52 protein-coding genes and 1 tRNA gene (2 of these 53 only partly in view) are annotated in these 56,171 nt (G+C 66.4%); 31 read left to right on the top strand and 22 right to left on the bottom strand.

The genetic code is table 11. From position 1 onward, the window contains the following. From J4O76_RS16845 to J4O76_RS16835, 3 genes are all read left to right on the top strand, one after another. Window positions 1–718 carry the end of an NAD(P)(+) transhydrogenase (Re/Si-specific) subunit beta gene (locus J4O76_RS16845; RefSeq protein ID WP_426283014.1) on the top strand. Its footprint begins 782 nt before the window's first position, so 718 of the gene's 1,500 nt are visible here — the last part of the coding sequence; the start codon falls outside the window, past its left edge; the stop codon is at window positions 716–718. Between the two features lie 101 nt (window positions 719–819). After that, window positions 820–1,761, top strand: coding sequence for a hypothetical protein (locus J4O76_RS16840; RefSeq protein WP_426283013.1), 942 nt, complete (start codon window positions 820–822; stop codon window positions 1,759–1,761). 51 nt (window positions 1,762–1,812) lie between these two features. After that, window positions 1,813–1,885, top strand: a tRNA-Val gene (locus J4O76_RS16835). Window positions 1,886–1,902: 17 nt separating this feature from the next. Here the strand turns inward: J4O76_RS16835 and J4O76_RS16830 are convergent. Beyond that, window positions 1,903–2,463: a helix-turn-helix domain-containing protein gene (locus tag J4O76_RS16830; RefSeq protein WP_426283012.1), complete on the bottom strand. Its 561-nt coding sequence runs from the start codon at window positions 2,461–2,463 to the stop codon at window positions 1,903–1,905. 85 nt (window positions 2,464–2,548) lie between these two features. On the opposite strand from J4O76_RS16830, the gene J4O76_RS16825 reads away from it, so the two are divergent. The 3 genes from J4O76_RS16825 to J4O76_RS16815 all read left to right on the top strand — a co-directional run bounded on the left by J4O76_RS16825 (window position 2,549) and on the right by J4O76_RS16815 (window position 4,629). Continuing rightward, complete coding sequence (locus tag J4O76_RS16825) at window positions 2,549–3,013, top strand: DUF6456 domain-containing protein (protein WP_426283011.1); 465 nt, start codon at window positions 2,549–2,551, stop codon at window positions 3,011–3,013. A gap of 39 nt (window positions 3,014–3,052) precedes the next feature. After that, window positions 3,053–3,991, top strand: coding sequence for a diaminopimelate epimerase (gene dapF / locus J4O76_RS16820; protein WP_426283010.1), 939 nt, complete (start codon window positions 3,053–3,055; stop codon window positions 3,989–3,991). An 83-nt stretch (window positions 3,992–4,074) separates the two neighbouring features. Further along, entirely contained in the window at window positions 4,075–4,629 is a 555-nt protein-coding gene (locus tag J4O76_RS16815; RefSeq protein ID WP_426283489.1) for a fasciclin domain-containing protein, read from the top strand. 223 nt (window positions 4,630–4,852) lie between these two features. Here J4O76_RS16815 and J4O76_RS16810 read toward each other — a convergent pair whose 3' ends face one another. Beyond that, window positions 4,853–6,118, bottom strand: a complete 1,266-nt coding sequence (locus J4O76_RS16810) for a NupC/NupG family nucleoside CNT transporter (RefSeq protein WP_426283009.1) — start codon at window positions 6,116–6,118, stop codon at window positions 4,853–4,855. Between the two features lie 145 nt (window positions 6,119–6,263). On the opposite strand from J4O76_RS16810, the gene J4O76_RS16805 reads away from it, so the two are divergent. From J4O76_RS16805 to J4O76_RS16780, 6 genes are all read left to right on the top strand, one after another. Continuing rightward, on the top strand, window positions 6,264–6,911 hold the full coding sequence (locus J4O76_RS16805) for a queuosine precursor transporter (RefSeq protein ID WP_426283008.1): 648 nt from the start codon (window positions 6,264–6,266) through the stop codon (window positions 6,909–6,911). Between the two features lie 122 nt (window positions 6,912–7,033). Continuing rightward, entirely contained in the window at window positions 7,034–7,951 is a 918-nt protein-coding gene (argB, locus tag J4O76_RS16800; protein ID WP_056053472.1) for an acetylglutamate kinase, read from the top strand. A gap of 208 nt (window positions 7,952–8,159) precedes the next feature. Continuing rightward, window positions 8,160–8,462, top strand: a complete 303-nt coding sequence (locus J4O76_RS16795; protein ID WP_056066456.1) for a YggT family protein — start codon at window positions 8,160–8,162, stop codon at window positions 8,460–8,462. Further along, window positions 8,459–8,770, top strand: a complete 312-nt coding sequence (locus tag J4O76_RS16790; protein ID WP_426283007.1) for a DUF167 domain-containing protein — start codon at window positions 8,459–8,461, stop codon at window positions 8,768–8,770. The genes J4O76_RS16795 and J4O76_RS16790 overlap by 4 nt, the downstream gene beginning before the upstream one ends. Next, on the top strand, window positions 8,767–9,642 hold the full coding sequence (gene folD / locus J4O76_RS16785) for a bifunctional methylenetetrahydrofolate dehydrogenase/methenyltetrahydrofolate cyclohydrolase FolD (RefSeq protein WP_426283006.1): 876 nt from the start codon (window positions 8,767–8,769) through the stop codon (window positions 9,640–9,642). Before J4O76_RS16790 ends, folD begins: the two co-directional genes overlap by 4 nt. Beyond that, on the top strand, window positions 9,639–10,259 hold the full coding sequence (locus J4O76_RS16780; protein WP_253071537.1) for a MarC family protein: 621 nt from the start codon (window positions 9,639–9,641) through the stop codon (window positions 10,257–10,259). The genes folD and J4O76_RS16780 overlap by 4 nt, the downstream gene beginning before the upstream one ends. 40 nt (window positions 10,260–10,299) lie before the next feature. Here the strand turns inward: J4O76_RS16780 and J4O76_RS16775 are convergent, their stop codons facing one another. Beyond that, on the bottom strand, window positions 10,300–12,087 hold the full coding sequence (locus tag J4O76_RS16775; RefSeq protein ID WP_426283005.1) for an AcrB/AcrD/AcrF family protein: 1,788 nt from the start codon (window positions 12,085–12,087) through the stop codon (window positions 10,300–10,302). Window positions 12,088–12,177: 90 nt separating this feature from the next. Here J4O76_RS16775 and J4O76_RS16770 point away from each other — a divergent pair, with 90 nt between their 5' ends. Together J4O76_RS16770 and J4O76_RS16765 are read left to right on the top strand one after the other, a co-directional pair. Next, on the top strand, window positions 12,178–12,603 hold the full coding sequence (locus J4O76_RS16770) for a GtrA family protein (RefSeq protein ID WP_426283004.1): 426 nt from the start codon (window positions 12,178–12,180) through the stop codon (window positions 12,601–12,603). 30 nt (window positions 12,604–12,633) lie between these two features. Further along, window positions 12,634–13,362: a class I SAM-dependent methyltransferase gene (locus J4O76_RS16765; RefSeq protein WP_056066439.1), complete on the top strand. Its 729-nt coding sequence runs from the start codon at window positions 12,634–12,636 to the stop codon at window positions 13,360–13,362. Between the two features lie 258 nt (window positions 13,363–13,620). On the opposite strand, the gene J4O76_RS16760 is transcribed toward J4O76_RS16765, so the two are convergent. The 3 genes from J4O76_RS16760 to J4O76_RS16750 all read right to left on the bottom strand — a co-directional run bounded on the left by J4O76_RS16760 (window position 13,621) and on the right by J4O76_RS16750 (window position 17,193). Continuing rightward, on the bottom strand, window positions 13,621–14,643 hold the full coding sequence (locus J4O76_RS16760; protein ID WP_426283003.1) for a glycosyltransferase family 2 protein: 1,023 nt from the start codon (window positions 14,641–14,643) through the stop codon (window positions 13,621–13,623). Window positions 14,644–14,710: 67 nt separating this feature from the next. After that, window positions 14,711–16,816, bottom strand: a complete 2,106-nt coding sequence (locus J4O76_RS16755) for a RelA/SpoT family protein (protein WP_426283002.1) — start codon at window positions 16,814–16,816, stop codon at window positions 14,711–14,713. Window positions 16,817–16,863: 47 nt separating this feature from the next. Further along, window positions 16,864–17,193, bottom strand: coding sequence for a CC_3452 family protein (locus J4O76_RS16750; protein ID WP_426283001.1), 330 nt, complete (start codon window positions 17,191–17,193; stop codon window positions 16,864–16,866). 184 nt (window positions 17,194–17,377) lie between these two features. On the opposite strand from J4O76_RS16750, the gene J4O76_RS16745 reads away from it, so the two are divergent. Further along, complete coding sequence (locus J4O76_RS16745; protein WP_426283487.1) at window positions 17,378–17,800, top strand: winged helix-turn-helix transcriptional regulator; 423 nt, start codon at window positions 17,378–17,380, stop codon at window positions 17,798–17,800. A gap of 85 nt (window positions 17,801–17,885) precedes the next feature. Here the strand turns inward: J4O76_RS16745 and J4O76_RS16740 are convergent, their stop codons facing one another. From J4O76_RS16740 to J4O76_RS16730, 3 genes are read right to left on the bottom strand one after another with little or no spacing between them, the layout of a single operon-like run. Beyond that, on the bottom strand, window positions 17,886–18,311 hold the full coding sequence (locus tag J4O76_RS16740) for an acyl-CoA thioesterase (RefSeq protein ID WP_426283000.1): 426 nt from the start codon (window positions 18,309–18,311) through the stop codon (window positions 17,886–17,888). A 1-nt stretch (window position 18,312) separates the two neighbouring features. After that, entirely contained in the window at window positions 18,313–19,089 is a 777-nt protein-coding gene (locus J4O76_RS16735) for a TSUP family transporter (RefSeq protein WP_192976799.1), read from the bottom strand. Between the two features lie 9 nt (window positions 19,090–19,098). Beyond that, window positions 19,099–20,307, bottom strand: a complete 1,209-nt coding sequence (locus tag J4O76_RS16730; protein WP_060525995.1) for an LL-diaminopimelate aminotransferase — start codon at window positions 20,305–20,307, stop codon at window positions 19,099–19,101. Between the two features lie 334 nt (window positions 20,308–20,641). On the opposite strand from J4O76_RS16730, the gene J4O76_RS16725 reads away from it, so the two are divergent. The 3 genes from J4O76_RS16725 (at window position 20,642) to clpS (ending at window position 23,688) form a co-directional block, all read left to right on the top strand. Then, window positions 20,642–22,360, top strand: coding sequence for a PHA/PHB synthase family protein (locus J4O76_RS16725; protein ID WP_426282999.1), 1,719 nt, complete (start codon window positions 20,642–20,644; stop codon window positions 22,358–22,360). A gap of 103 nt (window positions 22,361–22,463) precedes the next feature. Continuing rightward, window positions 22,464–23,144 (top strand): TIGR01841 family phasin, encoded by a 681-nt coding sequence (gene phaP / locus J4O76_RS16720; protein ID WP_426282998.1) that lies wholly within the window; start codon window positions 22,464–22,466, stop codon window positions 23,142–23,144. Between the two features lie 193 nt (window positions 23,145–23,337). Continuing rightward, window positions 23,338–23,688 (top strand): ATP-dependent Clp protease adapter ClpS, encoded by a 351-nt coding sequence (gene clpS / locus J4O76_RS16715; protein ID WP_056066412.1) that lies wholly within the window; start codon window positions 23,338–23,340, stop codon window positions 23,686–23,688. A 164-nt stretch (window positions 23,689–23,852) separates the two neighbouring features. Here the strand turns inward: clpS and J4O76_RS16710 are convergent, their stop codons facing one another. Continuing rightward, window positions 23,853–24,536, bottom strand: a complete 684-nt coding sequence (locus J4O76_RS16710; protein ID WP_056488277.1) for a Crp/Fnr family transcriptional regulator — start codon at window positions 24,534–24,536, stop codon at window positions 23,853–23,855. Window positions 24,537–24,787: 251 nt separating this feature from the next. Here J4O76_RS16710 and murA point away from each other — a divergent pair, with 251 nt between their 5' ends. Further along, entirely contained in the window at window positions 24,788–26,071 is a 1,284-nt protein-coding gene (gene murA / locus J4O76_RS16705) for a UDP-N-acetylglucosamine 1-carboxyvinyltransferase (RefSeq protein WP_426282997.1), read from the top strand. Between the two features lie 326 nt (window positions 26,072–26,397). On the opposite strand, the gene phbB is transcribed toward murA, so the two are convergent. The 4 genes from phbB to J4O76_RS16685 form a co-directional block, all read right to left on the bottom strand. Beyond that, complete coding sequence (gene phbB / locus J4O76_RS16700; protein WP_056053415.1) at window positions 26,398–27,120, bottom strand: acetoacetyl-CoA reductase; 723 nt, start codon at window positions 27,118–27,120, stop codon at window positions 26,398–26,400. Between the two features lie 29 nt (window positions 27,121–27,149). Beyond that, entirely contained in the window at window positions 27,150–28,157 is a 1,008-nt protein-coding gene (gene hemH / locus J4O76_RS16695) for a ferrochelatase (protein ID WP_426282996.1), read from the bottom strand. Continuing rightward, the gene (locus tag J4O76_RS16690) at window positions 28,154–30,340 is read right to left on the bottom strand and encodes a molybdopterin cofactor-binding domain-containing protein (protein ID WP_426282995.1); all 2,187 of its coding nucleotides are present in this window, start codon (window positions 30,338–30,340) and stop codon (window positions 28,154–28,156) included. Before J4O76_RS16690 ends, hemH begins: the two co-directional genes overlap by 4 nt. Before the next feature lie 158 nt (window positions 30,341–30,498). Next, window positions 30,499–32,187, bottom strand: coding sequence for an AMP-binding protein (locus J4O76_RS16685; RefSeq protein ID WP_426282994.1), 1,689 nt, complete (start codon window positions 32,185–32,187; stop codon window positions 30,499–30,501). A 37-nt stretch (window positions 32,188–32,224) separates the two neighbouring features. Here J4O76_RS16685 and lgt point away from each other — a divergent pair, with 37 nt between their 5' ends. The 6 genes from lgt (at window position 32,225) to J4O76_RS16655 (ending at window position 37,851) form a co-directional block, all read left to right on the top strand. Next, window positions 32,225–33,157 (top strand): prolipoprotein diacylglyceryl transferase, encoded by a 933-nt coding sequence (gene lgt / locus J4O76_RS16680; protein ID WP_426282993.1) that lies wholly within the window; start codon window positions 32,225–32,227, stop codon window positions 33,155–33,157. Window positions 33,158–33,208: 51 nt separating this feature from the next. Continuing rightward, entirely contained in the window at window positions 33,209–34,297 is a 1,089-nt protein-coding gene (locus J4O76_RS16675; RefSeq protein WP_426283484.1) for a class I SAM-dependent methyltransferase, read from the top strand. Beyond that, window positions 34,294–34,806 carry a GNAT family N-acetyltransferase gene (locus J4O76_RS16670; RefSeq protein ID WP_426282991.1) on the top strand — a complete coding sequence of 171 codons (513 nt, stop codon included), beginning with the start codon at window positions 34,294–34,296 and terminating at the stop codon, window positions 34,804–34,806. The genes J4O76_RS16675 and J4O76_RS16670 overlap by 4 nt, the downstream gene beginning before the upstream one ends. A gap of 169 nt (window positions 34,807–34,975) precedes the next feature. After that, window positions 34,976–35,749, top strand: coding sequence for a peptidoglycan editing factor PgeF (pgeF, locus tag J4O76_RS16665; RefSeq protein WP_426282989.1), 774 nt, complete (start codon window positions 34,976–34,978; stop codon window positions 35,747–35,749). Window positions 35,750–35,826: 77 nt separating this feature from the next. Next, window positions 35,827–37,173 carry a cystathionine gamma-synthase family protein gene (locus tag J4O76_RS16660; RefSeq protein ID WP_107954100.1) on the top strand — a complete coding sequence of 449 codons (1,347 nt, stop codon included), beginning with the start codon at window positions 35,827–35,829 and terminating at the stop codon, window positions 37,171–37,173. 159 nt (window positions 37,174–37,332) lie between these two features. Then, window positions 37,333–37,851 carry a phosphoribosyltransferase gene (locus tag J4O76_RS16655; protein ID WP_426282988.1) on the top strand — a complete coding sequence of 173 codons (519 nt, stop codon included), beginning with the start codon at window positions 37,333–37,335 and terminating at the stop codon, window positions 37,849–37,851. Window positions 37,852–38,193: 342 nt separating this feature from the next. Here the strand turns inward: J4O76_RS16655 and J4O76_RS16650 are convergent, their stop codons facing one another. Then, window positions 38,194–38,589, bottom strand: coding sequence for a glycine zipper 2TM domain-containing protein (locus J4O76_RS16650; protein ID WP_056066597.1), 396 nt, complete (start codon window positions 38,587–38,589; stop codon window positions 38,194–38,196). 155 nt (window positions 38,590–38,744) lie between these two features. Between J4O76_RS16650 and J4O76_RS16645 the strand changes: the two genes are divergently transcribed. After that, window positions 38,745–39,770 (top strand): esterase-like activity of phytase family protein, encoded by a 1,026-nt coding sequence (locus tag J4O76_RS16645; RefSeq protein WP_426282987.1) that lies wholly within the window; start codon window positions 38,745–38,747, stop codon window positions 39,768–39,770. A gap of 70 nt (window positions 39,771–39,840) precedes the next feature. Here J4O76_RS16645 and rpmB read toward each other — a convergent pair whose 3' ends face one another. After that, entirely contained in the window at window positions 39,841–40,140 is a 300-nt protein-coding gene (gene rpmB, locus J4O76_RS16640) for a 50S ribosomal protein L28 (protein ID WP_056053386.1), read from the bottom strand. A gap of 182 nt (window positions 40,141–40,322) precedes the next feature. Here rpmB and J4O76_RS16635 point away from each other — a divergent pair, with 182 nt between their 5' ends. Beyond that, the gene (locus tag J4O76_RS16635) at window positions 40,323–40,541 is read left to right on the top strand and encodes a hypothetical protein (protein ID WP_056487387.1); all 219 of its coding nucleotides are present in this window, start codon (window positions 40,323–40,325) and stop codon (window positions 40,539–40,541) included. A 39-nt stretch (window positions 40,542–40,580) separates the two neighbouring features. Next, window positions 40,581–41,030 (top strand): nucleoside deaminase, encoded by a 450-nt coding sequence (locus J4O76_RS16630; protein ID WP_426282986.1) that lies wholly within the window; start codon window positions 40,581–40,583, stop codon window positions 41,028–41,030. Between the two features lie 152 nt (window positions 41,031–41,182). Here the strand turns inward: J4O76_RS16630 and pepN are convergent, their stop codons facing one another. Continuing rightward, on the bottom strand, window positions 41,183–43,771 hold the full coding sequence (gene pepN / locus J4O76_RS16625) for an aminopeptidase N (protein WP_426282985.1): 2,589 nt from the start codon (window positions 43,769–43,771) through the stop codon (window positions 41,183–41,185). Between the two features lie 106 nt (window positions 43,772–43,877). Here pepN and J4O76_RS16620 point away from each other — a divergent pair, with 106 nt between their 5' ends. Continuing rightward, on the top strand, window positions 43,878–45,572 hold the full coding sequence (locus J4O76_RS16620; RefSeq protein WP_426282984.1) for a M28 family metallopeptidase: 1,695 nt from the start codon (window positions 43,878–43,880) through the stop codon (window positions 45,570–45,572). Further along, window positions 45,569–46,405, top strand: a complete 837-nt coding sequence (locus J4O76_RS16615; protein WP_426282983.1) for an NAD(P)-dependent oxidoreductase — start codon at window positions 45,569–45,571, stop codon at window positions 46,403–46,405. The genes J4O76_RS16620 and J4O76_RS16615 overlap by 4 nt, the downstream gene beginning before the upstream one ends. Here the strand turns inward: J4O76_RS16615 and J4O76_RS16610 are convergent. The 3 genes from J4O76_RS16610 to J4O76_RS16600 all read right to left on the bottom strand — a co-directional run bounded on the left by J4O76_RS16610 (window position 46,318) and on the right by J4O76_RS16600 (window position 50,542). Continuing rightward, the gene (locus J4O76_RS16610; RefSeq protein ID WP_426282982.1) at window positions 46,318–47,241 is read right to left on the bottom strand and encodes a DMT family transporter; all 924 of its coding nucleotides are present in this window, start codon (window positions 47,239–47,241) and stop codon (window positions 46,318–46,320) included. The genes J4O76_RS16615 and J4O76_RS16610 overlap by 88 nt on opposite strands. Continuing rightward, window positions 47,238–48,239, bottom strand: coding sequence for a threonine aldolase family protein (locus tag J4O76_RS16605; protein ID WP_426282980.1), 1,002 nt, complete (start codon window positions 48,237–48,239; stop codon window positions 47,238–47,240). The genes J4O76_RS16610 and J4O76_RS16605 overlap by 4 nt, the downstream gene beginning before the upstream one ends. A gap of 149 nt (window positions 48,240–48,388) precedes the next feature. After that, a complete protein-coding gene (locus tag J4O76_RS16600) occupies window positions 48,389–50,542 on the bottom strand; it encodes a transglycosylase domain-containing protein (protein WP_426282979.1) in 2,154 nt (717 codons plus the stop codon). 204 nt (window positions 50,543–50,746) lie between these two features. Between J4O76_RS16600 and J4O76_RS16595 the strand changes: the two genes are divergently transcribed. Then, the gene (locus J4O76_RS16595; protein ID WP_107964203.1) at window positions 50,747–51,370 is read left to right on the top strand and encodes an NADPH-dependent FMN reductase; all 624 of its coding nucleotides are present in this window, start codon (window positions 50,747–50,749) and stop codon (window positions 51,368–51,370) included. Between the two features lie 143 nt (window positions 51,371–51,513). On the opposite strand, the gene J4O76_RS16590 is transcribed toward J4O76_RS16595, so the two are convergent. Both J4O76_RS16590 and J4O76_RS16585 read right to left on the bottom strand, forming a co-directional pair. Continuing rightward, on the bottom strand, window positions 51,514–53,040 hold the full coding sequence (locus J4O76_RS16590; RefSeq protein WP_426282977.1) for an efflux transporter outer membrane subunit: 1,527 nt from the start codon (window positions 53,038–53,040) through the stop codon (window positions 51,514–51,516). Window positions 53,041–53,045: 5 nt separating this feature from the next. Beyond that, window positions 53,046–56,171: the 3' portion of an efflux RND transporter permease subunit gene (locus J4O76_RS16585; RefSeq protein WP_426282975.1), read on the bottom strand. It continues 84 nt past the right edge of the window; 3,126 of the gene's 3,210 nt are visible here — the last part of the coding sequence; its start codon lies off the right edge, out of view — the gene reads right to left on this strand; it ends in the stop codon at window positions 53,046–53,048.

The following is a 56,171-nucleotide window of genomic DNA, read 5'->3' as shown; positions in this document are numbered from 1 at the left end:
GGCCGCCGCGATGGGCTTCACGCTCCACAACAGCGCGATGATCATCACCGGCGCGCTGGTCGGCAGCTCGGGCGCGATCCTCAGCTACATCATGTGCCGCGCGATGAACCGTAGCTTCATCAGCGTGATCGCAGGCGGCTTCGGGACGAGCGATGCAGGCGCGGGAAGTGGCGGCTCAGCCGTCGATCGACCGTGGAAACGCGGCTCGGCGGAGGATGCCGCGTTCCTGATGAGCCAGGCCGAGCAGGTCATCATCGTCCCCGGTTATGGCATGGCGGTCGCGCAGGCTCAGCACGTCCTGCGCGAGATGGGCGACAAGCTGAAGGCCGAGGGCGTCCGCGTGAAATACGCGATCCACCCCGTCGCGGGGCGCATGCCGGGGCACATGAACGTCCTGCTGGCCGAGGCGAACGTGCCGTATGACGACGTGTTCGAGCTGGAGGACATCAACAGCGAGTTCGCGCAGACCGACGTCGCGTTCGTGATCGGTGCCAACGACGTGACCAATCCCGCCGCGAAGACCGACAAGACGTCGCCGATTTACGGCATGCCCGTGCTTGATGTCGAGAAAGCGAAGACCGTGCTGTTCATCAAGCGGTCGATGGGCGGCGTCGGCTATGCAGGCGTCGATAACGAACTGTTCTATCGCGACAATACGATGATGCTGCTGGCCGACGCGAAGAAGATGGTCGAGGATATCGTCAAGGCACTCGACTGAGCTCTTCGCGTGGGGTTCCCAACTGCAACGGAACTCGATCCAGTTCGGGTGTAACTCCTCACCTGACACAGGTTAGTCTCCGTATCATAGCGGAGACCTTGATGACCCTATCTGACGGCCCGCCTGACGCGGCGAATTACGACACGGGGATCGACGCGATCCTTATCGCCGGGCCCGGCGCACCGGACCGGCTGGCCGTTGCCCTTGCCGCGCTGAACGGTCGGATCGTTGCCCGACTCGATTGGCCGGCAGGCTTCGGCGATCATGCGACGCCGCAGGTCATCGTCGTCGAGGCCGGCGGAGTCGATCCAGCGATAATAGCCGAACACCTGCCAGGAATCGTCCATCAGGCGGCTTCAATGCAGGCGGGACTGGTCGTTGCCATGGGCGTCGACGAGATCGACGTTGTCGCCGCGGCGACGCTCGGCGGCAGCACGCGGTTGCTGGTCGATCCCACCGTCGGTGATTGCGTGGCGGCGATCGTGGTCGCTGCCGAGGCGGCGCGTATCCCGGCGGGCGTCTTCGATGTTCACCGCGAGACCGACGGCACGCGGCTCGAGCGACTGAACACCGAGGTCGCGCGGATCGCCGAGGCGCTCGCCCGACTGACGCGGGCGGAGATCGAGGGCGACGCACCTGTCGCACCGATCGTCGGCGACCGCACCAATCGCTACGGCGCACCGCCCGCCTTGGTAGAGCCCAGCGCGGCGGATGTCCGTCGGGCGATCCGCGCGCGCCGCTTGCGCGACCAGTTCTTCGGCGCGACATTGTTCGAGGACCCTGGCTGGGACATGCTGCTCGATCTCTACGCCGCCGAGCTTGAGCGGGGCCGCGTTTCGGTGTCGAGCCTGTGCATCGCAGCGGCAGTCGCGCCGACCACTGCGCTGCGCTGGATCGCGCGGATGACCGACACCGGATTGTTCGAACGCCGTCCCGACCTGCTCGACCGACGCCGCGCCTTCATGGTGCTGTCCGATCGCGCGAGCGAGGCGATGCGCGGGTACATCGTAGCCACCAAGGGCGCCGACCTGCGCATTCCGTGATTTTAGCTTGCCCCGGCCGCCCGGCTTTGGCATCGGACGTCCACCCGAGAGGGGCGATTAGCTCAGTTGGTAGAGCGTCTCGTTTACACCGAGAATGTCGGCGGTTCGAGCCCGTCATTGTCCACCGTTATCCGCCATCTTCTACAGTTCGCGAACCAACCGCACCGCGACCGCGATCCAGGCGGGGTCGGCGATGGTGAGCGACTGCGTGCCGGTGCCCGGCGGCAGGACGGTGACGTCGCCGTTGCATTGCGTGAGCCGTCCGAACGCGAACCGTCCTGCCGGTTGCGGGACGAGGATGTCGCGGTTGAGCGCGGTTGTGAAATCTCGGGGGGCCAGCGTTGCCGCCCAGATTACATCGCCTGCGCGGTATTCGCCGGTGCCGTTCGCGACGGTTATTGCGATCTGGCCTGGCGCGACTTGAGGCGGTGGTGCCGTAGTAGTTCGCCGGGGGGCGTGGGCTTCGCGGCCGTCTAGAATCGCGGCGACGGGCAGGTCGGTACGGCCTGGCAATTTCACAAGATCGCTTGCCTCGACGCCCAGTGCGGCGGCGATCCGGTTGAGCCAGCCGATCGAGACGGTGCGCGTGCCGGTCTCCAGGCGCCCGATCGTCTGCGCGGTGGTCGGTGGATCGCAACGCCTGGCGACGTCCTCCAGGGTCAGTCCCTTAGTGCGCCGGACTTCCCGAATGGCGGTGATCATTGAACGGTTCCAAACCAGATAGGTTATTCAGCTGTCCTACAACCGTGCGGATATGGCAACAGCCAAGCGCAACGGGAGATGGCGGATGCGCGAACTGGTAGAGCGGACGGTCGATTCGGAGGGTGTTCCTCAAGCGGTCGGCATGCGTCGCGGTCGTATTGTCACCGTGAACCTTGCGGAGTCGCCGCTTGGATGGCTGCGGTCGCGCGCGTTGATCGACGTGAGACAGTTCGAGGCGGGTGAGCGGTTGCGGGCCGATTACGAACGCGCGTCGATCGCGCCGAGCGTGACGATGCGCTGGGTCGAGCGGGTCGATGGGGGAGGTGGCGGCGGACTCGACCCGACGTCGGCGCAGATCGCGGCGAAGCGTCGGTTCGACGGGGCGCTGGCGGCGGCGGGGCCGGGGCTGGCGGATATCCTTTGGCGGGTGGTTTGTGCGGGGGAGGGGCTGCCGGTGGCCGAGAAGGCGTTGCAATGGCCGGCGCGGGCGGGGCGGGTCGTGCTGACGCTCGCACTCGATCGGTTGGCCGCGCATTACGGGATCGGTTAGGCGCTCGCATTGGTGCGCGGGCGTGATTAAGTGTCCAGCATGCGCTTCGACCTCATCAAATGCCACGGCTCTGGCAACGACTTTCCGCTGATCGACGCACGCGCGTCGACGCTCGGCGATGCGGCTTGGGCTGCCGTCGCGCGGGCGTTGGCGGATCGCGATGGACCGGTGGGTGGCGACGGGCTCCTGCTGCTGACTGGCGGCGACGCGACCCACGCGTTCGGCATGCGGATGTTCAATTCGGATGGCAGCGAGTCGGAGACGTGCCTCAACGGCCTGCGTTGCGTCGCGCGCGCCGGGTTCGCGGCTACGGGCTCCGAGTCCGCGTCGGCGCTGCTGAAGACGAGCGACGCGGCCGTCGAGCGCGATGCCGATATTGCCGATGGCGTGTTCACCGTGCGCGAGATCGCTGGCCCCGCGTCTCTGGATGTCGCGGCGTGGCCTATGCATGTCGGGACCGATCGCATCGTCGATACGCCGATCGCGAATCTGCCGACGGACCGCGCCTTTACGGCGGTGGCGATGCCGAACCCCCATCTCGTGACGTTCGTGGATGCCATCGACGAAGCCGAGCTCGTGCGCGTCGGCGAAGCCTGCGAGGCGGCGCCCGACTGGTTGCCCAACCGCGCGAACGTCAGTTTCGTCGAGGTTCGCGGACGCGACCTGTTCGTGCGGACGTTCGAGCGCGGGGTCGGGCTGACCGACAGTTGCGGCAGCGCGATGGCGGCGTCGACCTATGCCGCGTGCCTGACCGGGCGGATCGCGTACGGCACGCCGACCACGGTGTTCAACAAGGGCGGCTTGGTCCGCGCCGAGGCGAGCGAGGCCGCGATGGTCACGCTGTCGGGCAATGCGACGTTCGAGTGGACCGGCACAATCGACGTCGATCTCGATACCGGGGCGGCGAGCGACCTGGTCGTCACGCGGCGGCATGACGATGAGATCGCAGCATGGGCGTGCCTTCTCGCGGCGATCTGAACACCGGCTGCGTCCTTCTGCCGGCACGTCCGTATCTCCCCGCAGTGGCGCCGCACACCGGCTCCGCACGCAGGAGAGAAGCCATGAACCCGTTCATTCGTACCGCGATCGTCGCCGCGGCCGTTGCCGTCAGCGGCAGCGCCATCGTCGCAGCCCAGACCAACCCGATGGTCGGCGGCGCCGCGATGTATCCGACCAAGACGATCGTCGAGAACGCGGTCAATTCGAAGGACCACACGACGCTGGTCGCCGCGGTCAAGGCCGCCGGCCTGGTCGAGACGCTGTCGGGCCCGGGTCCGTTCACCGTGTTCGCGCCGACCAACGCCGCGTTCAAGAAGCTGCCGGCGGGCACCGTCGACACGCTGCTCAAGCCCGAGAACAAGGCGCAGCTCGCCAGCGTCCTGACCTATCACGTCGTCCCCGGCACGATCACCGCCGCCGACATCGCCGCCAAGGCGAAGGCGAACGGCGGCACCGCGACCTACACGACCGTGCAGGGCGAGCCGCTGATGTTCAAGAAGGTCGGCACCGGCTGGGGCATCATGGACGGCAAGGGCCACAAGGGCCGGATCACGATCGCCAACGTCATGCAGTCGAACGGCGTGATCCACGTCGTCGACACGGTGATGCTGCCGTAATCGGCGATCCCGCGAGATAGCTGCCTCGCTTTCCCCCTGCGAGGTAGTTTGCGTCGAGCCCGTTGCCGAAAGGTGGCGGGCCCGATTGCGTTGGCACGGTTATCCTCCCCTGTGAGGGGAGGTGGCTGGCGTAGCCAGACGGAGGGGTAGTGCGCTGTCGAGAGGGTTATACCCCTCCGTCAGCCAAGCGGCTGCACCTCCCCTTGCAGGGGAGGATACTCTGTCAGCCGATCAGCAGGCCCGCGAGCGCCGCCGACATAAGGTTCGCCAAGCTTCCCGCGGCGAGCGCGCGCAGGCCGAGCTTGGCGATCATCGGGCGCTGGTTCGGTGCGAGGCTTCCGGTGACCGCCATCTGGATCGCGATCGACGAGAAGTTGGCGAAGCCGCATAGCGAGAAGGTGATGACCGCGATCGTCCGCGCGCTCAGCCCCTGCTGCGTGCCGAGCGAGATATACGCGACGAACTCGTTCAGGACGATCTTTTGCCCGAACAGCCCGCCGGCGATCCCCGCCTCGCTCCACGGGACGTTCAGCAGGAACATGATTGGCGCGAACACATAGCCGAGCAGCCCCTGGAAGCTGAGGCCGGGCAGCCCGATCATGTTGCCGAGCCCGCCGAGCAGGCCATTCGCGAGCGCCACCAGCGCGACAAATGCCAGCACCATTGCGCCGACCGCGACGGCCAGGCGCACGCCGGTCTGCGCGCCCTGGGCTGCGGCCATGATCAGATTGGCCGGCTTTTCCTCGTCGTGCGTTGCTTGCGGCATCGGTTCGCCCGCCGACGATCCGCCGGGCAGGTCGCCGAGCGCGAGTTCGCCTTCTGGTGGCGTGACGCGGTCGGGCATGATGATCTTCGCCATCAGGATGCCGCCCGGCGCCGCCATGAAGCTCGCCGCAAGCAGGTAATCGATCCGGATGCCCATCGACGCATACGCCGCGAGGATCGTGCCCGCGACGCCGGCCATGCCGCTGGTCATTACGGTAAAAAGCTGCGCCGGGGTGAGCCCCGCCAGGTACGGCCGGATGACGAGCGGCGATTCGCTCTGGCCGACGAAGATGTTCGCCGCCGCGCATAGCGATTCGACCTTCGAGACGCCGATGACCTTCTCGATCCCGCCGCCGACCCAGCGCACCACGAACTGCATGATGCCGAGATAATAGAGGATCGAGACGAGGCTCGCGAAGAAGATGATCACCGGCAGCGCGGCGATCGCGAAGCTCTGTCCGCCGATCTCGGGCGTCGCCATCTTGCCGAACAGGAATTCGGTGCCCTTCTGCGAATAGCCGAGCAGGTTGGCGACGCCGCCGGACATCTCGCCGAGCACGACCTTGCCGAAGCTCGAATACAGCACGAGCACGGCGATCCCGGCCTGCAATGCGAACGCGGCGCCGACGATACGCAGGCGGATCGCACGGCGGTCGCTCGACAACAGCACGGCAATGCCCAGGATGACGGCGATGCCCGCCAAACCGATGAAGAGTCTTTCCATGGACGCCCTGCGTTTTCTTGCGATGACACGCGCCGCCCCCCGGCTGCGCAAGCGACCGACATGACACGCGAGCGCCGCGCTCGCCAGTTATTTGAAGCGCGCTAGTCATTTGACGGCGCGCGCGATTTCGCTAGCGTCCCCGGCGATGGATAAGCCTGTTCCCGCGTTCCCGCGTTCGCTCTTCGTTTTTTCGGTCCTGTACGGCGGCATGGTGTGCATCGCCGGCGTGTTGGGGGTGAAGCAGGTCGCGCTCGGTCCACTCGCGGTCGAGGCGGGGATCTTCGGGTTCCTGCTGCTGGTGGTGCTGAGCAGTGCGATCTCCGAGCTGCACGGCCAGAAGACCGCGACGTTCCTGGTGCGCCTCGGGTTCATTCCGCTGCTGGTGTCGGCGGCGCTGATCCACCTGGTGCTGGCGCTGCCGCACGATCCGGGGATGTACCCGCCCGCGGTCGACGCGTTCCCGGTCGTCGTCGGGCAAAGCTCGCGGATGATGATCGCCGGGCTGATCTCCTACGGCATCTCGCAGACGCTCAACGTGCTGATCTTCTCGAAGCTGTCGGGACAGGTCGGCAGCGGCGACGGCAAGCTGGTGTGGCTTCGCGGCATGATCGCGAGCATCATCTCGCAGATCATCGACACGATCTTGTTCATCACCATCTCGTTCCTGGGGGAGCGGCCGATCATCGCGTTGATGGAAGGGCAGATGCTGACCAAGGTCATACTGTCGATCGTGCTGGTGCCGTTCATGATCACCTTCTTCGTGAAGCTGGGACGGCGGCTGGACCAGGTCTGACCGCGTTGTTTCCCCGCGAAGGCGGGGACCCAGTCTTGGCTCCCGCCTTCGCGGGAGAACGACGGAAGCAAGAGCGACGTCCGCGGCTTTCGTTACCTCCCTCGACTGGCTAAGGGATCGGCATGACCGATCACACGCCCGATCCCGCCCTGCTCGCCAAGGCGGAAACGCTCACCGAGGCGCTGCCGTATCTTCAGCGCTACGCCGGCAAGACGTTCGTCGTGAAATACGGCGGCCACGCGATGGGCGATCCCGAGCTGCAGCGCGACTTCGCCGAGGACATGGTTCTGCTAAAGGCGGTCGGCATCAATCCGGTCGTCGTCCACGGCGGCGGCCCGCAGATCGGCGCGATGCTAAAGCGGCTCGGCGTCGAATCACGCTTCGTCGACGGCCTGCGCGTCACAGATGCGGAGACCGCGCAGATCGCCGAAATGGTCCTGGCGGGCTCGATCAACAAGGAAATCGTCGGCTGGATCGGCCAGGCCGGCGGTCGCGCGGTCGGCATCTCCGGCAAGGACGCGGGCCTCGTCCTCGCGCAGAAAGTCGGTCACGGTCGCGAGCCCGACAAGCTCCAGGGGATCGAGCGGCACGTCGACCTGGGCTTCGTCGGCGAGCCGATCGCGGTCGACCGGACGATTCTCGACACGCTGATCGCGGCCGACATCATCCCGGTAATCGCGCCGATCGGCATCGGTGCGGATGGCCACACCTACAACATCAACGCCGACACGATGGCGGGCGCGATCGCCGCCGCGATGGGCGCCGCGCGCTTCTTTCTGCTCACCGATATCGTCGGCGTGCTCGACAAGGAAGGCGAACTGCTCACCGACCTCGACCCCGCGCGGATCGCTGAGCTACGCGCCGACGGGACGGTGACCGGCGGCATGATCCCCAAGCTCGACACCTGCGTTGCGGCGGTCGAATCGGGGGTGGACGCCGCGGTCATCATCGACGGCCGCGTGCCGCACGCGATGCTGCTGGAGATCTTCACCAAGCAGGGCGCGGGCACGCTGGTGAGCGCGAACGGGCGCTCGCGGTAAAGGGGGTAGCCTCTCACGCCCGTCATCCTGACGAAAGTCAGGATCCAGAGCCACTAGGGTAACGCCTGTGGCTCTGGATCCTGGGTCAAGCCCAGGATGACGGGGATTGGGAAGGCGAATCACCGGGCGCACACCTCCCGACACCACAGGGCTTCTCGTTCTCCTCCCGCCACCTTATATCGGCAATACACCAGCGGAGACCTACGCCTTGATCGCCCTTCTTCAGATCGTCCAGTTGCTGCTCACCGTCATCTGGTGGATCATCGTCGTGCAGGCGATCCTGTCGTGGCTGATCGCGTTCAACGTCATCAATACGCACAGCGATTTCGTCCGCACCGTGTGGACCGCGCTGCAGCGGATGACCGAGCCGATGTATCGCCCGATCCGCCGCGTGCTCCCGGATTTCGGCGCGCTGGACCTGTCGCCGCTCGTCGTGCTGCTGATCCTCTACATTCTCAGCAACATTGTCATTCCGAACATCGCGCAGAACTATCTCGTCGCAACCTATTGAGCGCGAAGGCCGCTTGGCGAGCGCTGGCTGACGGCTTGGCGATCGCCGTTCGGGTAACGCCGCGCGGGGGTCGCGATGCGCTGACCGCCGGGACCGAAGAGCATTTCGTCGCGAGGTTGGCGGCGGCGCCGGTGGACGGTGCCGCGAATGCGGGGTTGGTGGCGCTCGTCGCGAAGACCTTCGGCGTACCCAAGCGTGCCGTGACGATCGTCGCCGGCGAAACCGCCCGCCTGAAGCGCCTGCACATCGCCGGCAACGCCACTACGCTGGCGGAAATTGCCGCCGCGCTCTATGGGCCGCGGGCATGAGCGCGACCATCATCGACGGCAAGGCCTTCGCCGCCGGCCTCCGGGCCCGTATCGCAGACGGCGTCACCGCCTTTCGTGCACAGGCAGGCCGCGCGCCTGGGCTGGCTGTGGTGCTGGTCGGCGAGGATCCCGCCTCCAACGTCTATGTCCGGTCGAAGGGCAGGGCGACGCGTGAAGCCGGAATGGAAAGCATCGAGCACCGGCTCCCCGCCGACGTCCCCGCCGAAGACCTGCTGGCCTTGGTCGCGACGCTCAACGCCGATCCGACGATCGACGGTATCCTCGTCCAGTTGCCCCTGCCGAAGCATATCGACGAGCAGGCGGTGATCGCCGCTATCGACCCCGACAAGGACGTCGACGGCTTCCACCCGATCAACGCGGGCCGCCTCGCGACCGGTCTGCCCGGCTTCGTTCCCTGCACGCCGTTCGGCTGCGTCATGCTGTTGAAGAGCGTGTTGCCGAGCTTGAGCGGACTCGAGGCGGTCGTCGTCGGCCGCTCCAACATCGTCGGCAAGCCGATGGCGCAACTGCTGCTCCGCGAAAGCTGCACCGTGACCGTCGTGCATAGCCGCACGAAGGACGTCCCCGCGCACATCCGCCGCGCGGACATCGTTGTTGCTGCGGTCGGTATTCCGCAGATGATCAAGGGCGACTGGCTCAAGCCCGGCGCGACCGTCATCGACGTCGGTATCAACCGGACCGATGCCGGCCTCGTCGGCGACGTCGATTTCGCCAGCGCAGTCGAGGTCGCGGGCGCGATCACACCGGTGCCGGGCGGCGTCGGGCCGATGACCATCGCCTGCCTACTGCGCAACACCTTGGTCTCCGCAGGCCGTCGCGAAGGCATTGTTATCGACGAGGCCGCGCTGTGATCGAACTCTACATCTCGTCGCTGATCACGTTCTTCGTCGTCATCGATCCACCCGGCTGCGCGCCGATCTATGCCGGGCTGTCGGCGAGCGCGTCGTCCCTGCAAAAGCGGGCGATGGCGATCCGCGCGGTCGGCGTATCCGCGCTGATCCTGTTCGTGTTCGCGCTGTTCGGCGAGGCATTACTCAAGGGCTTGGGAATTAGCCTGGCGAGCTTCCGCATCGCCGGCGGCATCATGCTGTTCCTGATCGCGCTCGAAATGGTGTTCGAAAAGCGCACCGAGCGCCGCGAGGATCGTGCCGCCAAGGTGGCGAGCGATCCCGAGGTGGAGGACGTCTCGATCTTCCCGATGGCGATGCCGATGATCGCGGGCCCGGGCTCGATCGCGTCGGTGATGCTGTTGATGAGCCGCAACAGCGGGATCGAGCGATCGCTGGTGGTGCTCGGCGCGATGGTGACGATCCTGCTGCTGACGCTCGTCGCACTGCTCGCGGCGGGGCCGATCATGCGGATTCTCGGCGCGAAGATCGAGGCGGTGATCACTCGGTTGCTGGGCGTACTGCTGGCTGCGCTGGCGGTGCAGTTCGTCCTCGACGGTTTGTCGGTAGTGCTGCACTAATCCGTTCTCCTGCGTTCGCAGGAGAACCGGGGGGTGATGGTCAGCCGACCTTAAACAACCGCAGCGGCGACTTCGCCGGCAGCGGGAGTGGGGTCAGCCACGCCGGGATCTTGTTCTTCGCCAGTTCCGAGTAGAACCCCTTCGGACTGCGCGCCTTATAGTTGGTCGATTCGGCCGCGTTCGGACACAGCAGCAGCATCGTCGCGCCGTGGCGCTTGATGATCGCATGCGCCTCGTCCGCAGACCGCCCGAACGCATGCTGGACGTCGAGGATCGCGTCGCCGTTGCGGTGATACGGGCCCGCGATCGCGTCATGATGCGTGATCGTGATCAGCCGCGGCCCCATGTCGACGAAGGTGAAGATCGTCTGCGCGGGATATTTGTTCAGCGCGAGCAGCACGGTCGTGCGCAGGCAGTCGCCGGTCGCCATGTTGACGCGTTTTTCATACGGCTTTGGCTGGTCGATCGGCAGGTATTTCAGCACCATCCCGGCGAACATGCCCGACACGATCAGGAACGCCGCGGCCGTCCCCAGCACGCGCACCGCGATCGACCGGTTGCCGAGCAACCGCGGGATGATCAGCCAGGCCAGCGCGGTCGCCCCCGGGATCGCCAGCATCTGCGCGGCGGGCCCGGCGCGGACCTGCCACAGCAGCATCGCGCACGCGAACGCGGTGAACAGCGCGACCGCCGCCCAGCCGACTGCGCTTGGATCGCGACGCGCGCGCCACGCTGCGATCGCCGCCCCGATCAGGCCGATGATCGGCAGCGTCGCCAGCGCGAACCCCACCCGGAAACTATGCTTGTAGATCGGCTTGGCCTCGCGGACATTGTCCAGCCAGTTGCGCTGCAGTTCGGGCGAAATTCCCTCGGGTCGCCCGAGGCATTGTGGGAACACCAGCGCGAACCCGACGACGATCGCCGCCCCAGCCGCAACCGCCAGCGTCAACCGCATTCCGCGCGACGCCGGCCCGAACCGCGCGAGCAAAAACAGCAGCATCCCCGCCGCGATCATCACGCTCAGCCACACCGGGGTCAGCGCATCGCAGCGCATAGACTGGTTGGCGTTCGATGCGAACAGCGCGAACCCGAGCGTGCTGCCGCCGCCGAGCGTCAGCGCGTAGATCGACAAGCGCTCGGCTTCCGACCGGTCCCACACCCAGCGCAAGGCGATGATCGCTCCCGCCATCGCCGCGTAGGGCAACAGCTCGAGCCCGATCGACAGCGACACCGCACTCGCGATCCCGACCATCGCGCCACCACGACGGCCGTTCGTATCGCACAGGCCCGCGACCGTCAGGCTCAGCATCGCGAGCTGCCAACCGTGATGATCGATCCGCTCGGGCATGAACATCAGCATCGTGGCCGTAGCGCCGACCATGAACACGACCGCGAGCGGCCATGCATACGGGCTGATCAGCCTTCGCACGGTCGCGCCGATGCCGAGCATCGCGATCGACAACGGCAGTAAGGGCGCAATCCCGCAGGCGAGCCGTTCGGCCCAGCTGTTGCTGGTGAACAGGCGGAAGAACAGGATCAGCCCGGCGATCGGCAGGTCGACGATCCGGCTCCAGTGAATGTCGAAACCGACCGGTGGGTTCATCCGGTAATTGCGCAGATCGTACCAGCCCTGGCCGTCGAGCAGGGCGCGGACCTGCATCAGACGCATGTTGTCGTCGGTATCGCCGAGCGACAGCCAGCGGATCTGACCCCAGCGATCGACCATCGACCATGCCGCCACCGCTACCCAGGCGAGCAACGTCAGCGCGATCCAATGCCGATCGAGTTCGTCCAGCAACGTCCGCCGCTGAAGTGGTGCCTGATCCAAAACGCTTTCCTCCGGCCCGCACGCACTCTAGATGCGCGGGCTTGTCTTCGCGGTCGCTCTATCGCGGTGCGGGTAAAGAACAAGGCGGGCATGCAGGCGATTTGGCGACAGATGGAGCAGATGCGGGCGAGCGGCGTGCTCGGTCAGCTCGTGCGCTTCGGCATCGCCGGCGGGATTTCCAGCGTGGTGTATTCGCTCGTCTACCTGCCGCTGACCGCGTACGTGTTCCCGCCCCGCCAGGCGGTAGCCGCTGTGCCGTTCGCATTTGCGGTCGCAGTGGTGGTCGGGTTCTTCCTGCACAGCCGTTGGAGCTTCAAGGGGCACGCGAAGGAACCGGGTGCGGCGCGCCATGTGAAGTTCGTGATCGTCCAGGGTTCGGGGCTCGCGCTCAATGCGGTCATCACCTGGATCGGTACGGCGCTGCTTCATCTGCATCCGTGGATCCCGCTGATCCCGGCCGTCTTTCTTGCCGCGATCGTGACGTTCGTGCTCAACCGTTTCTGGGTTTTCAACTGACATGAATTTCAACCGCAGGGCCGACACGTAATGGACCGCATCGTCTACGACCGGATGGCCGCGCATGATTCCACGCACTGGTGGTACCGCGCGCGCCGCGACATCCTGGCGGATTACCTGACACGCTACGGCGCTTTGCCGAAGGATGCGAAGATCCTCGAGATCGGCTGCGGCACCGGGCATAATTTGCCGATGCTGGCGGAGTTCGGCGAGATCGACGCGATCGAGATCGATCCGGCCGCGCGAGAGATCGCCAGCGAGCGGCTCGGCAAGCCGGTCGGCGCGGCCCCCTTGCCCGAACTCCCCGGCGTACCCCGCGCGCACTACGATCTGATCGCGGTGCTCGATGTGGTCGAGCATATCGAGGACGACGTCGCGGCGTTGAAGGCTATGGCCGATTGCCTTGCTCCGGGGGGCAAGATCCTGATCGCGGTCCCGGCGCATGCGTGGCTGTGGAGCGCGCACGACGTCGTGAACCATCACCATCGCCGGTATTCGAAGGCGACGTTGCAGTCGGCGATCGAGACTGCCGGGTTGAAGCCGGAGAAGCTGGGGTATTTCAACTCGCTGCTGTTCCCGCTGGCGGCGGCGGCGCGGATTGCCGGGCGGATGACCGGGCGCGACGACAGCGATGATTCGCCACCGCCGAAGCTGGTGAATGCGCTGTTCGAGAAGATCTTCCGGCTTGAGCGGCATCTGGTCGGGCGTGTGCCGATGACGCCGGGGGTTTCGATCGTGACGCTGGCGGTGCCGCGGTAAGCCTGCCTTGTGATCTTCTCCGTTCCCTAACCCGTTCGTCCTGAGCGAAGTCGAAGGGCAGGCCTCGCGCGCAGGTGCTTCGACTTCGCTCAGCACGAACGGAGGGGGGATCTTAGGCGCATCTCCAACCACCACCCCGGCGAAGGCCGGGGCCCAGTTGGGGAACGTTGCTGACGTCGGGCGCGCTTCGTCACCGCGACCTTGCCAACTGAGCCCCGGCCTTCGCCGGGGTGGTGTTGTGATCGGCAGGCGCGTTCGTTATTCGGGGTGGGAGGGAAGGGAGCCGTCAGGCAACCGCGCCACTTCCACCAGCTCCGCACGAAACCCCAAGGTAGCCTTCCCCTGGATCGGGCCCGCGACGTCCGCGACGATATACAATGGCCGGCGTTTCGACTCGACGTACAGCCGTCCGAGATACTCGCCGATCATCCCCAGCACGAACATCTGTACCGCGCCGAGGAACACCGTGACGAGCATGGTCGAGGTCCAGCCCTGCACTGCGCTGCCCGAGAGCCAGCCGATCGCGATGTAGACGAACAGGAGCAGCGATACGCCGGTCAGCGCGAGCCCGGCGTGGCTGGCGAAGCGGAGCGGTGCGGTCGAAAACCCGGTGACGGCGTCGAACGCGAGGCGGATCATCTTCGCCAGCGGGTAGTTCGTCTCGCCTGCGAGCCGCTCTGCGCGATCATACGGGAAGGGAACCTGCTTGAAGCCGATCCAGGCGACCATGCCGCGGATGAATCGCGCCTGCTCGGGAAGCGACAGGAACGCGTCGAGCGCTCGCCGGCTCATCAGGCGGAAGTCGCCGGTGTCGAGCGGGATCGGGGTTTCGGTCATGCGCGTCAGCAGGCGGTAGAAGGCGGCGGCGGTGGCTTTCTTGAAGACCGTTTCGCCGGCGCGCTGGCGGCGGACGGCATAGACGACGTCGGCCTGGCTTGCCGCCATCGCCGCGCGCATGTCGGACAGGAGTTCGGGCGGATCCTGGAGATCGGCGTCGATGATCAGGATCTGCTCGCCCGCGCAGAGGTCGAGGCCGGCGGTGAGGGCCAACTGGTGGCCGTGATTGCGCGAGAGGTTGATCGCGACAAGCCGCGCGTCGGCGGCGGCAATGCGCTGCATCACGGGCCAGCTGTCGTCTCGCGAGCCGTCGTTGATCAGGACGATCTCGTAATCGTCGCCGACCGCGACCTTCGCGGCGCCGGAAATGCGCGCATGCAGGATGTCGAGGCACGCCGCCTCGTTATAGCAAGGGACGACGATCGATAACGCGGGACGGTTCATTCGCCCCGTCTAGCGTCGGGTTTGTCTGTCGTCATTGAAAGATGTGGGAAGCCAAAAGCAACAAACTCTACACCCGCTCCACGGTGTGAACCGCATCCGCCGCGCGCAAGCCCGCCATCAGCCGCATGAGTTGCTGCACGTCGTGCACCTCGACGTCGATCTCGTTGGTGTGGAAGCTCTTGTCGCGCGTATCGAGCCGCAGGTTGATGATGTTCGCCTTGTGCCCGCCGATGATCGACGAAACGATGCCGAGCGAGCCCGGCTCGTTCTTCACCATCACCGATATCCGCGCGACGGCGCCCTCGGTCTCGTCGCCCCAGGCGACGTCGACCCAGTCGGTCTCGTTCTCGGAACGCTCGGCGAGTTCGCCCAGCACGCGGCAGTCGATTGCGTGGACCTCGATCCCCGCATCGGGCCGACGCAAGCCGACGATCCGGTCGCCCGGCACCGGATGGCAGCACGTCGCCAAGTCGTAGGCGACTCCGGGGGTCAGGCCCTTGATCGAGATCGCGCTCGATTGCGGCGCGAGCGCATGCGTCACGTCCGCGCCCGCCGAGCCGGGCATCAGCGCCTCCATCACCGCGGCATCGGATAGCGTCCGCCGCGCGATCGCGACCATAAGCGACGAGTCGTCGGGCAGCTTCAGCCGCTTCAGCGCGTGGCTCAGTGCATCGGTGCCGATCTGCGCGGGCAGGCGGGTGGCGATATCCTCGTACAGGGTCTGGCCGAGCGCGATCTGCTCGACGCGCTCTTTCTGACGCAGGTGCCGGCGGATCGCGGCCAGCGCCTTGCCGGTGGTCGCGACGTTGAGCCATTGCGGTTGTGGGGACTGGCCCTTCGAGCGCAGGATCTGCACTTGATCACCGTTCTCGATCACCGTCGACAGCGGCACGACGCGGCCGTTGACCTTCGCGCCGACCGCCTGGTCGCCGAGATCAGTGTGCACCGCATACGCGAAGTCGATCGAGGTCGCGCCCTTGGGCAGCTGGATCAGCTCGCCCTTCGGCGTGAACGCGAAGATGCGATCGGTGTACATCGCCATCCGCGTGTGTTCGAGCAGCTCTTCAGGGCTCTCGGCGGTATCGAGGATCTCGACGAGGTCGCGGATCCAGCTGACCTGGCGGTCGCTGCCGTTGATCTGTTGCTTGTACGCCCAGTGCGCCGCCAGCCCGAACTCGGCCTGTGCGTGCATGTCGGCGGTGCGGATCTGGATCTCGATCCGCGCGCTGTCGGCGTGGATCACCGACGTGTGCAGCGAGCGATAGCCGTTGCGCTTGGGCGTCGAGATGTAATCCTTGAACCGCCCCGGGACCATCGGCCAGCGCTGGTGGATGATCCCGAGCACCCGGTAGCAATCCTCCTCGGTCGGGACGATCGCGCGGAACGCCATCACGTCGGACAGCTGCTCGAAGCTGATGTGCCGCTCCGACATCTTCCGGAAGATCGAATAGGGGTGCTTCTCGCGTCCCGAAATTTCCGCCTCGACGCCTGCGCGCGACAGCACCAGCTTCAGTCCCGACGCGATCTTGGCGATGCGGTCGCCGTCGCCCTTTTTCAGCTGTTCTAGGCGGCGGTTGATCGATTCGGAGGCTTCGGGCTCGAGCTGTTCGAACGCGAGCGACTGCATCTCGCGCATGAACTCGTACATGCCGATCCGCTCAGCGAGCGGCGCATAGATGTCCATCGTCTCCTTGGCGATGCGACGGCGCTTCTCGGGCTTGGCGATGTGGTGGAGCGTCCGCATGTTGTGCAGCCGGTCGGCGAGCTTGACCAGCAACACGCGGATGTCGTCGGACATCGCGAGGAGGAATTTGCGCAGGTTCTCCGCCGCCCGCTCGTTCTCGGTCTGCGCCTCGATCTTGCTGAGCTTCGTCACGCCGTCGACGAGACGCGCGACGGAGGCACCGAACAGCCGCTCGATCTCCTCGGGCGTGGCGACCGTGTCCTCGATCGTGTCGTGGAGAATCGCGGTGGCGATCGTCTCCGCATCGAGGTGGAGGTCGGTCAGGATCCCCGCCACCTCGATCGGGTGGCTGAAATACGGATCGCCGCTCGCGCGCTTCTGCGACCCGTGCGCCTGCATCGAGAAGACATAGGCGCGGTTCAGCAGCGCCTCATCGGCATCGGGATCGTAGTCGAGGACGCGATCGACCAGTTCATATTGGCGCAACACGGCTTATAGATGGGGCCGGGTTGCGATGCATTGCAACAAATTCCTCGTTATTTCGCGTGGTTGTTGCACGCGGCCAGCGCGTCGGCGTCATAGGCCTTGCCCGCGACGGAGAAACTGGCGAGCGGCCCGACGCGCTTGGCAACCGCGGCGCAGAGGATCACGTCGCGCTGCGGCGCCTTGCTGGAGACGAATGCCGCGTTCTCCCAGCGCCAGGCTGTGCCGTTGGTGATGAGCCGTGTCGAGGCGGGTGCGGCGGCCGGGACGGCAATATAATAGTTGATTGGAAGCTGTGCCGATGCCGGTGTCGCGAGCAGCGCTGCGAACCCTGTCGCGAGGGCGGGAGCGGCGGCCAGAATTGCGCGGGTGATGACGGACATCGGTAGACTCCTGAAAGGTTTCTAATTGCTACCTACCAAGATAAGTTTTGAGTTGCAACTGAAAATGTACAGGCATTTCGTTTATTGGAATTATGCGGTAGCATCGCTGTCCAAGAAGGAAGACGCCGTGGGCAAATTGCGCGAACCCCTGCTCGAATGCAGCCTCCCCGCCGCGCTGGAGGCGATGGGTGAGCGCTGGTCGTTCCTGATCCTGCGCGCGTCGTTCAACGGTCTGCACCATTTCGAGGAGTTCCAGTCGGAACTGGGGATTGCGCGTAATATCCTGGCGAACCGGCTGGCGCGGCTGGTCGAGCACGGAATTCTGGAGCGGCAGCCTATCCCGGAGGATCGGCGGAAGATCGCCTACGGTCTGACGGACAAGGGGTTCGCGCTGCTGCCGACGATGATCGCGCTGCGGCAATGGGGAGAGCGGTGGGAGACGTGCGTGCCGGCGTTCCCGATCCTCGTCGACGCGCGCGATCGGCGGCCGTTGCAGCCGGTGTCGGTGCGGTCGCATGATGGGCGCGTGCTGACCAAGGCCGACCTGATCTGGGCGCTGCCTGGGGAAGTTGCCGGAGATGGGGTGGAGGCTGAGGCTGCGGAGTAACCTCCGGCAGCCCTTCTTTGTTCTCCCGCGAAGGCGGGAGCCCAGTCTGGACCCCCGCCTTCGCGGGGGAACACGCTATCTTCGATTATTGAGTAGGTAGCGCTTCCAGCACCGCCCGGATCGCGCGGGGCAGCGGCACCGGCCGGCCGGTCTCGAGATCGACGTGGACGCTGACCATCGTGATCACCGTATGCAGTTCACCAGTCTCCGCATGCGCGAGCTCGAACCGCTTCGTCAGGCTCGTCGTGCCTAGCTTCTCGATCCGCACGAATGCCTCGATCGTGTCGCCGAGGCGGAACGGCTTGAGGTAATCGATCTCCGTCCGCCGCACGTTGAACTCGGTGGTCGGCCAGACGTCCGGCAGAGCCTCCGCGATCCCGGTCCATTCCCAGAACTCGGTGACCGCGACGTCGGCATATTCCAGATAGCGCGAGTTGAAGACGATGCGCTGGCCGTCGATCTCGGCATAGCGCACGCGGAACCTGGTCGAGAAGGCGAAACCCGGCCGCATGTCAGAAGATCAGCTTCACGCCGACCAGCGCCAGCACGGTCGCGAGGACAGGCACCAGCACGCGGTCGGAAACGCGCGTCGCGATCAGGCTGCCGACGATGATGCCGGGGATCGAGCCGATCAGCAGCGACACGAGCAGGTCGACGTCGACCGAGCCGAGGATCCAGTGGCCGATCCCGCCGAGCAGCGTCAACGGCACCGCGTGCGCGATGTCCGAGCCGACCAGCCGGTTGATCGGCAACGTCGGGTACAGGATCAGTAGCGCGGTCATGCCCAGCGCGCCGGCGCCGACCGAGGTCAGCGAGACCAGCACGCCGAGGACTGCGCCGAGCAGGATCGTCAGCATCGCCTGGCGCTCGCCGCCTACCGTGCCGATGCGAGGCGTCAGCCACGCGACGATCTTGCCGCGGAAGAAGGTCGCGACTGCCGACAGGATCAGCGTCACGCCAAGCACGGCGGTGATCGCGTGGCCGGTGTCGGACGATTTCTCGCCGAGATGGTTGAGCACGAGCAACGTCGCGATCGCCGCGGGGACGCTGCCGGTCGCGAGTCGGCGGACGACCTGCCAGTCGACCGTGCCGCGCCAGCCATGCACCGTCGTCCCGACCGTCTTGGTCGCCGACGCGTAGAGCAGGTCGGTGCCGACTGCGGTGGCGGGGTGGAAGCCGAAGACGAGCACCAGCAGCGGTGTCATCAGCGACCCGCCACCGACACCCGTCAGCCCGACGATGAGCCCGACGAGCACGCCGGCCACCGAATATAACGGATTGATATCCACGCTGGCGGGTTAGCCGGCGCCACGCGCGGGCGTGTTGACGCCCATCGACTGGAGATATTTCTTCACGTTGCGCGCCGCCTGGCGGAGCCGCTGTTCGTTCTCGACCATCGCGATCCTCACATAGCCCTCGCCGTTTTCGCCGTAGCCGACACCTGGGGCAACGGCGACGTGCGCGTGAGTCAGCAATTGTTTGGTGAACTCAAGGCTACCTAAATGCGCGAGCGCGGGCGGCAGTGGTGCCCAGGCGAACATGCTCGCGCGAGGGCTCGGGATGTCCCAGCCGGCGCGGCCGAAGCTCTCGACCAGCACGTCACGGCGCTTGTGATAGAGCTGGCGGTTGCGCTCGACGATGTCCTGCGGGCCGTTGAGCGCGGCGCAGGCGGCGGCCTGGATCGGCGTGAACGCGCCGTAATCGAGGTACGACTTCACGCGCGTCATCGCCGCGATCAGCGTCTTGTTGCCGACCCCGAAGCCCATCCGCCAACCGGCCATCGAATAGGTCTTGCTGAGCGAGGTGAACTCGATCGCGACGTCCTTCGCGCCCGGGACCTGAAGGATCGAGGGGGTTGGCTTGCCGTCGAAATACAGTTCCGAATAGGCGAGATCGGAGATTACCCACAGCTTGTGCTTCTTCGCGAATTCGACGACGCGCTCGTAGAAGGCGAGGTCGACGACTTCGGCGGTCGGGTTCGACGGATAGCCCATCACCAGCACCGACGGCGCCGGCACGGTGAACGCCATCGCGCGCTCGAGGCTCTCGAAATACGCCTCGTCGGGCGTGGTCGGCACCGCGCGGATCGTCGCGCCGGCGATGATGAAGCCGAAGGTGTGGATCGGATAGGACGGGTTGGGCGCGAGCACGACGTCGCCGGGCGCGGTGATCGCGGTGGCGAGACTCGCGAGGCCTTCCTTCGAGCCCATCGTGACGACGACCTCGGTCTCGGGATCGACGTCGACCCCGAACCGGCGGCCGTAATAGTTCGCCTGAGCTTTCCGCAGGCCGGGGATGCCCTTCGACTGCGAATAGCCGTGCGCGCTGGGCTTGCGCGCGACTTCGACGAGCTTCTCGATGACGTGCTCGGGGGGCGGCAGGTCGGGATTGCCCATGCCGAGATCGATGATGTCCTCCCCGCCCGCGCGCGCCGCCGCCCGCATCGCGTTCACTTCGGCGATGACATAGGGGGGTAAGCGTTTGATGCGGTAGAAGTCTTCGGACATGATCAGCCTCAAGCTGGAGGAGCTGGTGCTGTACCGCAGGTGAGCGGGGGCGTCATCCGCCTCATTCGTCGAGAGGGCGAAAGCTGGGGTATTCGGATTTGGACGGAATGCGCCTCCCCGGCGGAGGCCGGGGCCCAGGTGGAGAGGTCGCGGTAACGTGGCGCATCGTTCACCAGCAACGTCTCCCAACTGGATCCCGGCCTTCGCCGGGGAGGTGGTTGGACGTTGGGTGGTGATTGCCGGGACGATGTGGCGACGGGATCTTGCGCCAGCGACCACTCCGCTTCCGCTGGACCGTTGCCTCGGCTAAGCTCCCGAAAAAGCAGAGGATGCCATGGCCGATACTCCTCCCGACGCCTCCACGCCGACCCTCCCCGATCTCCAGCATTGGACGTGGGTGATGGGGCGTGCGCAGCAGATGATGATGGAGCAGGGGCTCGCGGCAATGCAGGCCAAGCCCGAGGGTATTCCCGCGATTCCAGGTTTCACCGACCCCGCGACACTGGAGCGCGCGCGCGATTTCTGGGCCGAGAGCCTGACTTTGTGGCAGCGGTTTCTCGATCCGGCCAAGGCGCCCGAGGCTGCGCCCGTCACCGACAAGCGCTTCAAGGCGCCGCAGTGGCGCGAGCCGGTGTTCGACCTGATCCGGCAGAGTTATCAGTTGATCGGCGACCACATGCTCCGCGGAGTCGAGGCGGTGGACGGGCTCGATCCGAAACAGAAGGAGCAGTTGCGGTTCGCGACCAAGGGGTTCGTCGATGCGATGAGCCCGACCAATTTCGCGCTGACCAACCCGCAGGTGATCGAGAAGACGATCGAGACGCGCGGCGAGAATTTACTCAAAGGTCTCCAGAACATGATGGCGGATCTTGCCCGCGGGCAGGTGACGCATACGCCCGACGGCGCGTTCGAGCTCGGGCGCAATTTGGCGATGACGCCGGGCAAGGTGGTGAAACGCACGTCGCTCTACGAGCTGATTCAGTACAGTCCGACCACCGAGCGCGTGCTGGCGACGCCGCTCGTGATTTTTCCGCCTTGGATCAACCGGTTCTACATCCTCGACCTGACGCCGGAGAAGAGCTTCATCCGCTGGGCGGTGGAGCAGGGCATCACCGTGTTTATGGTGTCGTGGAAATCCGCCGATTCGAGCATGAAGGACGTCGTCTGGGACGACTATGTGGGTGCGCAGGTCGAGGCGATCGACACGGTGCGCGCCGCGCTCGACGTGCCGGCGGTGCATACGATCGGCTATTGCGTGGCGGGAACGACGCTGGCCGCGACGCTGGCGCTGCTGGCGGCGCGTAACGAGGCGGCGAAGGTGGCCAGCGCGACGTTCTTCACCGCGCAGGTCGATTTCGCGCAGGCGGGCGAACTGCAGCATTTCATCGATGACGAACAGCTGAAGATGGTCGCGTCGCTGTCGCCCGAGGGGTTCCTCGACGGCCGCTACATGGCGACGACGTTCAACCTGTTGCGCGGGCGCGACCTGATCTGGAACTACGTCACGCAGAATTACCTGCTGGGGCAGGATTACGTGCCGTTCGACCTGCTCCACTGGAATGGCGACACGACCAACCTGCCCGCGAAATGGCATCTGAGCTATCTGACCGACCTGTACCGCGACAATCTGCTGGTGACGGGGACGATGACGGTGGACGGTACGCCGATCGATCTCACCAAGGTCTCCACGCCGAGCTATGTCCAGGCGGGGCGCGAAGATCATATCGCGCCGGCCGAAAGCGTCTGGAAACTCACGCAATTGTTCGCCGGGCCGCTGAAGTTCGTGCTCGCGGGCTCGGGGCATATCGCGGGCGTGGTCAATCCGCCGGCTGCGGGGAAGTATCAATACTGGACCAATCCGGGCGCGCACACGACGCTCGACGACTTCGTTGCCGGCGCGACGGAGACGAAGGGCAGCTGGTGGCCGGATTGGGTCGAATGGTTGCGCGCGCTCGGTGCCGAGACGGTGGCCGCAGACGGTGCGCGGCTACCAGGAGAGGGGGCTCTGAAGGCGCTTGGCGAGGCGCCCGGCGAGTATGTGAAGAGCCGATAGCGCTACCTTACGTTTGCGTCATGGTGCAGTGCACAATTTTTATTGTGCGGCGCGAGAATTGGTGTATGAAGACCGCGACATAACTCCGAAGAGAGGTGCGTGGATGGTGGATATCGTGAAACGGACGGCCAAGGCCGGTTCGAAGCCTGCCGCCATCGCGAAGGCTCCTCGGACCGTCGCCAAGCCGGCGAAACCGGCACCCGAGCCGATCGCCAAGACGCCGGCACCTCAACCTCTCGCGGCTGCTTTTGTATCGCCGCACACGGACATTCCCGCCCCGATTCAGGCCGCTGCGCCGTTGGGGATCCCTGCTAGCGAAACAAAGGACGCCACGATGGACACGATCCAGAGCATCACCGAGAAGACCAAGGCCCTCTTCAGCGGCGCGAACACTGCCGAATTCAACGAGCAGGCCAAGGGCGCGATGGAGAAGTCGGCGAAGATGGCGGAAGATTTCGTCGCCTTCGGCAAGGGCAACATCGAGGCGCTCGTCGAGTCGTCGAAGATCGCCGCGAAGAACGTCGAGGCGCTCGGCCAGGAAGCCGCCGACTACGCTAAGACCTCGTTCGAGAGCGCGACCGAAGCCGCCAAGACGCTCGCCGCCGCCAAGTCGCCGACCGAGTTCATGAAGCTCCAGGGCGATTATGCACGCACCGCGTTCGACACGATGATCGCCGAGGGCTCGCGCTCGACCGAGCGGATGCTGAAGATGTTCGGCGAGTTCGCGCAGCCGATCTCGAACCGCGTTGCGGTCGCGACCGACAAGATGAAGATCTCGGCCTAAGTTACGCGATGCCGTCTTCGGGCGGCAGGTGACGAGAAAGGGGCGGCCGTCATGCGACGGTCGCCCCTTTTGCGTTTGCGGTTTTCGCGCGACGTGTGCCGGCGCCCCCTTGCCCTTGCCCCCCGGCATGCCATATTTTGGCAGCATGCTTTTGACCCCTGAAATGACGACTCCCCAGCGGACGGGCGAGCAGATGGCCGAGCGCCGCGACGATAATGGCGAGGACGGCCATGATGGTACCGGGGGCGGCACCGGCGCCGGTATCGCGACCAAGACGCGCGCGAAGACCAAACAGCCGACGCCGTACCGCGTGCTGATGCTCAACGACGACTATACGCCGATGGAGTTCGTCGTGCTCTGCCTCCAGCGCTTCTTCCGGATGGACATGGAGGCCGCGACTCGCGTGATGCTCCACGTCCATCAGAAGGGCGTCGGCGTGTGTGGCACGTTCAGCTACGAGGTGGCGGAGACCAAGGTGTCGCAGGTGATGGATTTCGCCAAGCAGAACCAGCATCCGCTACAGTGCACGCTGGAGAAGGCTTGAGCCTTACCGTTTGAGGTGATCTGTCTTGGTCCTCCCCCGCAAGGGGGAGGTGGCACCGAAGGTGACGGAGGGGAGGCAAGCGCCAACCCCTGTTCCGTATCCTCCCCCTCCGTCTGGCAAGAGCCAGCCACCTCCCCCTGGCGGGGGAGGATTGAGGGAAGGGGTTACCGCGCTGGCGGCAACCAGCGCAGGTCCAGCCCCTCGAAGCGGTCGATGTAGTTCGCGGCTTGCGCCAATTGCACCTCGTTAAGCAGCGTGACGCGGCCCATCTCGCGGCGGATCAGGCCGTCCTCTTCCAACTGCCGCAGCATCCTGTTGACGTGGACCGCGGTGAGGCCGGTGGCGTCGCCGATTTCCTCCTGCGTCAGGCCGAGCGTGAAGCTGTTGCCCATCGCGCGGTCGCGCATCCGCAGTCGGTTGCGCATCTCGAGCAGCAAAGCCGCGATCCGCGCCTTGGCCGAGGTCCGGCCGAGGGCGGCGAGACGGTCGGTCAGCGCGACCTTCTCCATCTGGTTCATGACCATGATGAGCGCCGACAGCCGTGGATGATCGGTGACGAGCCCGGTCATCGCCGAACGATCGAACGAACACACCGTGCAGTCGGTCAGCGCGACCACCGTCTCCGGCGAGTCGCGATAGACCAGCGCAGAGACCGCCAGCATGTCGCCAGCATAGAGGAAGCGGAGGATCTGGCGGCTGCCGTCGTCGAGCAACACATAGCTCATCGCCATGCCGCGCTGCAGGATGAAGAGTTCGGCCTGCGGGTCATTCTCGCGCACGAGGACGGCACCGCGACGCAAGTCTCGCGGGCGCTCCTCCAACCGCGCTAACGCAGCCTTCTCGTTCATCGACAGGTCGATGAGATCGCCGACGCGGTCGGCGAAGCAGCTGTCCGGCACTCTGTAATGGTCCCCAATGTTCGAGAACCACAGAGCAAAGCTAGGATTTCCGCGCATTAAAGTCGATCAAGCGGGGTGTGTTAGCGCTTCGGATGGCGCGCCCGGTCCCGACGCGGGACTCGACCCCCGGCCAGCATCCGCCTGTCGCCCGATCGCTGCGCGGCCCTTGCGCAGAACGCCAGCCGCGATAGACACCCGGGATGGACCGTATTCTCATTCGCGGCGGCAATCGCCTGTCCGGGCGCTTGCCCATCTCCGGCGCGAAGAACGCCGCGCTCACGCTGATGCCGTGCGCGTTGCTGACCGAAGAGCCACTGACGCTGCGCAATTTGCCGCGGCTGGCGGATGTCGACGGCTTCGGCCACCTGCTCAACCAGCTCGGCGCGTCGACCGCGATCCAGGGGACGCGGCCCGAGGATTTCGGCCGGGTGATGACGATCCGCGCGGGTAACCTCACCTCGACCGAGGCGCCTTACGACATCGTGCGGAAGATGCGTGCGTCGATTCTGGTGCTCGGGCCGTTGCTCGGGCGGGGCGGCGAGGCGACGGTGTCGCTGCCGGGCGGCTGCGCGATCGGCAATCGTCCGATCGATCTTCACCTGCGCGCTTTGGAAGCGATCGGTGCCGAGCTGGAGATGGCGGCGGGCTATGTGAAGGCGATCGCGCCGGGCGGGCGCCTGCCGGGCGGACGCTTTCGCTTCCCGATCGTGTCGGTCGGCGCGACCGAGAATGTCGTGATGGCGGCGGTGCTCGCCAAGGGTACGAGCGTGATCGAAAACGCCGCGCGCGAGCCCGAGATCGTCGACCTCTGCAATTGCCTCGTCGCGATGGGCGCGTCGATCGATGGGATCGGCACCGAGACGCTGACGATCGAGGGCCGCGATCGGCTGCACGGCGCGACCTATGCGGTGATGCCCGACCGGATCGAGGCGGGCAGTTACGCGTGCGCGGCGGCGATCACCGGCGGCGACCTGGAACTGGTCAGCGTGGCGATCCCGGACATGGGCGCGACGATCGATGCGCTGGTCGAGGCGGGCGTGTCCGTGACGCCGACCAAGGACGGCGTGCGGGTGGCGTCGGACGGCGTGCTGAAGCCGCTGACGCTATCGACCGCGCCGTATCCTGGCTTCGCGACGGACATGCAGGCGCAGTTCATGGCGATGCTGTGCAAGGCCGACGGCGCCAGCGTGCTGACCGAGACGATCTTCGAGAACCGCTACATGCACGTGCCCGAGCTGGCGCGGATGGGCGCGGATATCCAGGTGCGCGGGCGGACCGCGGTGGTTCGGGGCGTCGACAAGCTGGTCGGGGCGCAGGTTATGGCGACCGATCTGCGGGCTTCGATGAGCTTGATTCTCGCTGGGCTTGCGGCTGATGGTGAGACGTCTGTGGGGCGGGTTTATCACCTGGATCGTGGGTATGAGCGGTTGGAGGAGAAGCTGAGCGCGGTTGGCGCGGATATCGAGCGCGCTAGCGACGGGTGAGTGTGGCGGGGGCGTCGGTGGAACGGGCGTTAGCCCTCTCCCCTCCGGGGAGAGGGAGTAGGTTGCCGGCGTTTGGCGGTGGCATTCTTACGCGCCGCGGACGCTGTGGGGTTCGGTGTAAGCAGCGCTACCCTTGCTCGTTCCCCCGCGAAGGCGGGGGCCCAGGATCCAGCAAGGCCGTCCTTGGTAATCCGGTAGACATTCATTCAGCGCCGCCGGCAAAGCCGCCGTCGGACGGGTTCGGTGAACCGACCCGCCGGCCGTGCCGGGCGCTGCCCGCTCGCTCCGCTGCGGGCAACGGCCGCGCTTTGCGCCGCCTGCGCCCGTCAGTACATGTGCTGACCACCATTGATGCTCAACGTCGACCCGGTAACGAACCCGCCCTCCTCCGAACACAGGAACGCCACCCCACGCGCGATCTCGGTCGCCTGGCCAAGCCGCCCGACCGGGATTTTCGCAACGATCTTCTCCAGCACGTCGGCCGGCACTGCCGCCACCATGTCCGTATCGATATACCCAGGCGCGATTGCATTGACCGTTACGCCCGCCCGCGCGCCTTCCTGGGCCAAGGCCTTCGTGAAGCCGTGGATGCCGGACTTGGCGGCAGCATAGTTCACCTGGCCGTACTGCCCGGCCTGACCGTTGATCGAGCCGATGTTGACGATCCGCCCCCATTTGCGCGTGCGCATGCCGGGGAACACCGCCTTGGCCATGTTGAAACACCCGCCGAGATTGGTGTCCATCACCTCTTTCCAATCCTGGTACGTCATCTTCAGGATCGTGCCGTCGCGGGTGATGCCGGCGTTGTTCACTACGATATCGACATCGCCCAGATCGGCGGCGACCTGCGCGCAGCCGGCCTGACACGCGTCGTAGTCGGCGACGTCCCACTTGTAGGCCGCAATGCCCGTGCGCTCGGTGAACTCCTTCGCGCGCGTGTCGTTGCCGGCATAGGTGGCCGCGACCGTCAGGCCCATGTCCTGCAATGCGAGACTGATCGCTTCGCCGATTCCGCGCGTACCACCGGTTACAATTGCGACGCGTGCCATCAGTCTCTCTCCTCATGTTTTGCCGAAGGCTAGCCAGCCCGCACCCATCCTTCAAGCTCGCGCGCCAAAATGCTGCGCAACATTTCCACGCCGACCGGGCTGTCGTTGAGGCAGGGCAGATAGGCGAAGTGCGTGCCGCCAGCCTCTTCGAAGCTCTCGCGACCGCGGATCGACAGTTCCTCCAGCGTCTCCAGGCAATCGGCGGAGAAGCCCGGCGCGAAGATCGCGACCTTGGTCTTGCCCGCCTTGGCGAGCGCGACGAGCGTCTCGTCGGTCGCCGGTCCCAGCCACTTCTGCGGCCCGAAACGCGACTGGAACGCGATCGTCAGCTCGCGCCCCATCCGCTCGCCAAGCAGTCGCGCGGTCTTCTGGCAGTGGCAGTGATACGGATCGCCCTGCTGCAACGTCCGCTTCGGCATGCCGTGGAAGCTGGCGACGATGGCATCGGGCGTGAAATCGAGCGCGGAGAGCCCCTCTTCGAGCGAGTCCTTCAGCGCGTCGATATAGAGCGTGTCGTCATAGTAAGGCGGCAGCGTGCGGATCGCCGGCTGCCAGCGCAGCCCGGCGAGATGCTTGAACGCCTTGTCGTTCGCGGTCGCGGTCGTTGCTGCGCAATATTGCGGGTAGAGCGGCGCGAGCAGGATGCGTTCGCAGCCCGCCGCCTTCATCGCTGTCAGCCGGTCCGAGATCGACGGATTGCCGTAGCGCATCGCCCAGTCGACGAGCACGCCCGGCCCGAACGAATCCTTCAACGCCGCGGCCTGCAACCGGGTGATCGCGGCGAGCGGCGAGCCGTCCTCGCGCCAGACCTGCGAATAGGCGTGCGCGGACTTTTTCGGGCGGGTGTTGAGGATGATGCCGCGCAGGATCGGCTGCCACGCGATCTGCGGGATCTCGACGACACGCGAATCGGACAGGAACTCGCCGAGATAGCGCTTCACCGATTTCGCATCGGGGCCATCGGGCGTGCCGAGGTTCATCAGCAGCACGCCGATCTTGGGTTTCGGAATCAGGGGGTGATCGGGGGGCAGGGTCATGGCGCTGGTCTTAAAGGCAAATTGCGGATGCGGAAGCCCGTTGACGCATAGAGTGCGTTGGCGATCGCGGGCGCGACCGCGGGGACGCCGAGTTCGCCGACGCCGCCGGGCGCCTCGTCGCTGCGGATGACCTCGACGGTAATGTCGGGCGTGTCGGCGAGGCGGGGCAGGCCGATCGTGTCGAACCCGCGCGCGTCGGCGAGGCCGCGGGTGAAACCGGTCGATGCGCCGAGCGCGGCGGCCATGCCGAAGATCAGCCCGCCCTCGATCTGCTGGCGAACGATGTCGGGGTTGATCTGCGCGCCGCAATCGACCGCGGCGACGAGGCGGTCGACCACCGGGCGCTGGTCTGCGCCGACATGCGCCTCCGCCATGACCGCGATGTAGCTGCCGCGGAAGGCGTGGGCTGCGATGCCCTGGCCGCTGCCGGCGACGCCGCCGTCCCAGCCGCCGAGCGCTGCGGCGGTCGAGAGACAGCGCGCGAGTCGCGGTTCGCCGCCAAGCATGGCGATGCGGAACGACATCGGTTCGGACTGCGCGGTGCGCGCGAGTTCGTCGAGGAAGCATTCGGTGAAGAACGCGGTGTAGCCGTGTGCGCCGCCGCGGAGGTGGCCGGTAGGGATGCCGATCTCGGCGGGGTGGTGCTCGACCGTATAGGCGGGGATGCGATAGACCGGCGCCGCGCCCGCGACGGCGTAGCGGTCACCGTTGACGCCGATCAGCGCGGCTTCGGTCGCGAGGCCCGGCATTATCCGGCGTGCCATCTCGGCGCCGGTCGAGGGGGCTGCGATTTTTGCCGACCAGCCCATGATCGCGCCGTTGGGGGCGAGCCGTGCGGCCATCTTTGCGACGGCGGGCGGGCGGTAGTGATCGTGGAGCGAATCTTCGCCGCGCGCCCAGACGAGGCTGACCGGGCGGCGGAGCTTCACCGCCAGCACCGCCGCCTGTTCGGCGACGTCGTGTTCGAGCGCGGCGCCGAACGATCCGCCGATCAGCATCGGGTGGACGACGACGGCGTCTTCGCTGAGGCCCGCCGCGCGCGCTGCTGCCGATCGTGCGAGCCCCGGCGCTTGCGTTGCTAGCCAGAGTTCGAGGCGGCCGTTCGAGAAGGAGGCTGTCGCGCTGCGGGTCTCGATCGCTGCGTGCAGGCCGAGGCCCGCGTGGTAGGTTGCGGTGACGAGCTTGGCACCCTGGAAGGTCGTGGCGACGTCGCCTGCGTACGCCATCTGCGTGCCGGGACGGGCTAGCGCCGCGTCGAGTGCCGCGCCGATCGACCTGGTATCGGGGAGCGGGGCGTCGTTCTCGAACCGCGGGGCGAGCGCGTCGAGCGCCTTTTGCGCGGCCCACCCTGTCGTAGCGACGGCCGCCACCCAGCGCGGGTTCTCGACCACCGACAGCACGCCGCGGATGCGGTCGGCGGCGGCGCGGTCGACCCTTGTTAGGCGACCGCCGACCGGGCCCTGGCGGATTGCGGCGTGGACCATGTCGGCAAGGCGGACATCGCCTGCGAAATTGGCCGAGCCGTCGACTTTAGACGGGGTGTCGAGGCGGGGGACGGATTTGCCGACCAGCTTGCCTGCACCCTGGATGCCGAGTGGGAGGGGATCGGGAAGGGTGAACTTCGCGGCCTCTTCGGCGAGTTCGGCGAAGCGGATGCGCTTGGTTTGGTAGGTGCAGAAGCCGGCGTCGACGTTGACCTGGGTCCAGTCGGCGTCCCAGCGCTTGGCCGCTGCCATGCAGAGCAGCGCGCGCGCGCCTGCGCCGGCCTCGCGACAGGCTTGCTCGAACATCCGGATCGAGCTCGATCCGCCGGTCAGCATCGGTGGTTGCGGGGTGCCAGCTGGGAGGCGGGCGAACAGGCCTTCGAACAGGTCGTGCGTGCCGATTGGGTTGGCGTAGAGCGGGTTGAGCGGGGCGGGCTCGACGCCGATCGTGCGCCAGTCCGCGCCGAGTTCGTCCGCGACGATCTGGGGGAGGGTGGTGTAGACGCCCTGGCCATGCTCGACCTGCGGAACGGCGACGGTGACGTGGCCGTCGGTGCCGATCTTGAGCCACGCGCCGAACGGGGTTTCGCCGGGGTTGGCGACGAGGTTGGGGGCGTAGGTTCGTGGCCAGAGACCCCAGGCGACGACGAGCCCGATCCCTGCGCCGCCGCCGACGAGTATGCTGCGCCTGTTGATCATGGGTGCGCTCTAATCCTTCTCCCCCACGGGGAGAAGGTGGCGCGAAGCGGCGGATGAGGGGGAGTGGGTCTCCGGGGCCGTGCTGGGAGTCTCACTGCCCCTCTCCCTTCCGTCGCCAAGCGGCTCCTCCCTCCCTCTCCCCGGAGGGGCGAGGGAATTTAGGCCAGCGCTCGGTAGGTGGCTTTTAGCGTGACCTTGTCGATCTTCTCCGTCCCCAGTCTTGGCAGCGGCTCTTCCGAAATCCAGATTCGCTGCGGTATCTTGAACGCGGCGATGTGCTGGTGGAGGAACGCGGTCAGGTCGTCCGGGGTCAGCGTCTCGCCGTCCTGCGGCACTACCACTGCGCCGGGGACCTCGCCGAAGCGCTCGTCAGCCAACCCGAAGACCGCCGCCTCCGCGACGGCTGGGTGTTCGTACAACGCCGCTTCCACCTCCTGGCACGAGATGTTCTCGCCGCCGCGGATGATGATGTCCTTCTTGCGATCGACGATGAACAGATAGCCGTCCTCGTCGAGGTAGCCGATGTCGCCGGTCCGGAAATAGCCGTCCGACGTGAACGCCGCGGCGGTCGCATCCGGACGGTTCCAATATTCCTTGAAGTTGCAGATCGAGCGGATGCAGACTTCGCCGCGCTGGCCCTGGTCGACCGGGTGGCCGGCTTCGTCCAGGATCGCGAGATCGACCAACGGCGCGCCGGGGCGGCCGGCGGAATTGGGCTTGGCGAGATAATTGCCGCGCCAGTTGCCGGTGCCGACCGCGTTGGTCTCGGTGAGGCCGTAGCCGATCAGCGGCGCGCTGCCACCCATCTCCTCGTCGATGCGGCGGACGTGATCGACCGGGCGGGGTGCGCCCCCCGCGGCGAAATCGGTTACGGTCGACAGGTCGTAATTGGCGCGATCGGGGTGGTTGAGGATCTCGAAGCTCATCAGCGGCACGCCGACGAAATAGGTGACGCCTTCCGCCTCGATCAGCCGCATCGCCTCGCCCGCATCCCATTTCGGCATCAGCACGAGCTTGCGCCCCATCGCGAAGCTCTGGAGGAAGACGGGGACCTCCCCGGTGATGTGGAACAGCGGGATCGTCAGCAGCGTGACCGGCTGGCCGACCGGCGGATTGCCTTGCGCGGTGGCGATCCCGACCATCATCATGACCTGGCCGAGATAATTGAAGATGCCCTGCACGATCGCGCGATGCTCGGACAGCGCCCCCTTCGACTGGCCGGTCGATCCGCTCGTGAACAGGATCGTCGCATGATCCTCGGGCCCGAGCAGCGGCAGGTCGGCGGTGTGGTCGTCCTTTGCCAACACGGCGCCGAGCGCAGCGTCGAGCGGTCGCGAATCGTCGATCTCGACCACTGGCGCGCGCAGAGCCGCAATCTGCGCGAGGCGCTTCACGCGCGGCGGATCGGCGAACACGAGCGCGCAATCGACCTCACCGATCGCGGTCTCGAGTTCCTCCGACTGCCACCAGCCGTTGAGCAGGGTCGCGACGCCGCCGGCCATGAGGATGCCCATGTACAGCACGATCCACGACGGTGAGTTGCGCATCGCGATGCCGACTCGGGCGCCCTTGGCGATGGCGTAGCCGCCGACAAGGGCGCGGGCGGTGCGCTCGGCGGCGGCGTAGACCTCGCCGAAGGTCAGCCGTTCGGCGCCGGAGACGAGGAAGACGGCGTCGCGGTGCTCGTTGGCATAGTGTGCGAAATAGTAACTGAGCGCGGGCGGCGCGGCGGCGATCGTCGGCAGCGTGACGCCGAACCGCTCGACCGATCCGAGCGCGAGCATCCCGTCGGGCGCGGTCAGCGCGGCCATCGTCGAATCCATAGCCAGGTCCAGCTCGGTCCGCATATCGCTCTCCTACTTGGTCTTATCGTTATCGGTCTTTATGCAGGGGCGAACGCGTGGGGAAAAGCCTTTGATCCTGTCGACCATCACCGCCGCTGCGGGCGCAGCGCCTGCCGTCGGCAGTCACATCCGCTTCGAGGACCTCGGGCTGCATCCCGACGTCTTCTCGATCGGGTTCTTCACGCTGCGTTGGTACAGCCTTGCCTATATCGGCGGGATCCTGCTCGGCTGGTGGTACCTGCTGAAGCTGCTCGCCCAGCCCGGCGCACCGATGGCGCGGCGGCATGCCGACGACCTGGTGTTCTACGCGACGCTCGGCATCATCCTCGGCGGGCGGCTCGGCTATGTGATCTTCTACGCACCCGAGATGTTCCTGCATCCGCTGCGGATATTCAGGCTCTGGGACGGCGGCATGTCGTTCCACGGGGGCGTCATCGGCACGTCGATCGGGCTGATCCTGTTTGCGCGGAAGCATCAGCTCAACTGGTTGCGCGTGCACGATTATATCGCGTGCTGCGTACCCTTTGGCCTGTTCTTCGGGCGACTGGCGAACTTCGTGAATGGCGAGCTGTGGGGCAAGCCGACCGATGTCGCGTGGGGGATCATCTTCGAGCGCACGGTGCCGTTCGGGATGGTCGAGCCGGCGCGGCACCCGAGCCAGCTGTACGAGGCGGGGCTGGAGGGCGTAGTCCTGTTCGCGCTGCTGTGGTTCGCGTTCTGGAAGACCAAGGCGCGGTACGACCCGGGCAAGCTCGTCGGGTTGTTCGTGCTCGGCTACGGGATCGCGCGGTTTACCGTCGAGTTCTTCCGCGAGCCGGATTCGCAGCTGCGGGCGTTTGCCGAGCATACCGGGCTGCACATGGGGCAGTGGCTGTGCGTGCCGATGATCATTGGCGGCGGGTATCTGGTGGCGACGTCGGCCAAACGCCGCGTGCGGGTCGAGTCGATCGCAGGGACGGCGAGCGTCGCCTGACGCCCCCCCCGCTTGCGGGAGGGGTTGGGGGAGGGCATGGCCGCAATTGTCATGGCCAACGATAATCCAGCCCCTTCCCTAACCCCTCCCGCAAGCGGAAGGGGAATAGACACCGCCCTCCCGGAACGCCTCGCGCGCGCGATCGCGCTCGCGGGTCCGATCTCCGTTGCGCAGTATATGGCGGCGGCGAACGCGCACTATTATGCGACGCGCGACCCGTTGGGGGCGGGGGGCGACTTCACGACTGCGCCCGAGATCAGCCAGATGTTCGGCGAGCTTGTCGGTTTGTGGTGTGCCGACCTTTGGGACCGCGCTGGGCGGCCGGATGTCGCGTGGGTCGAACTCGGCCCTGGCCGCGGGACGCTCGCCGCCGATGCATCGCGGGCCATGGCGAAGGCGGGGCTGACGCCGCCGGTGCATTTCGTCGAGACCAGCCCGGCGCTGCGCAAGGCGCAGGCCGAACGCGTCCCTGCCGCAACCTGGCACGACGCGGTCGACACGCTGCCGACCGATCGGCCGCTGATCGTCGTCGCCAACGAGTTTTTCGACGCGCTGCCGATCCGGCAGTTGGTCAAGCGCGAGCAGTGGCACGAACGCCTCGTCGCGGCGCAGGACCTGCTGTTCCTGCCGATCGCCGGGAAGCCGCTCCCGGATGCCGTCATCCCTGAGCCGTTTCGCGATGCGCCCGCAGGTTCGATCCTGGAAACCTCGCCTGCAGCCGTGACGATCATTCGCGGTCTCGCCAAGCGGATCGCCGCGCAGGGCGGTGCGCTGATCGCGGTCGACTATGGTTATGAGGGGCCGGCGCTCGGCGACACGTTGCAGGCGGTGCGCGGGCACGCCTTCGCCAATCCGTTCGAGGCGCCGGGCGAGCATGACCTGACCGCGCATGTCGACTTTACCACGCTGGCCGCCGCGGCGCAGGCCGAGGGCGCGGTCGCGTGGGGGCCGGTGACGCAGCGCGACCTGCTCGGTGCGCTCGGGATCGATTCGCGGACGTCGGCGCTCGCCAAGGCGTCGCCTGCCCGGGCGGAAGCATTGGCGGCGGACCGAAGGAGGTTGATGGACGATATGGGTACGCTCTTCAAAGCGCTGGCGATCACTGCGCCGAATTGGCCGACACCGGCGGCGTTTGCATGATCGCCTATCGCGATGCCGTGCCCGCCGACGGTGCAGAACTCGCCGCGATGGCAAAGCGGTCGTTTACCGACACGTTCGGTACGCTGTATCGCCCTGAAGACCTCGCCGCGTTTCTCGAGCAAACGTTCGGGGAGAAGGGGTTGCCGGCGCAGCTGTCCGACCCTGCCTTCACGGTGCGCGTCGCGGTGGACGGGGCGGGTGAGATCGTCGGATTTGCGAAGATCGGCCCGGTGGCGTTTCCTGGCGATTGGCCTGCGACGGCGATCGAACTTCACCAGCTTTATGTGCGCGGAGACCAGCATGGCGCGGGTGTCGGACCTGCGCTGATGGACTGGGCGATCGATGTCGCACGCGCCGAGGGGCGGACGGAAATGATCCTGAGCGTGTATGTGGATAATCACCGAGCGCACCGATTCTACCAGCGTTACGGCTTTGTCGAGATCGGGCGGTATGTGTTCATGGTGGGCGAGCAGCCTGATGATGACCGGATCATGCGGCTTGTGCTGTGATCGGCGGCGCCTCCAGAGATATCGTAGCGAAAGGCCGCCACCCCGGCGGAGGCCGGGGCCCAGTTGGCAAGGTCTTGGTAACGGCGCGATGCCTGCTGTTAGCAACGTCACCCAACTGGGCCCCGGCCTCCGCCGGGGTGGGGATGTGTTTGATGTTGGGTGACCTAAAATGACCATCGATCCAATCCGCGCGAAGGCGCTTGGCGACATTCCGCATGGCTTTCTCGGCCGGCGTGGCGGCGTTTCGGCCGGGGCGTATGCGAGCCTCAATGTCGGCATCGGGTCCGACGACGACCCCGCCGCCATCGCCGAGAACCGTCGTCGTGCGAGTGAAGCCGTCCTCCCCGGCGCGAAGCTCGTCGGTCTGTACCAGGTCCATTCCGCCGACGCGGTCACCGTGATCGAGCCGTTCGACGACGAGATCCGTCCGCATGCCGATGCGCTGGTCACCAACCGTCCCGGCCTTGCGCTCGGTATTCTTACCGCGGACTGCGCGCCCGTATTGTTCGCCGACGCGCACGCCGGCGTCGTTGCGGCAGCCCATGCCGGGTGGAAAGGCGCGCTCGGCGGCGTCACCGATTCCACGATCCTCGCGATGGAGGCGATCGGTGCGCACCGCGACCGGATCGTCGCCGCGGTCGGGCCGTGCATCGCGCGTGCCAGCTATGAGGTCGATGACGCCTTCATCCGCCGGTTTTGCGAGGCGGATCCGGAGAACGAGCGCTTCTTCGCGGACGGCCGCGCCGTCGAGAACAGGGGCGATCATTACCAGTTCGACCTGGAGGCCTATGTCGTCAGCCGGCTCGCGGTCGCTGGGATCGGCCGGATCGAGGCGCTCGGGCTCGACACGTACACCGACGACGATCGCTTCTTCAGCTATCGGCGCGCGACCCATCGCGGCGAGCCCTCCTATGGGCGTCAGATCAGCATCATCGGCCTGTAACGGCTCCCAAAGCCCTCGCCGGTCGTTTAGGCTCCGCACATCGGCTCGCATAAGACGGGCCACGCAGGAGCATATTGATGTCCGATACCCCCGAAAACGCCGGCGCAGTCCCCGCCGAAACCGAAGCCGACCTGACCGGCGTAGCGGCACGCGTCGCGCCGAAGCCCGAGGTCGAGAAGATCGGCGGGCGCAAGCTGAAGCCGTCGACCTTGATGATGGGGCACGGTTACGATCCCGCGCTGTCGGAAGGCTCGCTGAAGCCGCCGATCTTCCTCACCTCGACCTTCGTGTTCCCCAATGCGGCGGCGGGCAAGCGCCACTTCGAAGGCGTCACCGGCAAGCGTCCGGGCGGGGCCGAGGGCCTCGTCTATTCGCGCTTCAACGGGCCGAACCAGGAGATTCTCGAGGATCGCTTGGGCGTCTGGGAAGAGGCGGAGGACGCGCTCGCTTTCTCGTCGGGCATGTCGGCGATCGCGACGCTGTTCCTCGCGATGGTCAAGCCGGGCGACACGATCGTCCATTCGGGGCCTTTGTACGCGGCGACGGAGACGCTGATCGGACGCGTACTCGGAAAGTTCGGGGTCAAGTGGCTCGACTTCCCGGCGGGCGCGACTCGTGAAGAGATCGATGCGGTGATGACCGAGGCGGCGACCGGCAACGTCGCGCTGATCTATCTGGAAAGCCCGGCGAACCCGACCAATGCGCTGGTCGACGTCGAGGCGGTCGCGGCCAGCCGGGACGCGATCTTCAAGGGCGAGAAGCCGCCGATCGCTATCGACAACACCTTCCTCGGGCCGCTGTGGTTCCAGCCGCTCAAGCATGGCGCGGACATCGTCGTGTATTCGCTGACCAAGTATGTCGGCGGGCATTCGGATCTCGTCGCGGGCGGCGTGCTCGGCACGAAGGAGCATATCAATACGATCCGGACGATGCGGAACACGATTGGGACGATCACCGATCCGAATACCGCGTGGATGCTGTTGCGATCGCTGGAGACTCTCGAGCTGCGGATGAGCCGTGCGGGCGAGAATGCGGCGAAGGTCTGCGCTTTTCTCCGTCACCATCCGAAGGTGGAGCGGGTCGCATATCTGGGTTTCCTCGAGGACGAGCCGGGCATGGAGCGTCAGGCGGACATCTATCGTCGCCATTGCACCGGCGGCGGTTCGACCTTCTCGCTGTACCTGAAGGGCGGCGAGCGCGAGAGCTTTGCGTTCCTCGATGCGCTGAAGATTGCCAAGCTGGCGGTGTCGTTGGGTGGGACCGAGACGCTGGCTAGCCATCCTGCGGGCATGACGCATCTGTCGGTGCCCGATGCGCGCAAGCAGGCGCTGGGGATAACGGACAACCTTGTCCGGATATCTATCGGGGTGGAGGATCCGGACGATCTGATTGCCGATTTCGAGCAGGCGCTGGATACGATCTGACCGTGATACGGTAGCTCCCGTTCCTTGTTCTCCCGCGAAGGCGGGAGCCCAGACTGGGTCCCCGCCTTCGCGGGGAAACAAGGAGTGGGCGTTACACCTCTGGCGCGAGGTGGGCGGGTTTTGAGTGAAGTCTTTGCCACGACCCGCTAGCATTCGCTGATGCCGATCTTTACCCCTATCCCGCAGCACGAGTTCGTCGCGGCCGTACACATCCTCGCCGCCAAGCTGGTCGAGGATACCGACTGGAAACCCGATTACATCATCGGCATCGGCCGTGGCGGGCTCGTGCCGGCGGTATTCCTCAGCCACGCGATCGGGCTGCCGACACTGTCGGTCGATTATTCGAGCCAGGTGAAGGACTTTGCCGACGAACCGCTGGTGAAGCTTGCCGCGCGAACGCGGGATGGCGAGCGGTTACTGTTCCTCGACGACATTAACGATTCGGGGCGGACGATCACGCATCTGCGGCGTGCGCTGGCGGCGGCGGGTGCTGTCGAGGGCGCGGTGCGGTTTGCAATGTTGATCGATAACGTCAGTTCGGCCGAGCGGATCGACTATTGCGCGCGGACGATCGACCGGACGGTGACGAAGGACTGGTTCGTGTTTCCGTGGGAATCGGTGGCGCCTGATGCTGCGATTGCCGAGGATGCGGCGGAAGTGCCTGAGCGGATCGCGTGATCCATTCACAACCGTCATCCTGACGAAAGTCAGGACCCAGGGTAACTGACCACCGTCGGTCGTGGCTCTGGATCCTGACTTTCGTCAGGATGACGGGGGTGGCGTATGGGGCCTTTCGGTGCGTGCCGTTGCCGGATTGGGGACGAACAAAGGGCCGGCTCCCGTACGGGAAGCCGGCCCTCGCCCTCGATACGCTACGCGAGGGAACTGGGAAACTGGTTGGGTGGCTCGAACGGGCGGGACGTCGGCAAAGCCGTCGTCGGTCGGGTCAGGCGATGCCTGCCCGCCGTCCGTGCCGGCGGTTGCTCGCTTTCGCTCGCAACAGCTCGGGCGTTGCCGGGCTTACCGCCGGCAATACCCGGGGTTATCCGACTTATCGATCGCGTTGCCGGCCAGGCCGCCACCGGCTGCGCCGAGGACCGCGCCGAGTGTCCGGTCACCACGACCGGCGATGGTGTGACCGAGCAGACCGCCCGCGAGGGCGCCGATGATCGTGCCGCCGGTGTTGTCGCAGCCGCGACGGCTGCGTGCGTTGTAGCGGCGGTCGTTGCCGCGATACTCGCGGTAGTCGCCGCGATAGCCACGGTCGTAGCCATTGTCGCGGTAGCCGCCACCCTGATAGCCATCGTAGCCACGCTCGTAGCGCGAGCCCCAGCGCTGCGCATCGGCGGCGGCGGGAACGAGGGCGGTCGCACCCAATGCGAGGGCACTGGCGGCGAGAGTAAAAGTCTTGAACATCGTGCGTCTCCCGTTGGGGATTTCGGCGGCGGCGGGGGCCGTGCTTCCATCCTCGATGAGACGCTTATGGGTGATTCGCATTGAGCCGAGCCTGAATGCCTCCGTTATCCGCTGTTCATGCTTCCGCGGATCGTCGGACACCCTATGAGGACGCGATGCGGCGCCTGATCACCATCCTGTTCGTCGCCGTGAGCGTCTGCGCGATCGTGCCGACTTGGTCGGGCGAAGCGCGGCTCGACCTGCTCGGCAAGCGCGCGCAGCTGACCGCGACGCGCGTGATGCTCGATCGCACCAACCCGCGGCATGTGCGCGTTGGCGGGCTCACCTATCTGGGCGGGGTGGCACTCGACAGTCGCGATCCGGCGTTCGGGGGATTCTCGTCGCTCGACGTCGCCCCAGCCCGGACCGGCAATCGGTTCACGCTACTGAGCGACGGCGGCAATATCGTCCAGTTCGACATGGGCCCCGACTGGCTCCCGCACCGGGTCGCGTTCGAGAACCTGCCCGCGGGGCCCGGCATCGGCTGGGAGAAACGCGACCGCGACAGCGAATCGATGGCGATCGATCCGTTCACGGGAAAGATCTGGGTCGGCTTCGAAGATGACAATTCGATCTGGCGCTATGCCGCGGGGTTCGCGCGGTACGAGGCGCGGGTGATGCCGGAGTCGATGCGGAAATGGCCGTCGAATGGCGGACCCGAATCGATGGCGCGGCTGCCCGATGGGCGATTCGTCGTGATCAGCGAGGAGGCGCATGTGCGTCGGCCGGACTGGTCTGGGTCGGACGAGGAACGGTTGCACACGCGGCAGGCGCTGATCTTCGCGGGCGATCCGACCGGAGCAGGGGGGCCGGAGCGATTCGCGTACGAACCGTTCGGGCGATACGACCCGTCTGACGTCACCGCGCTGCCGAACGGCGACCTGCTGGTGCTTGATCGTGGTTTCCGACTACCGTTCACGTTTTCAGCGCGGATATCGCTGGTTGCCGCGCGCGACGTCGCGGCGGGGCGAATCGCACGCGGCCGGCTGATCGCGACGATCGATGCGCCACTGATCCACGACAATTTCGAGGGGATCGACACGACGGTCGAGAACGGCGCGACGATCGTGTGGATCGTGTCGGACGACAACCAGATGTTTCTCCAGCGGACGCTGCTGCTGAAGTTCCGGCTGGATCGCTAAGCCACAAACGCCGACGGCCCGCCCTGCGAGGTGCAGGGCGGGCCGCGGTGATCGCAATACGACGTCGCTGTTAGGCGGCGACGGCCGATGCTGCGATCTTCTTGACGACTTCGCGCTTCAGGCGACGAACGCGGAGCGACAGCTTGTCGTCCGAGACCTTCACCAGCCAGTTGTCGAGGCCACCATTATGCTCGACGGTACGCAGGCCGTGCGTCGAGACGCGCAGCTTGACGCCCTTCTCGAGCGAATCGGAAAGCAGCGTGACGTTCTGCAGGTTCGGGAGGAACGTGCGCTTGGTCTTGTTGTTGGCGTGGGAGACGTTGTTCCCGACCATCCGGCCCTTGCCGGTCAGTTCGCAGATGCGCGACATGTGATTACCTATTCAAGTGTCGGGAGGAACCCCGGAAAGGCGCGCGGATAGCTGGCACGCCGGCTTTCGTCAACCGATTCACGCGAAACGTGGCTACGGTCGTCCGCAATGAGCATTGTGCAACCCACGGCGATCGACGACGTTGTTACGCTATCGAACTGTTCAATAAAAGGGGATGTCCCATGCGTACGCTCTTGTCTCTCGTCGCGATCGTCGTGCTGGTCGTGGTCGGCCTGATGTATTTCGGGATCATCAACATCGACCAGACCCGCCAGGGCGTCGTTCAGGCGCCGAAGTTCCAGGCCGACGTCGCCAAGGTCACGCTCGGCACCGAGAACAAGACGGTCGCCGTCCCGACGATCAACGTCGAGAAGCCGGGCAACAGCCAGGCACCGAACTGATCTTTACGCGAGGCAGGCGGCGGGGCAGGGCCTGAGGCCATGTTCCCCGTTCCCGAACCCATGCGCCGCGCGCTCGACGCGGCGCGCGATGCGGCGCTGGCTGGGGAAGTCCCGGTCGGCGCCGTTGTCGTTAAGGACGGCGTTATTATCGCGACGGGGGCGAATGCGCCGCGGGCGTTGTGCGATCCGACTGCGCATGCGGAGATCCAGGCGATTCGCGCTGCTGCTCTGGTTTTGGGAAGCGATCGGCTCGAGGGATGCGATCTCTGGGTGACACTTGAGCCGTGTGCGATGTGTGCCGGGGCGATCGCGCATTCACGGATCGCGCGGCTCTATTATGGCGCGGCGGATGTGAAGGGTGGGGCGGTCGAGCATGGACCGCGGTTCTTCGGGCAGCCGACGTGTCATCATCGGCCTGAGGTTTATGCCGGGATTGCGGAGACCGAGGCGGCGGGGATTTTGCGGGAGTTCTTTGCGAGTCGCCGGTAGGGGCAGCGCATTTCCGTCATCCTCCCCCGCAAGGGGGAGGTGGCGCCGAAGGCGACGGAGGGGGAGGACGCGGCAACAGCGGTAATCACTTTCCTCCCCCTCCGTCTGGCAAGTGCCAGCCACCTCCCCCTGGCGGGGGAGGATCAATCGGTTCAGCCTTCCAGACTCTTGGACGCCTGCTCGAACAGATCCTTCGACAGACCCGGTGTCCGTACGATCCGCTCCAGTTCCGCACGCATCAATCCGGCGCGCACCGTATCGAATCGGCGCCAGCGGCCCAGCGGCGGGAGGAGTTTCGCCGCGGTCTGCGGGTTCAGGCGGTCAAGCGCGATCAACTGGTCCGCGAGGAACCGGTATCCACTCCCGTCGGCGGTATTGAACGCCCGCTGGTTCGCGCCGAACGCGCCGATCAGCGATCGGGCGCGGTTGGGGTTGGTCAGCGTGAAGTCGGCATGCTCGGCCAGCCCCGCCACGATCGCACCGGTATCGCCGCGCGACGACTGCGCCTGCGCCTGGAACCACTTGTCGAGCACCAGCGGGTTGTCGCAATATTGGCTGTAGAAGATGTCGAGCGCGGTGGTGCGGATCTCGGACGCGCTGCTGACCAGCGTCGTCAGCGCGCCCATCCGGTCGGTCATGTTGTCCGCCGAATCGAACTGCGCGAACGCGAGGTCCGCCGCATCCGCCGCGCCGCTCGCTGCTATATAGCCGAGTGCGACGGACCGCAGGCGACGCAGGCCCTTGCCCTCGGGTGTATAAGCATAGGGCTGACCTTCACCACGCGCGTACGCTTGCCGCCACTGCGTCTCCAGACGTGTGCCGAGATCGCGGCGCAGTGCCTCGCGCGCACGGAAGATCGCGTCGGGATCGACGACGGCCATCTGGTCGCCGATGAAGCTCTCCGACGGCAGCAACACCGCCTCCGCGACGAAGGCCAGATCGAGATCGGTGTTGGCGAGCGTGTTGGCGACCGCCGCGATCACGGCCTCGTGATCCGCATGCCCACCTGCCGACGCGACCAGCGTGTCGAGCATCAGTTGCTGCATCGCCTCGTAGCGCGCGAACGGATCGTCGTCGTGCGCGCTGAGGAAGGCGAGATCGGCGGCGGTGCGGTCGCTCTCGACCACCACCGGCGCGGAGAAGCCGCGGTTGATCGACAGCACCGGGCGTTCGGCCAGGCCTTCGAATTCGATCGTGTCGAGCGTGTCGTCGAACAGGACGAGGCGTTCGTCGGTCAGCGCTGCACCGGACTCGGCACCGAACAGCTTCACCCGCAGCGGCAGCACCATCGGCGACTTCGCCGGTTGGCCGGGCGTTGCGGGCACCTGCTGCGCGAGCCGCAGCGTCGCGCGGTCTCCGTCATGTGAGAGGCTGGCCGAGACGCGCGGCGTGCCCGCCTGCGAATACCAGAGGCGGAACTGGGTGAGGTCGACCTTGCCGCCCTCCTCCATCGAGGTGACAAAATCCTCACAGGTCGCGGCCGTGCCGTCGTACCGGTCGAAATACAGGTCGGTGCCCGCACGGAAGCCCTGCGGTCCGAGGATCGCGGCCATCATCCGGATCAGCTCGGCGCCCTTGTTGTAGATCGTGGCCGTGTAGAAGTTCGAGATCTCCTGGTAGGATTCAGGCCGCACGGGATGCGCGAGCGGGCCCGAATCCTCGGGGAATTGCGAGGCGCGCAGGCCGCGGACGTCCTCGATCCGCTTGACCGCGCACGAACCCTGGTCGGCGGAGAAGCCCTGGTCGCGATAGACCGTGAAGCCTTCCTTCAACGACAGCTGGAACCAGTCGCGGCAGGTGATCCGGTTGCCCGACCAATTGTGGAAATATTCGTGCGCGACGACCGCGGCGATCGCGTCGTAGTCGTAATCGGTCGCGGTATCCGGGTCGGCCAGAATGTAGCGCGAGTTGAAGATGTTGAGGCCCTTGTTCTCCATAGCGCCGAAGTTGAAATCGTCGACCGCGACGATGTTGAACACGTCCAGGTCGTATTCGCGGCCATAGGTCGTCTCGTCCCACGCCATCGCCAGTTCGAGCGCCTTCAGCGCGTGGTCGGTCTTGGGCAGGTCGGCCTCGCGTACCCAGATGCCGAGCGATACCTCGCGGCCCGACATCGTCGTGAAGCTGCTGCGGTTCACCGCGAGATCGCCGGCGACCAGCGCGAACAGGTAGGAGGGTTTTGGGAAAGGGTCATGCCAGGTCGCCCAGTGGCGGCCATCGTCGAGATCGCCCTGCGCGACCGGGTCGCCGTTCGCGAGCAGCACCGGGAAGTGCTTCTTGTCGGCGGTCATCTTGACCGAATAAACGCTGAGCACGTCGGGGCGGTCGGGGAAATAGGTGATGCGGCGGAAGCCTTCAGCCTCGCACTGGGTGCAGAGATTGCTGCCCGAGGCATAGAGCCCCATCAACTGCGTGTTGCGATCGGGGGCGATCTCGACCTGAGTCTCGACGACATGCGCGGCGCCGGTGAGCGGGATGACGAGCTGTTCGCCGTCGATCCGCCAGTCGTTGATCGCGACGCCATCGACCGTGACCGAGAGCGGCTTCTGGCCCGCGCCGTCGAGCCGGAGCGGTGCGCTGTGATCGCCGTTGCGCGTGACCGACAAGGTAGCGGTGACACGCGTGGTTGACGGATCGAGGTCGAAATCCAGTTTCGTCTCGGGGACCAGCCACTCGGGCGGGGTATAGTCCTCGCGGCGAATGACGAGCGGGTGGGCGAGACTGTTCTGGATATCGAGCATATGTTTGCGAATATAGGGCCGCGCCCGCCTATCGCCAGCCAAAGCTTGCGCGGGTGACGGTGGATGCTACGCCGCTGCAACACGTTCCCTTTGCAAGGATTTCCGGATGTATCGTCCTATCGGCGCGCTCGCGGTGCTCGCGCTTTCTACCTCTGCCCTTGCACAGACTGCGCCGGTTGCGGCTCCGGTGACCGCCCCGAATACTGCCGAGTTGAACGCCAAGCTCGCCGCGCCGCTGCCGGCGGACCAGGCGGCGATGAAGGCGCACGTGCTGTTTCTCGCGTCGGATGCGATGAAGGGGCGCGAGGCTGGCAGCCCCGAGTTCGATATCGCCGCGCAATATGTCGCCGCGCAGTTTTATGCGGCGGGTCTGCGGCCGGGTGGCGACCAAGGCGGCTATCTCCAGACCGTGCCGCTCGTGTCGTACAAAGCGGCGAGCAAGGGCGATTTCGTCTGGGCGGGTCGCGGGCCTGCGCAGCCGCTCGTGTTCGGTGAGGATTACGTCCCCGCGGCGAACGGCGCGAAGGCGGAGACCAGCGTTTCGGCGCCCGTCGTGTTCGTCGGCTACGGGATCGACGCGCCGCAATATGGCCAGGACGATTACAAGGGCGTCGACGTCCGCGGCAAGATCGTCGCCTATTTCGGCGGCTCGCCCGCGCGGTTCGGCGGCGAGGAGCGCGCGTTCTTCGGCTCGGGCGGTACCAAGGCGGCGATCGCGCAGGCCAAGGGCGCGGTCGGGGTGATCACGCTGGAAAGCCCGCGCTCGGCCAAGGTGCGGACCTTCGGCAAGCTGGCGGACTCCTATGCGACGCCGCGGATGACGTGGGCTAATCCCGACGGCACCGGCAAGGTCGATGCGCCCGGCGCGCCGTCGCTCGGGACGGTCAGCATGGCCGGTGCGGCCAAGCTGTTCGCGGGTGCGAAGACACCGTGGAGCCGGATCGTGAAGCAGGCGGACCGCGACAATGCCAAGTTCAAGGCGGTGCCGCTGGTCGGTACGCTGACGGTCGCGACCAAGACGAGCTTCGTGCCCGCCGCGAGCAGCAACGTCGTCGGCATGATCCCCGGCAGCGATCCGGTGGTCGGCAAGGAGGTCGTCGTGCTGTCGGCGCATCTCGATCACATTGGCATCACGAAACCCGTGAAGGGCGACGCGCTCAACAACGGCGCGCTCGACAACGCGATCGGCATCGCCAGCCTGATCGAGGAGGCCAAGCGCTTCACGGCCAGCGGGCAGGCGCCGAAGCGCACCATCATGTTCCTGGCGGTCACCGGAGAGGAGAAGGGACTGGTCGGCAGTGATTACTTCACCAACCATCCGACGGTGCCGCTGACCTCGATCGTCGCGGACGTGAACCTGGACATGCCGATCCTGACCTACAAGTTCGAGGACATGGTGGTGTTCGGCGCCGAGCGCTCGACGATCGGCCCGATCGTCCAGAAGGCGGTGGCGGCGATCGGCGTCGGCCTGTCGCCCGATCCGATGCCGGAGGAGGGCATCTTCGTGCGCTCGGATCATTTCCGCTTCGTCCAGAAGGGGATCCCGTCGGTGTTCCTGTGGCCGGGTCAGAAGGGCCCGGGCAAGGCGGCGGTCGCGTATTTCATGGCGAACAATTATCATAAGCCGTCGGACGATTTGACGCAGCCGATCCTGTGGGATCAGGGCGTGCGGTTCGTCGATGCGAACTACCGGATCGCGCGCGAGATCGCGGATGGCGCGCAGCGGCCTGTGTGGAATGCGGGCGACTATTTCGGGACGCTCTACAAGGGGCCGATGGCTGGCGCAGCGGTGGCGCCATGAGCCGGCTGCTGGTCTTCGGTCTGGGGTACACCGCGTCGCGGCTTGCCGAGCGGCTGGCGGCGGATGGCTGGCATGTCGTCGGCACGACGCGGGACGGGCGCGATGGTACGCTCCGGTTCGACGATGTGGATGCGGTGACGGCGGAGATCGCGGCGGCGACGCATATCCTGTCGTCGGTGCCGCCAGAGCATGAGGCGGACCCCGTGCTCGGGCGCTACGGTTCGCTGTTGCTGCGGACTCGGGCCTGGATCGGTTATCTGTCGTCGACGGGCGTGTACGGCGATGCGCAGGGTGCGTGGGTGGACGAGACGGCGCCGATCGGTGGCGGTAGGCGGAGCGCGCGGGCGGCGGCGGATGCGGACTGGCTTGCTATCGGTGCGCGGACGTTCCGGTTGCCGGGAATCTATGGTCCGGGCCGCTCGCCGCTCGACCGGGTGCGGCAGGGCAAGGCGCACCGGATCGAGCAACCCGGCCAGGTGTTCAGCCGCGCGCATGTCGACGATATCGTCTCGGGGGTGATCGCCGGGTTCGATGCGCCGGCGGGGGCGTATAATCTCGCGGACGACGTGCCCGCGTCGCAGAACGACGTGGTGGCGTTCGCGGCGATGCTGCTCGGGATGCCCGCGCCGCCGTTCGTGACGCTCGAGGAACTCTCGGCGATGGGGCGCGGATTTTATAACGAGAACCGGCGGGTGGCGAACGGTAAGGCCAAGCGCGTGCTTGGCTGGACGCCCGCCTGGCCCGACTACCGTGCCGGTCTGCGTGCGCTGAGTGCGATGACCAAGCCGATGCCGGACAGCACCGCGCCGGCGACCGCCAGCGTCGACCAGTGATAGCGCTCGAAGATCGTCGATAGCAGCATCGCGATCACCGGCACGATAACGCCCGAATAGGCCGCCTTGGCCGGGCCGATCGCGCGGATGACGTTGAAATAGAGCGGGAAGGCGAGCGCCGACGCGAACACGCCGAGATAGAGGATGCCCGCGACATAGCCGAAGCGCGGCTCGAACACGGGTGGTCCGGTGGTGATCCAGGCGAACGCCGCGTCGAGGCTCGCGCCGATCAGCATCGCCATCGCGAGCGTCGGGGCCATCGGATAGCGTTTGGCGAACGCGCTGCCCTGGATGACGTTGGCGACCGACGCCGCCATCACGCCGCACAAGGTCAGGACGATGCCGATCGTCGCCGAGCGCGGCCCGTGCGGATCGACCCGCGCCTCGTTGACGAACAGCAACGCGACCCCCGCCATCGCTACCGCGCAGCCGACCATGAGCTGTCGTCCGAGGCGCTGCTTGAGGAAGATGCGGCCGAAGATCGCGTTGGGGACGAGCAGCAGCGCAAACACGACCGCGACGAGCCCGGAGGTGACGTAATGCTCTGCGCGGTAGACGAAGTTGAAGTTGAACGTGAACAGCGCGATGCCGATCACGGCTGCGAACGCGTAGCCGCGCGCGTCGAATTTGAAGCTCTCGCGCTTGATGCCTGCGTAGATCGCCATCGCGATGCCGGCGACGAGGAAGCGGTAGCTGATCGACCAGCTCGGCGGCACCACCGCGATCTGGTCACGGATGACGAGCCAGGTCGAGCCCCAGATCAGTGTGACAATGCCGAACGGGATCAGCACTGCCGCACGGGTCGACTGTGGTGGGTCGGTTGGGCCGGGGGTCATAACTCCCGGATCGCGTCGGCGAGCAGGTCGACAGCGTCCGCCGGGCTGTCCCAGGCGGTGACGAGGCGGATTTCGCCCGCGGCCCAGTCGTAGAAGTCGAAGCCTTTTGCGCGGAGGGCTGCGGCTTCTTCTGGCGTGGCGCGGAGGAAGACTTCGTTCGCCTCGACCGGGTGGACAAGGCGGTTGCTGGCCGCGGCGGCGAGCTTGGCGGCGGCGGCGTTGGCAGCCTTGGCGTTGGCGAGCCAGAGGTCTTCGTCGAGCATGGCGAGGATCTGTGCGGCTAGGTAGCGGCCCTTCGACAGGAGCAGGCCTGCGCGCTTGCGGCGGTATTGCGTGACGGCGGCGAGCTCGGGCTTGAAGAAGACCAGCGCTTCCGCGCTCATCGCGCCGTTCTTGACGAAGCCGAAGCTCAGCGCGTCGACACCGGCGCGCCAAGTCATGTCGGCGGGGGAGCAGCCGACACGTGCCATCGCGTTGGCGAACCGCGCGCCGTCCATGTGGAAGCCGAGCCCGCGCTCCTTGGCCAGCGCGCCGATCGCGGCGACTTCGTGCGGCTGGTAGACGCGGCCATATTCGGTGGCGTTGGTGATCGAGATCGCGTGCGGCTGGACGCGGTGGACGTCGTCTGGGATCGCGTCGAGGACAGTGCGGATGGTGTCAGGGGTCAGCTTTGCGCCGTCGCCGTCGGCGAGGAACAGTTTGGCGCCGTGCGTGTAGAATTCGGGCGCGCCGCCTTCGTCGTTCTGGATGTGTGCGTCGCGGTGGCAGACGATGCCGCCGTGCGGGGGGCAGAGGGCGGCGAGCGCGAGGCAGTTGGCTGCGGTGCCGGTGGGGACCCAGAGGACCGCGACGTCTGTCTCGAACAGCGCGGACAAGCGGCCGTCGAGCTGCTGGCTCCACGCGTCGCCGGCATAGGCGGTGTCGAGCGTGTCGGCGGCGGCGATCGCGGCCATGACCTGCGGGTGGATCCTGGCGGCGTTGTCGGAGAAGAAGCGCATGGGTGAGACATGCTGCGATGCGGTGGTGGCGTCAACGGGGGTGTCGCCGCTGGGACGTTGGCGACCGCTTTCTTGTTCTCCCGCAAAGGCGGGAGCCCAGTCTGGGTCCCCGCCTTCGCGGGGAAACAAGCTGCTCTGCGGGTGGAGTCCTACTGCCCCTCGTCGGGCCCTTGTTCTTCTTCAGGCGGCCGGCGATCGTCGCGTGGGGGCGGGCCTTCCTGGCGGTCGCGGCGGGAGGGGCCGACCGAGATGGTGCCGTCTTCGCCCATCTTCAGGTTGAAGCCCATTCCTTCGATCTCCCCGCCTAGCGGCAGAATGGAATTGTCCTGATCGTCCGCCGGCAGCGCGTCCGGATCGACTTCCTCGACCGCCGGAGGAGGCGCCGCGATCGGTGCGATCCCCAGCGCGCTCTGCATGAAGTCGCGCCAGATCCGTGCGGGAATGCCGCCGCCCGACAGGCCGGGGTTCGACGAATTGTCGTCGTTGCCGACCCACACGCCGACCACCAGATCGCGCGCGAAGCCGACGAACAGTGCGTCCTTGTTGTCCGACGTCGTACCGGTCTTGCCGAACGCGTCGACCGTCAGGTTCGCACCGCGTCCGGTGCCGGTGCGGATCGAGGCCGCCAGCAGGTCGAGCATCTCGTCGTGGATCTTCGACGGCATCTCGGTCGCACCGCCGGTCAGCGACTGATACCAGCCCTTCTCGCGGACGTCGGCGAGGCCGCGCGGCTGGACCGGATATTGCTCGCGCGCGATCGCGGCATAGGCGGCGGTCAGTTCGAGCAGCGATACGGTCGAGGTGCCGAGGCCGATCGTCGCCTCACTCGGGATCGGCGTCGAGATGCCGAGGTCGCGTGCCGCCTTGATTACCGCCTTGACGCCGACCTGTTGCGTGAGCCGTGCGGCGGCGACGTTGGACGAGCGCGCGAAGGCCTGGCGCAGCGTGATCGTCCCCTGATAGCGGCCGTCGCTGTTCTTCGGGGTCCAGTCGCCGATCGTCACCGGGCGGTCCTCGATTGTCGAATCGGGGGTGAGGCCCTGGCGCATCGCGGCGAGGTAGACGAACAGCTTGAAGGTCGAGCCGGGCTGGCGGCGCGCCTGGGTTGCGCGGTTGAACGGGCTCTTCGCGTAGTTCTTGCCGCCGATCATCGCGACGACGCGACCATCGGGGCGCATCGCCACCAGCGCGACCTGCGCCTGACGTAGACCCGCGCGCGCTACGGTGCGTTCTGCCGCGCGTTGCAGGCGCGGGTCGAGTGTTGTCTGGACGGTCGCCTCGGTCTTGATTTCGCCGGCTTGGTCGCGCGCTTCGGGGAGGATCCAGTCGGCGAAATAGGTGCCGTTGGGGAGCTGCGACGGGCGGCTGCCGAGCACACGCTGTGGCTGGACCGCGTCGCCCTCCGCCTTGGTGAGGAAGCCGGCATCGACCATCGCGCCGACGACCACGGCTTCTCGCTTGCGCGCGCCTTCTAGGTTGGAGGTGGGGGCGAGGCGGGACGGCGCCTTGACCAAGCCGGCGAGCATTGCCGCCTGGCCGACGTTGAGCTTGTCGGGGGTGCGGCCGAAATAATGCTTGGCGGCCGCGCTGATCCCGTAGGTGTTGTCGCCGAAATAGACGTTCGAGAGATAGCGCGAGAGGATCTCGTTCTTCGACAGCCAAGCCTCGAGCCAGAAGGCGATCATCGCCTCGCGGATTTTCCGCGTCGCGGTGCGGTCCGAATCGAGGAACGCGTTCTTCGCCAGCTGTTGCGTGATCGTCGAGCCGCCCTGGCGGACGCCGCCCGAGCCCATGTTCGCCCAAGCCGCGCGCGCGATCCCGCGCGGATCGACGCCCCAGTGCGAATAGAAGCGCCGGTCCTCGATCGCGAGGAACGCCTGCGTGACGTGCGGCGGGAGCTTCGAGGCGTCGACCGACTTGCCGATGATCGCGCCGCGCCGCGCGATCGGCGTGCCGTCGTCCGCGGTCAGCGTGATCGAGGGCGGCGTCGGCGGCTGGAGCGACTTCGACAGCGGTGCGGTGATCGCCAGCCAGATGATCGCGATCACCAGCAGGACGATGCCGATCCCCGCTCCGCGCAGGATCCACCGACCGATCGGGCGCTTGCGTCGTGGCGCGCTGGGGGTGGCGTAGGCCGCGCCGAAGTCGCGATCATACGGGGCGGGATCTTCGCCGTCCCGCTCGGCTTCGTATTTCTGGCGCAGGCGCTCCCGCTCGGTGATCAGCCGCTCGCGCTCATAGGCGTAGGGCTCGCGGTCGCCGCTTGGGCTGGAACGGTTGGTGTCGAAGGGATCGGGGCGCATCGGTCGTTCCAGCGGGTCGGCCAAGCGGCGGACATCAGGTGTATTATCGTTCTATGACAGCTCGGGCAAGTCTGTGCTTACGCCGTCCGTTCCTGCGCATGCTTAACGTGTACAGGGGCTTAGCGACAGCGGCACGACGTCTGTGTGACGCGAACCGACCGAAGCGCTGTTGTCATCGCGCGACGAAACGGGAAAGAGCATCGCATGACGTTCGAACAGGATAAAACCGTGGCCGCTTCCGACACTCTTCCCGCCGTTCTGCCGCTGGTCGTCGGCATAGGCGGCACGATCGGCGGCGTCTCGTCGACCGAGCGTGCGCTCCGCATCGCGCTCGATGCGGTCGAGAAGCAGGGCTATCGCACGCAGATGTTCGGCGGGGCCGACATGGCGCGGCTGCCGCTGTACGATCCGAAAGCGACGACGCGGACGCCCGACGAGCAGGCGTTCGTCGCGGCGGTGCGCGAGGCGTCGGCGGTAATCATCGCAAGCCCCGGCTATCACGGGAGCATTTCCGGCGTGGTGAAGAACGCGCTCGACCTGCTGGAGGAAACCGCGCGCGATCCGGAGCGGCCTTACCTGGCGGACATGCCGGTCGGGCTGATCGCGACGGCGTATGGTTGGCAGGCGACGGGGAGCACGATCGCCGCGTTGCGGTCGATCGTCCATGCGTTGCGTGGGTGGCCGACGCCGTTTGCCGCCGCGATCAATACGCAGGTGACGAAGTTCGACGACGAGGGCGGGGCGAGCGATCCTGCGGTGCTGGAGCAGCTGCGGCTGGTCGGGCGGCAGGTTGCGCGGTTCGCGCCGTTGTCCGAGCCGGCGAACTAGAACCTTCTCGCCCCTCCCTGAAAGGGAGGGGTTCGGGGTGGGTCGGTTTCGATCTGTCCAGACGTCGCGACACAAGTGGGACTACCCACCCCCAGCCCCTCCCTTCCAGGGAGGGGGGCAGTTCATGTCGTTGGAAGCGGGCGTTACTTCAGACCACCACCTAACGAGCGGTAGAGTTCGACCGCGTTGCTGTCGCGGACGAGGCGCGTGGCGAGCAGGCTCTGTTGCGCGGTGTAGAGCGCGCGCTGCGAATCGAGCGTGTTGAGGAACGGGTCGATACCGGCGCGGAAGCGGAGCTGCGATAGGTTGTACGCGCCCGCCGCGTTGTCGCGCAGCGACGTCTGAGCCTCCAACTGGCTGTTGATCGTGCCACGACGCGCCAACGCGTCGGCAACCTCGCGGAAGCCGGTCTGGATGCTCCGCTCATACGTTGCCAGCATCGCGTCGCGCGTTGCCTTGGCGTATTGCAGGTTGCCCTTGTTGCGGCCGAAATCGAAGATCGGCTGCGTGATCGACGGGGCGACCGACCATTGCTGGCTGCCGCTGCCGAACAGGTTCGACAGGCCGAGGCTGAGCGTGCCGAATGCTGCCGTGAGCGAGATGTTCGGGAAGAACGCCGCGCGCGCCGCGCCGATGTTCGCGTTGGCGGCGATCAGATTATGCTCGGCGGCGGCGACGTCCGGGCGGCGGAGCAGTACCTCCGACGACAGGTTGGCGGGCAGATTCTCCAGCGTCGGCGTCTTGTCCGGCATCCGCGCGGGGAGCAGGTCCTGCGTCACGGTCGTCCCGGCGAGCAGGTTGAGCGCGTTCTGGTCCTGCGCGATCAGCGTGGTCGCGTCGGCAATGTCAGATCGTGCCTGGTCATAGGTGGTGCGCGCCTGACGCACTTCGAGTTCGGACGCGATGCCGATCCGGAAGCGATCCTGCGTGAGCTTCAGCGTCTGGCCGAACGCGCGCTCGGTATCCTGCGCGATCTTCAGCCGGTCCTGGTCGGCGGCCATCGTCAGCCACGCGGTCGCGGTCTCCGAAATGAGCGACACCTGGGCGGCGTTGCGGTTTTCCTCCGCTGCGAAATACGCTTCCTGCTGCGCCTGCGTCAGGTTGCGGATGCGGCCGAAGAGATCGATTTCCCAAGCCGAGATACCGACATTGGCCGAATAGATGTCGGCGCGCCCGCTGCCCGTGACGGCCGTGCCCGCGCCGCCGGTACCACCACCGGTGCCGCCACCCGTTCCGGTGCCGCCGCCGACGCCACCCGTGCCGCCGCCCGTGCTGCCGCCGACACCGCCGCCGACCGCGCCGAACGGCGACTTCTGGTAGGTCGCGCTGCCGGTTGCGCCGATCGTCGGGAACAGGTCCGCGCGCTGGACGCGGTATTGCGCGCGCGCCTGCGCGACGTTGGCGACCGCGATGCGGACGTCGCGGTTATTGTCGAGCGCGAGGCGGATCACGCCGCGCAGGCGGTCGTCCGTGAAGAACGCCTCCCATGCGGTGTCCGCGGGCACGATCGCGTTAGCGGCGTTGCCCGCCGAATAGGCGGGTCCAGTCGGCCCGCTCGGCGCGACGGGAAGTTCCGGGCGGACGTATTTGGGGGCGAGGTTGCACCCGGCGAGCGTGAGCCCGGCGGCGAACGTGAGCGCGGTGCGGCTGGAGATCTTGGTCGAGAACATCTGGATCAGGCCTCCTGCGGCCGCTGGTCGTGGGGCGGATGGCCGCCGTCACGGTTGTCGTCACGGTTGCCGTCGTTGTCCGGCACCTGGTCGCGGTCTTGCCCCGAGCCGGCCTTGTCCTGCTTGAAGACGCGCTTCACGAGCAGGAAGAACAGCGGCACGAAGAAGATTGCGAGGACGGTCGCGGACAGCATGCCGCCGACCACCGCCCAGCCGATCGCGTTCTGGCCACCGGCGCCGGCGCCGGTCGACAACGCGAGCGGCAACACGCCGAAGATGAACGCGAACGACGTCATCAGGATCGGGCGAAGGCGAAGCTTGGCCGCCTCGACCGCGGCGTCGGCCGCGTTCATCCCGTCGCCCATCTTCTCCTCGGCGAACTCCACGATCAGGATCGCGTTCTTCGCCGCCACGCCGATGGTCGTGATCAGCCCGACCTGGAGGTAGATGTCGTTGTTGAGCCCGAAGATCATCGCCGCACCGACCGCGCCGAGGACGCCGAGCGGCACCACCAGCAGGACGGCGATCGGGATCGACCAGCTCTCGTACAACGCCGCGAGGCAGAGGAACACGATCAGCAGCGACAGCGCATAGACCGTGGTCGACTGGCCGCCAGACAAGTTTTCCTCGTAGCTGAGGCCGGTCCATTCATAGCCGATGCCGGGGGGCAGCTTGGCCGCCATCTCCTCCATCGCCTTGATCGCGGTGCCGCTGCTGACGCCCGGCGCCGGCGAACCCATGATCTCGAACGAGGCTACGCCGTTGTACCGTTCGAGGCGGGACGGGCCGTAGTTCCAGCTCGTCGTCGAGAAGGACGAGAACGGCGCCATCGCGTTGCTGGTCGTGCCGCGGACGTAGAAGTTGCCGAGATCGGCCGGCGAGGTGCGGAACGGTGCGTCGGCCTGCACGAACACCTTCTTCACGCGACCGCGGTCGATGAAGTCGTTGATGTACGCGCCACCGAACGCGGTGCTGACGGTGGTGTTGATGTCTTGCTGGCTGAGGCCGAGTGCCCCGGCCTGCGCCTGGTCGACGTTCAGTTTCAGCTGAGGCGCATCCTCCAGGCCGTTCGGACGGACCTGCATCAGGCGCTTGTCCTGGCTGGCCATGCCGAGCAGCATGTTGCGCGCCTCGAGCAGCTTCTCGTGACCGACGCCGGCATTGTCCTTCAGCATGAAGTCGAAGCCGTTGGCGTTGCCGAGTTCCTGCACGGCAGGCGGCACGAAGCCGATCACCATGCCGGCACGGATCCCCGCGAGCGCCTGGTTGGCGCGCGCGGCAACCGCGGCGACGCCGTTTTCCGCGCCGCTACGGTCTTCCCACGGCTTCAACTGAATGAAGGCGATGCCGACATTCTGGCCCTGGCCGACGAAGCCGAAGCCGCTGATCGTGAAGATACCCGCGGTGTTGGCCTTCTCGTCGATCATGAAGTGATCGCGGACCTTGTCCATCGTCCGGGCGGTCTCCTCCATCGGCGTACCCGATGGCATCGAGACCTGCGCGAACATCACGCCCTGGTCTTCCTCGGGAAGGAAGCCCGACGGCAGGCGCACGAAGATGAAGGCCATCGCGACGACGATCACGGCATAGACCAGCATCGTGCGGACCCAGCCCTTCTCGACGCGGCGCAGACCGTTGCCGTATTTGCCGACACCCTTGTCGAAGGTGCGGTTGAACCAGCCGAAGAAGCCCTTCTTCTCGCTATGACCGTCCTTGGCGGGCTTCAGGATGGTCGCGCAGAGTGCAGGCGTCAGGATCAAAGCGACCAGCACCGACAGCGCCATCGACGACACGATGGTGATCGAGAACTGGCGGAAGATCACGCCGGTCGAGCCGCTGAAGAACGCCATCGGCAGGAACACCGCCGACAGGACGAGGCCGATGCCGACCAGCGCGCCGCTGATCTCGTCCATCGACTTCTTGGCGGCTTCCTTCGGGGAGAGCCCTTCTTCCTGGATCAGGCGCTCGACGTTCTCGACGACGACGATCGCGTCATCGACGAGCAGGCCGATCGCCAGCACCATGCCGAACAAGGTCAGCGTGTTGATCGTGAACCCCGCGACCTGGAGCACGGCGAGCGAGCCGAGCAGCACGACCGGGACCGCGATCGTCGGGATCAGCGTGGCGCGGAAATTCTGGAGGAACAGGAACATCACGAGGAAGACGAGGACGATCGCCTCGATCAGCGTGTGGATGACCTGCTCGACCGACAGCCGGACGAACGTCGAGTTGTCGATCGGGAACGCGACCTTGACGTCGGGTGGGAACTGCTTGGCGATCCGGTTCACCTCGGCCTTGACGAGCTTGACGGTATCGAGCGCGTTCGCACCCGGTGCCAGCTTCACACCGAAGCCTGCCGCCTGCTTGCCGTTATAGCGTGCCTGGAAGCTGTAGTTCTCCGAGCCCATCTCGACGCGCGCGACGTCCGACAGGCGCACGGTCGCGCCGCTGGTCGCCGAGCGGACGATTATTGCGCGGAACTGTTCCGGCGTCTGGAGGCGCGACTGTGCGGTCACGGTGGCGTTGAGCGACTGGCCCTTCACCGCCGGCAGACTGCCGACTTGCCCCGCCGAGACCTGTGCGTTCTGCGCGGTCAGGGCGGAGGTGATGTCGGTAACGGTGACGCCGAGGTTCGACATCTTGAAGGGGTCGACCCAGATCCGCATCGAATATTGCGCGCCGAACACCTGCGTGTCGCCGACGCCCTTGATGCGGCTGAGCGGATCCTGGAGCTTCGAGGCGATCATGTCGCCGAGATCGACCTGGTCGTGATCGCCGTTTTCCGAATAGGCGGCGATGATGAGCAGGAAGTTGGCGGTCGCCTTGGTCACGCGGAGACCGGCCTGCTGCACTTCCTGCGGCAGGAGCGGCGTCGCCTGTTGCAGCTTGTTCTGCACCTGGACCTGCGCGATGTCGGGATCGGTGCCCTGCTCGAAGGTGAGCGTGATCGCAAGGTTGCCTGAGCCGTCCGAGGTCGAGGCGAAGTAGCGAAGGTTGTCGATGCCCTTCATCTGCTGCTCGATGATCTGCGTCGTCGTGTTCTCGAGCGTCTGTGCGTCGGCGCCGGGATAGGACGTCGCGACCGTCACCTTGGGGGCGGCGATCTCAGGGAACTGCGCGATCGGCAGCGA

This window comes from Sphingomonas sp. NFX23, assembly GCF_049887795.1.
In the GTDB taxonomy this organism is placed as follows: Bacteria; Pseudomonadota; Alphaproteobacteria; order Sphingomonadales; family Sphingomonadaceae; genus Sphingomonas.
This window is presented reverse-complemented; position numbering and strand designations above follow the sequence as displayed.

Coding starts and splice junctions, on each gene's coding strand:
- J4O76_RS16805 (WP_426283008.1), top strand. CDS start 6,264: ATGGATAAGCCTGTTCCCGCGTTCCCGCGTTCGCTCTTCGTTTTTTCG.
- J4O76_RS16635 (WP_056487387.1), top strand. CDS start 40,323: ATGCGTACGCTCTTGTCTCTCGTCGCGATCGTCGTGCTGGTCGTGGTC.
- J4O76_RS16750 (WP_426283001.1), bottom strand. CDS start 17,193: ATGTCCGTCATCACCCGCGCAATTCTGGCCGCCGCTCCCGCCCTCGCG.
- J4O76_RS16765 (WP_056066439.1), top strand. CDS start 12,634: ATGGACCGCATCGTCTACGACCGGATGGCCGCGCATGATTCCACGCAC.
- J4O76_RS16690 (WP_426282995.1), bottom strand. CDS start 30,340: ATGATCAACAGGCGCAGCATACTCGTCGGCGGCGGCGCAGGGATCGGG.
- J4O76_RS16670 (WP_426282991.1), top strand. CDS start 34,294: ATGATCGCCTATCGCGATGCCGTGCCCGCCGACGGTGCAGAACTCGCC.
- murA (WP_426282997.1), top strand. CDS start 24,788: ATGGACCGTATTCTCATTCGCGGCGGCAATCGCCTGTCCGGGCGCTTG.
- J4O76_RS16645 (WP_426282987.1), top strand. CDS start 38,745: ATGCGGCGCCTGATCACCATCCTGTTCGTCGCCGTGAGCGTCTGCGCG.
- J4O76_RS16615 (WP_426282983.1), top strand. CDS start 45,569: ATGAGCCGGCTGCTGGTCTTCGGTCTGGGGTACACCGCGTCGCGGCTT.
- J4O76_RS16840 (WP_426283013.1), top strand. CDS start 820: ATGACCCTATCTGACGGCCCGCCTGACGCGGCGAATTACGACACGGGG.
- clpS (WP_056066412.1), top strand. CDS start 23,338: ATGGCCGAGCGCCGCGACGATAATGGCGAGGACGGCCATGATGGTACC.
- J4O76_RS16815 (WP_426283489.1), top strand. CDS start 4,075: ATGAACCCGTTCATTCGTACCGCGATCGTCGCCGCGGCCGTTGCCGTC.
- hemH (WP_426282996.1), bottom strand. CDS start 28,157: ATGACCCTGCCCCCCGATCACCCCCTGATTCCGAAACCCAAGATCGGC.
- J4O76_RS16825 (WP_426283011.1), top strand. CDS start 2,549: ATGCGCGAACTGGTAGAGCGGACGGTCGATTCGGAGGGTGTTCCTCAA.
- J4O76_RS16675 (WP_426283484.1), top strand. CDS start 33,209: ATGGCCAACGATAATCCAGCCCCTTCCCTAACCCCTCCCGCAAGCGGA.
- argB (WP_056053472.1), top strand. CDS start 7,034: ATGACCGATCACACGCCCGATCCCGCCCTGCTCGCCAAGGCGGAAACG.
- J4O76_RS16740 (WP_426283000.1), bottom strand. CDS start 18,311: ATGCGGCCGGGTTTCGCCTTCTCGACCAGGTTCCGCGTGCGCTATGCC.
- J4O76_RS16655 (WP_426282988.1), top strand. CDS start 37,333: ATGCCGATCTTTACCCCTATCCCGCAGCACGAGTTCGTCGCGGCCGTA.
- J4O76_RS16745 (WP_426283487.1), top strand. CDS start 17,378: ATGGGTGAGCGCTGGTCGTTCCTGATCCTGCGCGCGTCGTTCAACGGT.
- J4O76_RS16605 (WP_426282980.1), bottom strand. CDS start 48,239: ATGCGCTTCTTCTCCGACAACGCCGCCAGGATCCACCCGCAGGTCATG.
- J4O76_RS16600 (WP_426282979.1), bottom strand. CDS start 50,542: ATGCGCCCCGATCCCTTCGACACCAACCGTTCCAGCCCAAGCGGCGAC.
- phbB (WP_056053415.1), bottom strand. CDS start 27,120: ATGGCACGCGTCGCAATTGTAACCGGTGGTACGCGCGGAATCGGCGAA.
- dapF (WP_426283010.1), top strand. CDS start 3,053: ATGCGCTTCGACCTCATCAAATGCCACGGCTCTGGCAACGACTTTCCG.
- J4O76_RS16725 (WP_426282999.1), top strand. CDS start 20,642: ATGGCCGATACTCCTCCCGACGCCTCCACGCCGACCCTCCCCGATCTC.
- J4O76_RS16830 (WP_426283012.1), bottom strand. CDS start 2,463: ATGATCACCGCCATTCGGGAAGTCCGGCGCACTAAGGGACTGACCCTG.
- rpmB (WP_056053386.1), bottom strand. CDS start 40,140: ATGTCGCGCATCTGCGAACTGACCGGCAAGGGCCGGATGGTCGGGAAC.
- lgt (WP_426282993.1), top strand. CDS start 32,225: ATGCAGGGGCGAACGCGTGGGGAAAAGCCTTTGATCCTGTCGACCATC.
- J4O76_RS16620 (WP_426282984.1), top strand. CDS start 43,878: ATGTATCGTCCTATCGGCGCGCTCGCGGTGCTCGCGCTTTCTACCTCT.
- J4O76_RS16710 (WP_056488277.1), bottom strand. CDS start 24,536: ATGAACGAGAAGGCTGCGTTAGCGCGGTTGGAGGAGCGCCCGCGAGAC.
- J4O76_RS16595 (WP_107964203.1), top strand. CDS start 50,747: ATGACGTTCGAACAGGATAAAACCGTGGCCGCTTCCGACACTCTTCCC.
- folD (WP_426283006.1), top strand. CDS start 8,767: ATGAGCGCGACCATCATCGACGGCAAGGCCTTCGCCGCCGGCCTCCGG.
- pgeF (WP_426282989.1), top strand. CDS start 34,976: ATGACCATCGATCCAATCCGCGCGAAGGCGCTTGGCGACATTCCGCAT.
- J4O76_RS16685 (WP_426282994.1), bottom strand. CDS start 32,187: ATGCGGACCGAGCTGGACCTGGCTATGGATTCGACGATGGCCGCGCTG.
- J4O76_RS16730 (WP_060525995.1), bottom strand. CDS start 20,307: ATGTCCGAAGACTTCTACCGCATCAAACGCTTACCCCCCTATGTCATC.
- J4O76_RS16760 (WP_426283003.1), bottom strand. CDS start 14,643: ATGAACCGTCCCGCGTTATCGATCGTCGTCCCTTGCTATAACGAGGCG.
- pepN (WP_426282985.1), bottom strand. CDS start 43,771: ATGCTCGATATCCAGAACAGTCTCGCCCACCCGCTCGTCATTCGCCGC.
- J4O76_RS16630 (WP_426282986.1), top strand. CDS start 40,581: ATGTTCCCCGTTCCCGAACCCATGCGCCGCGCGCTCGACGCGGCGCGC.
- J4O76_RS16660 (WP_107954100.1), top strand. CDS start 35,827: ATGTCCGATACCCCCGAAAACGCCGGCGCAGTCCCCGCCGAAACCGAA.
- phaP (WP_426282998.1), top strand. CDS start 22,464: ATGGTGGATATCGTGAAACGGACGGCCAAGGCCGGTTCGAAGCCTGCC.
- J4O76_RS16810 (WP_426283009.1), bottom strand. CDS start 6,118: ATGGAAAGACTCTTCATCGGTTTGGCGGGCATCGCCGTCATCCTGGGC.
- J4O76_RS16650 (WP_056066597.1), bottom strand. CDS start 38,589: ATGTTCAAGACTTTTACTCTCGCCGCCAGTGCCCTCGCATTGGGTGCG.
- J4O76_RS16770 (WP_426283004.1), top strand. CDS start 12,178: ATGCAGGCGATTTGGCGACAGATGGAGCAGATGCGGGCGAGCGGCGTG.
- J4O76_RS16610 (WP_426282982.1), bottom strand. CDS start 47,241: ATGACCCCCGGCCCAACCGACCCACCACAGTCGACCCGTGCGGCAGTG.
- J4O76_RS16590 (WP_426282977.1), bottom strand. CDS start 53,040: ATGTTCTCGACCAAGATCTCCAGCCGCACCGCGCTCACGTTCGCCGCC.